50 protein-coding genes and 3 pseudogenes (2 of these 53 only partly in view) are annotated in these 56,759 nt (G+C 67.5%); 32 read left to right on the top strand and 21 right to left on the bottom strand.

What is annotated here, in order from left to right:
* The 16 genes from AC1MEM_RS17725 to AC1MEM_RS17650 form a co-directional block, all read left to right on the top strand.
* A protein-coding gene (locus AC1MEM_RS17725) for a muconate/chloromuconate family cycloisomerase (protein ID WP_499472669.1) crosses the window boundary here: on the top strand, positions 1-751 show its 3' portion. The gene continues 359 nt to the left of window position 1, outside the view; the window shows 751 of its 1,110 coding nt (coding positions 360-1,110); its start codon lies off the left edge, out of view; the stop codon is at positions 749-751.
* 48 nt (positions 752-799) lie between these two features.
* A complete protein-coding gene (gene catC / locus AC1MEM_RS17720; protein WP_499472667.1) occupies positions 800-1,090 on the top strand; it encodes a muconolactone Delta-isomerase in 291 nt (96 codons plus the stop codon).
* 43 nt (positions 1,091-1,133) lie between these two features.
* Positions 1,134-2,054: a catechol 1,2-dioxygenase gene (gene catA / locus AC1MEM_RS17715; RefSeq protein ID WP_499472665.1), complete on the top strand. Its 921-nt coding sequence runs from the start codon at positions 1,134-1,136 to the stop codon at positions 2,052-2,054.
* Between the two features lie 23 nt (positions 2,055-2,077).
* Positions 2,078-3,493 (top strand): benzoate 1,2-dioxygenase large subunit, encoded by a 1,416-nt coding sequence (benA, locus tag AC1MEM_RS17710; RefSeq protein WP_499472663.1) that lies wholly within the window; start codon positions 2,078-2,080, stop codon positions 3,491-3,493.
* Positions 3,490-3,993: a benzoate 1,2-dioxygenase small subunit gene (benB, locus tag AC1MEM_RS17705; RefSeq protein WP_499472661.1), complete on the top strand. Its 504-nt coding sequence runs from the start codon at positions 3,490-3,492 to the stop codon at positions 3,991-3,993. The genes benA and benB overlap by 4 nt, the downstream gene beginning before the upstream one ends.
* A 50-nt stretch (positions 3,994-4,043) precedes the next feature.
* On the top strand, positions 4,044-5,063 hold the full coding sequence (gene benC, locus AC1MEM_RS17700) for a benzoate 1,2-dioxygenase electron transfer component BenC (protein ID WP_499472659.1): 1,020 nt from the start codon (positions 4,044-4,046) through the stop codon (positions 5,061-5,063).
* Positions 5,064-5,065: 2 nt separating this feature from the next.
* A complete protein-coding gene (locus AC1MEM_RS17695; protein ID WP_499472658.1) occupies positions 5,066-5,863 on the top strand; it encodes a 1,6-dihydroxycyclohexa-2,4-diene-1-carboxylate dehydrogenase in 798 nt (265 codons plus the stop codon).
* 12 nt (positions 5,864-5,875) lie between these two features.
* A complete protein-coding gene (gene pcaD, locus AC1MEM_RS17690; protein ID WP_499472656.1) occupies positions 5,876-6,655 on the top strand; it encodes a 3-oxoadipate enol-lactonase in 780 nt (259 codons plus the stop codon).
* Positions 6,656-6,723: 68 nt separating this feature from the next.
* Positions 6,724-7,980: a benzoate/H(+) symporter BenE family transporter gene (locus tag AC1MEM_RS17685; protein ID WP_499472654.1), complete on the top strand. Its 1,257-nt coding sequence runs from the start codon at positions 6,724-6,726 to the stop codon at positions 7,978-7,980.
* Between the two features lie 55 nt (positions 7,981-8,035).
* A complete protein-coding gene (locus AC1MEM_RS17680; protein WP_499472652.1) occupies positions 8,036-9,382 on the top strand; it encodes an MFS transporter in 1,347 nt (448 codons plus the stop codon).
* Positions 9,383-9,448: 66 nt separating this feature from the next.
* The gene (locus AC1MEM_RS17675; protein WP_499472650.1) at positions 9,449-10,114 is read left to right on the top strand and encodes a 3-oxoacid CoA-transferase subunit A; all 666 of its coding nucleotides are present in this window, start codon (positions 9,449-9,451) and stop codon (positions 10,112-10,114) included.
* A gap of 8 nt (positions 10,115-10,122) precedes the next feature.
* Positions 10,123-10,761 carry a CoA transferase subunit B gene (locus tag AC1MEM_RS17670; RefSeq protein ID WP_499477686.1) on the top strand — a complete coding sequence of 213 codons (639 nt, stop codon included), beginning with the start codon at positions 10,123-10,125 and terminating at the stop codon, positions 10,759-10,761.
* A 15-nt stretch (positions 10,762-10,776) separates the two neighbouring features.
* Complete coding sequence (gene pcaF / locus AC1MEM_RS17665) at positions 10,777-11,979, top strand: 3-oxoadipyl-CoA thiolase (RefSeq protein ID WP_499472648.1); 1,203 nt, start codon at positions 10,777-10,779, stop codon at positions 11,977-11,979.
* Positions 11,980-12,073: 94 nt separating this feature from the next.
* Positions 12,074-13,045, top strand: a complete 972-nt coding sequence (locus AC1MEM_RS17660) for a Bug family tripartite tricarboxylate transporter substrate binding protein (RefSeq protein WP_499472646.1) — start codon at positions 12,074-12,076, stop codon at positions 13,043-13,045.
* 113 nt (positions 13,046-13,158) lie between these two features.
* Positions 13,159-13,320 (top strand): IclR family transcriptional regulator domain-containing protein, encoded by a 162-nt coding sequence (locus tag AC1MEM_RS17655; RefSeq protein ID WP_499472644.1) that lies wholly within the window; start codon positions 13,159-13,161, stop codon positions 13,318-13,320.
* 59 nt (positions 13,321-13,379) lie between these two features.
* The gene (locus AC1MEM_RS17650) at positions 13,380-14,183 is read left to right on the top strand and encodes a methyl-accepting chemotaxis protein (RefSeq protein ID WP_499472642.1); all 804 of its coding nucleotides are present in this window, start codon (positions 13,380-13,382) and stop codon (positions 14,181-14,183) included.
* 143 nt (positions 14,184-14,326) lie between these two features.
* Here AC1MEM_RS17650 and AC1MEM_RS17645 read toward each other — a convergent pair whose 3' ends face one another.
* Positions 14,327-15,226 carry a LysR family transcriptional regulator gene (locus AC1MEM_RS17645; RefSeq protein ID WP_499472640.1) on the bottom strand — a complete coding sequence of 300 codons (900 nt, stop codon included), beginning with the start codon at positions 15,224-15,226 and terminating at the stop codon, positions 14,327-14,329.
* Between the two features lie 115 nt (positions 15,227-15,341).
* Here AC1MEM_RS17645 and AC1MEM_RS17640 point away from each other — a divergent pair, with 115 nt between their 5' ends.
* The 3 genes and pseudogenes from AC1MEM_RS17640 (at position 15,342) to AC1MEM_RS17630 (ending at position 18,288) form a co-directional block, all read left to right on the top strand.
* Entirely contained in the window at positions 15,342-15,977 is a 636-nt protein-coding gene (locus tag AC1MEM_RS17640) for a trimeric intracellular cation channel family protein (protein ID WP_499477684.1), read from the top strand.
* A gap of 4 nt (positions 15,978-15,981) precedes the next feature.
* Positions 15,982-17,747, top strand: a pseudogene (locus AC1MEM_RS17635) (peptidoglycan D,D-transpeptidase FtsI family protein).
* 103 nt (positions 17,748-17,850) lie between these two features.
* The gene (locus tag AC1MEM_RS17630; protein ID WP_499472638.1) at positions 17,851-18,288 is read left to right on the top strand and encodes a DoxX family protein; all 438 of its coding nucleotides are present in this window, start codon (positions 17,851-17,853) and stop codon (positions 18,286-18,288) included.
* 47 nt (positions 18,289-18,335) lie between these two features.
* On the opposite strand, the gene AC1MEM_RS17625 is transcribed toward AC1MEM_RS17630, so the two are convergent.
* The 7 genes from AC1MEM_RS17625 to AC1MEM_RS17595 form a co-directional block, all read right to left on the bottom strand.
* The gene (locus tag AC1MEM_RS17625; protein ID WP_499472636.1) at positions 18,336-19,919 is read right to left on the bottom strand and encodes a phospholipase D family protein; all 1,584 of its coding nucleotides are present in this window, start codon (positions 19,917-19,919) and stop codon (positions 18,336-18,338) included.
* Positions 19,920-19,929: 10 nt separating this feature from the next.
* Positions 19,930-21,228 carry a M20 family metallopeptidase gene (locus AC1MEM_RS17620; RefSeq protein WP_499472634.1) on the bottom strand — a complete coding sequence of 433 codons (1,299 nt, stop codon included), beginning with the start codon at positions 21,226-21,228 and terminating at the stop codon, positions 19,930-19,932.
* 337 nt (positions 21,229-21,565) lie between these two features.
* Entirely contained in the window at positions 21,566-21,739 is a 174-nt protein-coding gene (locus tag AC1MEM_RS17615; protein WP_499472633.1) for a hypothetical protein, read from the bottom strand.
* The gene (locus tag AC1MEM_RS17610) at positions 21,736-23,463 is read right to left on the bottom strand and encodes an FAD-dependent oxidoreductase (protein WP_499472631.1); all 1,728 of its coding nucleotides are present in this window, start codon (positions 23,461-23,463) and stop codon (positions 21,736-21,738) included. Before AC1MEM_RS17610 ends, AC1MEM_RS17615 begins: the two co-directional genes overlap by 4 nt.
* A 52-nt stretch (positions 23,464-23,515) precedes the next feature.
* Positions 23,516-24,886: an MFS transporter gene (locus AC1MEM_RS17605; RefSeq protein WP_499472629.1), complete on the bottom strand. Its 1,371-nt coding sequence runs from the start codon at positions 24,884-24,886 to the stop codon at positions 23,516-23,518.
* Positions 24,887-25,044: 158 nt separating this feature from the next.
* A complete protein-coding gene (locus AC1MEM_RS17600) occupies positions 25,045-25,863 on the bottom strand; it encodes a helix-turn-helix transcriptional regulator (protein WP_499472627.1) in 819 nt (272 codons plus the stop codon).
* Positions 25,864-25,924: 61 nt separating this feature from the next.
* Positions 25,925-26,857, bottom strand: coding sequence for a LysR family transcriptional regulator (locus tag AC1MEM_RS17595; RefSeq protein ID WP_499472625.1), 933 nt, complete (start codon positions 26,855-26,857; stop codon positions 25,925-25,927).
* 114 nt (positions 26,858-26,971) lie between these two features.
* Between AC1MEM_RS17595 and AC1MEM_RS17590 the strand changes: the two genes are divergently transcribed.
* From AC1MEM_RS17590 to AC1MEM_RS17580, 3 genes are read left to right on the top strand one after another with little or no spacing between them, the layout of a single operon-like run.
* Entirely contained in the window at positions 26,972-28,324 is a 1,353-nt protein-coding gene (locus AC1MEM_RS17590) for an acyclic terpene utilization AtuA family protein (RefSeq protein ID WP_499472623.1), read from the top strand.
* Positions 28,311-28,649 carry an AtuA-related protein gene (locus tag AC1MEM_RS17585; RefSeq protein ID WP_499472621.1) on the top strand — a complete coding sequence of 113 codons (339 nt, stop codon included), beginning with the start codon at positions 28,311-28,313 and terminating at the stop codon, positions 28,647-28,649. Before AC1MEM_RS17590 ends, AC1MEM_RS17585 begins: the two co-directional genes overlap by 14 nt.
* A 30-nt stretch (positions 28,650-28,679) precedes the next feature.
* The gene (locus AC1MEM_RS17580) at positions 28,680-29,663 is read left to right on the top strand and encodes a Bug family tripartite tricarboxylate transporter substrate binding protein (RefSeq protein ID WP_499472620.1); all 984 of its coding nucleotides are present in this window, start codon (positions 28,680-28,682) and stop codon (positions 29,661-29,663) included.
* A gap of 221 nt (positions 29,664-29,884) precedes the next feature.
* Here the strand turns inward: AC1MEM_RS17580 and AC1MEM_RS17575 are convergent, their stop codons facing one another.
* The 3 genes from AC1MEM_RS17575 to AC1MEM_RS17565 are packed head-to-tail and all read right to left on the bottom strand — an operon-like array spanning position 29,885 to position 33,243.
* Complete coding sequence (locus AC1MEM_RS17575) at positions 29,885-31,228, bottom strand: MFS transporter (RefSeq protein WP_499472618.1); 1,344 nt, start codon at positions 31,226-31,228, stop codon at positions 29,885-29,887.
* A gap of 53 nt (positions 31,229-31,281) precedes the next feature.
* Positions 31,282-32,133 carry a substrate-binding domain-containing protein gene (locus AC1MEM_RS17570; protein ID WP_499472616.1) on the bottom strand — a complete coding sequence of 284 codons (852 nt, stop codon included), beginning with the start codon at positions 32,131-32,133 and terminating at the stop codon, positions 31,282-31,284.
* 21 nt (positions 32,134-32,154) lie between these two features.
* Positions 32,155-33,243, bottom strand: coding sequence for a porin (locus tag AC1MEM_RS17565; protein WP_499472614.1), 1,089 nt, complete (start codon positions 33,241-33,243; stop codon positions 32,155-32,157).
* 111 nt (positions 33,244-33,354) lie between these two features.
* Here AC1MEM_RS17565 and AC1MEM_RS17560 point away from each other — a divergent pair, with 111 nt between their 5' ends.
* The 7 genes and pseudogenes from AC1MEM_RS17560 (at position 33,355) to AC1MEM_RS17530 (ending at position 42,194) form a co-directional block, all read left to right on the top strand.
* Positions 33,355-34,287: a LysR family transcriptional regulator gene (locus tag AC1MEM_RS17560; RefSeq protein WP_499472612.1), complete on the top strand. Its 933-nt coding sequence runs from the start codon at positions 33,355-33,357 to the stop codon at positions 34,285-34,287.
* A gap of 219 nt (positions 34,288-34,506) precedes the next feature.
* Entirely contained in the window at positions 34,507-36,291 is a 1,785-nt protein-coding gene (gene dxs, locus AC1MEM_RS17555) for a 1-deoxy-D-xylulose-5-phosphate synthase (RefSeq protein WP_499472611.1), read from the top strand.
* Complete coding sequence (hpnD, locus tag AC1MEM_RS17550) at positions 36,281-37,213, top strand: presqualene diphosphate synthase HpnD (RefSeq protein ID WP_499472609.1); 933 nt, start codon at positions 36,281-36,283, stop codon at positions 37,211-37,213. Before dxs ends, hpnD begins: the two co-directional genes overlap by 11 nt.
* Positions 37,214-37,239: 26 nt before the next feature.
* The gene (shc, locus tag AC1MEM_RS17545) at positions 37,240-39,285 is read left to right on the top strand and encodes a squalene--hopene cyclase (RefSeq protein ID WP_499472608.1); all 2,046 of its coding nucleotides are present in this window, start codon (positions 37,240-37,242) and stop codon (positions 39,283-39,285) included.
* Positions 39,282-40,004 carry a phosphorylase family protein gene (locus AC1MEM_RS17540; protein WP_499472606.1) on the top strand — a complete coding sequence of 241 codons (723 nt, stop codon included), beginning with the start codon at positions 39,282-39,284 and terminating at the stop codon, positions 40,002-40,004. The genes shc and AC1MEM_RS17540 overlap by 4 nt, the downstream gene beginning before the upstream one ends.
* 205 nt (positions 40,005-40,209) lie before the next feature.
* A pseudogene (locus AC1MEM_RS17535) lies at positions 40,210-41,637 on the top strand (IS1182 family transposase); the annotation flags it as partial.
* A gap of 209 nt (positions 41,638-41,846) precedes the next feature.
* Positions 41,847-42,194: a hypothetical protein gene (locus AC1MEM_RS17530; protein ID WP_499472604.1), complete on the top strand. Its 348-nt coding sequence runs from the start codon at positions 41,847-41,849 to the stop codon at positions 42,192-42,194.
* 213 nt (positions 42,195-42,407) lie between these two features.
* Here the strand turns inward: AC1MEM_RS17530 and AC1MEM_RS17525 are convergent.
* Positions 42,408-43,835 (bottom strand): annotated as a pseudogene (locus AC1MEM_RS17525) (IS1182 family transposase); the annotation flags it as partial.
* Between the two features lie 142 nt (positions 43,836-43,977).
* On the opposite strand from AC1MEM_RS17525, the gene AC1MEM_RS17520 reads away from it, so the two are divergent.
* Positions 43,978-44,277 (top strand): hypothetical protein, encoded by a 300-nt coding sequence (locus AC1MEM_RS17520; RefSeq protein WP_499472602.1) that lies wholly within the window; start codon positions 43,978-43,980, stop codon positions 44,275-44,277.
* Here AC1MEM_RS17520 and AC1MEM_RS17515 read toward each other — a convergent pair.
* On the bottom strand, positions 44,193-44,828 hold the full coding sequence (locus tag AC1MEM_RS17515) for an NAD(P)H-dependent oxidoreductase (RefSeq protein WP_499472600.1): 636 nt from the start codon (positions 44,826-44,828) through the stop codon (positions 44,193-44,195). The two genes, AC1MEM_RS17520 and AC1MEM_RS17515, sit on opposite strands and share 85 nt — an antisense overlap.
* 97 nt (positions 44,829-44,925) lie before the next feature.
* On the opposite strand from AC1MEM_RS17515, the gene AC1MEM_RS17510 reads away from it, so the two are divergent.
* The gene (locus AC1MEM_RS17510) at positions 44,926-45,843 is read left to right on the top strand and encodes a LysR family transcriptional regulator (protein WP_499472599.1); all 918 of its coding nucleotides are present in this window, start codon (positions 44,926-44,928) and stop codon (positions 45,841-45,843) included.
* A gap of 74 nt (positions 45,844-45,917) precedes the next feature.
* Here AC1MEM_RS17510 and AC1MEM_RS17505 read toward each other — a convergent pair whose 3' ends face one another.
* Together AC1MEM_RS17505 and hpnN are read right to left on the bottom strand one after the other, a co-directional pair.
* A complete protein-coding gene (locus AC1MEM_RS17505) occupies positions 45,918-46,691 on the bottom strand; it encodes an MlaA family lipoprotein (RefSeq protein WP_499472597.1) in 774 nt (257 codons plus the stop codon).
* A gap of 25 nt (positions 46,692-46,716) precedes the next feature.
* Positions 46,717-49,413, bottom strand: a complete 2,697-nt coding sequence (gene hpnN / locus AC1MEM_RS17500) for a hopanoid transporter HpnN (protein WP_499472595.1) — start codon at positions 49,411-49,413, stop codon at positions 46,717-46,719.
* Positions 49,414-49,537: 124 nt separating this feature from the next.
* Here hpnN and AC1MEM_RS17495 point away from each other — a divergent pair, with 124 nt between their 5' ends.
* Complete coding sequence (locus AC1MEM_RS17495) at positions 49,538-50,200, top strand: MlaC/ttg2D family ABC transporter substrate-binding protein (protein ID WP_499472593.1); 663 nt, start codon at positions 49,538-49,540, stop codon at positions 50,198-50,200.
* Between the two features lie 9 nt (positions 50,201-50,209).
* Here AC1MEM_RS17495 and AC1MEM_RS17490 read toward each other — a convergent pair whose 3' ends face one another.
* The 6 genes in view from AC1MEM_RS17490 to ispH are tightly spaced (at most 24 nt apart) and all read right to left on the bottom strand, a layout consistent with a single transcriptional unit that may run on beyond the window.
* Positions 50,210-51,253, bottom strand: coding sequence for a lysylphosphatidylglycerol synthase domain-containing protein (locus AC1MEM_RS17490; RefSeq protein ID WP_499472592.1), 1,044 nt, complete (start codon positions 51,251-51,253; stop codon positions 50,210-50,212).
* Positions 51,250-52,116, bottom strand: coding sequence for a hopanoid biosynthesis-associated protein HpnK (gene hpnK / locus AC1MEM_RS17485; protein WP_499472590.1), 867 nt, complete (start codon positions 52,114-52,116; stop codon positions 51,250-51,252). The genes AC1MEM_RS17490 and hpnK overlap by 4 nt, the downstream gene beginning before the upstream one ends.
* A complete protein-coding gene (hpnJ, locus tag AC1MEM_RS17480; RefSeq protein WP_499472588.1) occupies positions 52,113-53,546 on the bottom strand; it encodes a hopanoid biosynthesis associated radical SAM protein HpnJ in 1,434 nt (477 codons plus the stop codon). The genes hpnK and hpnJ overlap by 4 nt, the downstream gene beginning before the upstream one ends.
* Positions 53,543-54,715 (bottom strand): bacteriohopanetetrol glucosamine biosynthesis glycosyltransferase HpnI, encoded by a 1,173-nt coding sequence (gene hpnI / locus AC1MEM_RS17475; RefSeq protein ID WP_499472586.1) that lies wholly within the window; start codon positions 54,713-54,715, stop codon positions 53,543-53,545. The genes hpnJ and hpnI overlap by 4 nt, the downstream gene beginning before the upstream one ends.
* Positions 54,716-54,730: 15 nt before the next feature.
* Positions 54,731-55,888: an adenosyl-hopene transferase HpnH gene (hpnH, locus tag AC1MEM_RS17470; RefSeq protein WP_499472585.1), complete on the bottom strand. Its 1,158-nt coding sequence runs from the start codon at positions 55,886-55,888 to the stop codon at positions 54,731-54,733.
* A gap of 24 nt (positions 55,889-55,912) precedes the next feature.
* Positions 55,913-56,759, bottom strand: partial view of a 4-hydroxy-3-methylbut-2-enyl diphosphate reductase gene (ispH, locus tag AC1MEM_RS17465; protein WP_499472583.1) — the 3' portion only. The gene runs 86 nt beyond the window's last position; only the last 847 of its 933 coding nucleotides appear in the window; its start codon lies off the right edge, out of view; it ends in the stop codon at positions 55,913-55,915.

The raw sequence follows: 56,759 nt of genomic DNA, 5'->3' as shown, positions 1-56,759 counted from the left end.
CTCCGAACTGCTCGGCGGCCGGGTGCGCGACGCGCTGCCGGTGGCCTGGACCCTGGCCAGCGGCGACACCGCGAAAGACATCGCCGAAGCCGAAGTGATGCTGGAGAAGCGTCGCCACCGCATCTTCAAGCTCAAGATCGGCGCCCGCGCCCTGCAGGAAGACGTGAATCACGTGCTGGCCATCAAGCGCGCCCTCGGCGACCGCGCCAGCGTGCGGGTCGACGTCAACCAGGCCTGGAGCGAACTGGAAGCCGTGCGCGGCATCGCCCAGCTGGAAGCGGGCGGCATCGACCTGGTCGAGCAGCCGGTACGCGCCGACAACCGCGACGCCTTGCGGCGCCTGGCGGAGCGCTTCGACGTGGCCGTGATGGCCGACGAGGCGCTGCACGGCCCGATCGACGCCTTCAATATCGCACGCACCAATGGCGCCGATGTCTTCGCGGTGAAGATCGCCCAGTCCGGCGGCCTGGTGCCCGCGCAGCAGGTCGCCACCGTCGCCCAGATGGCCGGCATCGGCCTGTATGGCGGCACGATGCTCGAAGGCGGCGTCGGTACCGCGGCCACGGCCCACCTGTGCGCCACCTTCACCGACCTTTCCTGGGACACCGAGCTGTTCGGCCCGCTGCTGCTCACCGAGGAAGTGCTGGAAGAACCGCTGGTATACGCCGACTTCGCGCTGCAGGTGCCGTCGAAGCCGGGCCTGGGCGTGCGGGTCGACGCCGACAAGCTGCGCCGCCTGCGTCGCGCCTAATCCTCGCGCCTGATCCCCGCGCATAAATCAGTCACACAGGAGAAAGCTATGCTGTTTCACGTAACGATGGAAGTCCAGCTGCCGCAGTCGATGCCGAAGGACCAGGCCGACGCGCTCAAGGCGGAAGAAAAGGCGCTCGCGCAGCGCCTGCAGGAAGAGGGCAGCTGGCGCCACCTGTGGCGCGTCGCCGGCCGCTACGCCAACGTCAGTATTTTCGATGTGCCGGGCAATGAAGAATTGCACGCGCTGTTGATGTCCTTGCCGCTGTTCCCCTACATGCGCATCGAGGTAACACCCATGTGCCGGCACCCGTCCTCGGTGCGCGCCGGCGACCTGTGATTTTTGAATTTCGTCCAAAACCCCAGCCAATCAGGAGACAAAAATGAACCACCAAGAAATCGACCAGCTCGCGAAAGAATGGATCGTCGACGCCGCCGAGCGTCCGGCCAACCCGCGCGTGCAGGCCATCGTCCTGCGCCTGGTCGCGGACCTGTGCAAGGCCATGGAAGACCTCGACATCCAGCCGAGCGAATTCTGGACTGGCATCGACTTCCTGACCAAGGCCGGCAAGAACAATGAACTCGGCCTGCTGACCCCGGGCCTGGGCCTGGAGCGCTTCATGGACATCCGCGCCGACGAAGCCGAGGCCCGTGCCGGTCTCGAAGGCGGTACGCCACGCACCATCGAAGGCCCGCTGTACGTTGCCGGCGCACCGGAGAGCCAGGGCTTTGCCCGTCTCGACGACGGCACCGAGAGCGACCAGGCCGAAGTGCTGTTCATGCAGGGCACCGTGTACGACGCCCAGGGCAAGCCGCTGCCTGGCGCGAAAGTCGAAGTCTGGCACGCCAACCTGTTGGGCAACTACTCGTTCTTCGATTCGACCCAGTCGCATTTCAACCTGCGCCGCTCGATCATCACCGACGCCGCCGGCCGCTACTCCTTCCAGTCGATCATGCCGAAGGGTTATGGCTGTCCTCCGGGCGGAAGCACCGCCACGCTGCTCGACCAGCTGGGCCGCCACGGCCAGCGTCCGGCGCACATCCACTTCTTCGTGAGCGCCCCGGGCCAGCGCAAGCTGACCACCCAGATCAACATCGACGGCGACGAATACCTGTGGGACGACTTCGCCTTCGCCAGCCGTGAGGGCCTGGTGCCGCCGGTCAGCCGCGTCGCGGATCCGGCAGCGCTCGCCGCCCGCGGCCAGGACAAGCCGTTCGCCAGCATCGACTTCGACTTCCGCCTGCACCGTGACGTCGACACCGCGCCGAGCGCGCAAGTCGAGCGCCAGCGCGCCGCCGCCTGAGCCCGGGCGCCAAGGAGAACACCATGATCCCGATCCATCCTGTGTCCGCGGGCGCCTCCAGCCCTGCGGCAGCGGCGAAGCTCGACCTCGATTCGCTGCTCGTGGAAGACCACGCCACCGGCGACTACCGCCTGAACCGGAGCGCCTTCACCGATCCGGCCCTGTTCGAACTCGAGATGAAACACATCTTCGAGGGTAACTGGATCTACCTGGCCCACGAAAGCCAGATCCCGAACAACAACGATTACTACACGACCCACATGGGCCGCCAGCCGATCTTCATCGCGCGCAACCGCCAGGGCGAGCTGAACGCGTTCATCAACGCCTGCAGCCACCGCGGCGCCCAGCTGTGCCGCCTGAAACGCGGCAACAAGGCGACCTATACCTGCCCGTTCCACGGCTGGACTTTCAATAACAGCGGCAAGCTGCTGAAGGTGAAGGATCCGGAAGAGGCGGGCTATCCGGAAGGCTTCAACAAGGAAGGCTCGCACGACCTCACCAAGGTGGCGCGCTTCGCCAACTACAAGGGCTTCCTGTTCGGCAGCCTGAACCCGGACGTGCCGTCGATCGAGGAATTCCTCGGCGAGGCGGCGAAGATCATCGACATGATCGTCAACCAGTCGCCCGACGGCCTGGAAGTGCTGCGCGGCGCCTCCACCTACACCTTCGAGGGCAACTGGAAGCTGCAGGCGGAAAACGGCGCCGACGGCTACCACGTCTCGGCCGTGCACTGGAACTACGCCGCCACGACCAACCGCCGCAAGGAAGAGGCCGAGCGCGAGGACAAGATCCGCGCCATGGATGCCGGCAAGTGGGGACGCCAGGGCGGCGGCTTCTACGCCTTCGATCATGGCCACATGCTGCTGTGGACGCAGTGGGCCAATCCCGAGGACCGGCCGAACTACCCGCGCCACGCCGAGTACGCGGCGCAGTACGGCAAGCCTACCGCGGACTGGATGGTCGAGCGCTCGCGCAACCTGTGCCTGTACCCGAACGTCTACCTGATGGACCAGTTCGGGTCCCAGATCCGCCTGCTGCGCCCGATCTCGGTCGACAAGACGGAAGTGACGATCTACTGCATCGCGCCGAAAGGCGAGTCCGACGAAGCCCGTGCCCGCCGCATCCGCCAGTACGAGGACTTCTTCAACGTCAGCGGCATGGCGACCCCGGACGACCTGGAAGAATTCCGCGCCTGCCAGGCCGGTTACGCCGGCGGCGCCGCACCCTGGAACGACATGTGCCGCGGTTCCACGCACTGGATCCAGGGCCCGGACGAGGCGGCCAAGGAAATCGGCCTCGCACCCGTGATGAGCGGCGTGCGTACCGAGGACGAAGGCCTGTACACGGTGCAGCACCGCTACTGGCTCGGCGTCATGCAGCGCGCCCAGGCGGCGCAAACGGTGCAAGCCGCGCCGGCCACCCAGGGGGAGCAGGCATGAGCGCCCTTACCGTGAACGAGGTCGCCGCTTTCCTCTACCGCGAGGCGCGCCTGCTGGACGACGAAGCCTGGGACGAATGGCTCGCCTGCTACGACCCGGACGCGCGCTTCTGGATGCCGTCCTGGGACGACGACGGCAAGCTGGTGAGCGACCCGCAGCGCGAGATCTCGCTGATCTACTACCCGACCCGCCAGGGCTTGGAAGACCGCGTGTTCCGGATCAAGACCGAACGTTCGAGCGCCACCGTGCCCGACACGCGCACCAGCCACAACATCGCCAACGTCGAGATCGAAAAGCAGGAAGGGTCGGTGGTCACGGTGCGCTTCAACTGGCACACGCTGAGCCACCGCTACAAGACCGATTTTTCGTACTTCGGCATGTCGCGCTACGTGATCGATTTCGGCGGCGAACCAGGTAACCGGCAAGCGCGCATCCTGGACAAGTATGTCGTCCTGAAAAACGACTACATCCACCAGGTCATCGACGTGTATCACATTTAAAAGTTGAAGCCGGGGCGGCCGACCAGGCCCCTCCGGCAAGGAAACAGATCATGAGCCATCACATCGCCCTGCAGTTCGAAGACGGGATCACCCGCTTCATCGCGTGCAACGACAAGGAAACGCTGTCGGACGCCGCCTATCGCCAGCGCGTCAACATTCCGCTCGACTGCCGCGACGGCGCCTGCGGCACCTGCCGCGCGCATTGCGAATCGGGCAGCTACGACATGCCGGAGTCCAGCTATATCGACGACGCGCTCGAACCCGCCGACGCGGCGAAGGGCTTTGTGCTGGCCTGCCAGATGCGGCCGAAAAGCGATTGCGTCGTCAAGATCCTGGCGACCTCGCAGGCCTGCAAGTCCGGCGCCCACAGCTACCAGGGAAAAATCGCCGCGGTCGAGCAGTTCTCGCCATCGACGATCCGCTTCGCCATCGATCTCGACGAGGGTGCGGCGCCCGGCTTCCTGCCCGGCCAGTACGTCAACGTCAAGATCCCCGGCACCGAGCTGACCCGCTCGTATTCCTTCAGTTCCGCGCCGGGTGCAGGCCGCGTCGAATTCGTCGTGCGCAACGTCCCGAACGGACGCATGAGCGCTTACCTGACCGACGGTGCGCGGGACGGCGACGCGATTTCCTTCCTCGGGCCTTTCGGCAGCTTCTACCTGCGTCCCGTGGAACGGCCGGTGCTGTTCCTGGCCGGCGGTACCGGCATCGCGCCCTTCCTGTCGATGCTGGCGAGCCTGGACAAGAGCGGCTTCGCGCAGCCGGTGCGGATGGTGTATGCCGTCACCAACGACGTCGACCTGGTCGGCCTCGATGAGCTCGAGCGCATCGCGCAGGCACATCCGAACTTCAGCTTCGTCACCTGCGTGGCCGCGCCCGAGAGCACGCATCCGCGCAAGGGCTATGCCACCGCCCATGTCGAACCAGGCTGGATGAACGACGGCGAGGTCGATGTCTACCTCTGCGGTCCGCCACCGATGGTCGACGCGGTGCGCGGCTGGTTCACGGAGACCGGCGTCAATCCGGCCAGTTTCCATTACGAGAAATTTTCGCCGAACGCAGGAGCATGAACATGAACACAAGCGTGAGCGCTGCTAAACGTTTTGAAGGGAAGGTCGTCGTCGTCACGGGTGCGGCCCAGGGCATCGGGCGCGGCGTGGCGCTGGCGGCTGCGCGCGAGGGTGCGCAACTGGTACTGGCGGACCGTGCCCCGGTGCTGGACGAAGTGGGCGCCGAAGCGCAGGCGCTGGGCGCCCTGGTCACGCTCGCGAACGTCGACCTGGAGACCTGGGCCGGCGCCAGCGCGCTGATGGAAACCGCGCTGCGCGAATTCGGCCGTATCGACGTGCTGGTGAATAACGTCGGCGGCACGATCTGGGCCAAGCCCTACCAGGAGTACGAGGTAGACCAGATCGAGCGTGAAATCCGCCGCTCGCTGTTCCCGACGCTGTGGTGCTGCCGCGCAGTCCTCCCGGCGATGATCGCGCAGAAGGGCGGGGCGATCGTCAACGTGTCGTCGGTGGCCACGCGCGGCATCCACCGGATTCCCTATTCGGCCGCCAAGGGCGGCGTGAACGCCCTGACCGCCAGCCTGGCGTTCGAACACGCGGAGGACGGTATCCGCGTCAATGCGGTGGCGACCGGAGGCACCGAAGCTCCGCCGCGCATCGTGCCGCGCAATCCGAATCCGCTGAGCGCGCAGGAGCAAGTCTGGTACCAGGGCATCGTCGACCAGACGATCAACTCGAGCCTCATGCACCGCTACGGCACCATCGACGAGCAGGTGCGCGCCATCCTGTTCCTGGCGTCCGATGAAGCGTCCTACATCACCGGCAGCGTGCTGCCGGTCGCCGGCGGCGACCAGGGCTAACTGGAGAACATCATGGCGATCATTCCCCTCAACGGCGCCAGCCTCAACGTCCGTTGCGACGGCGAGCGTACGCGGCCGACCGTCGTGCTGTCGAATTCCCTCGGCACCGACTTGTCGATGTGGGACGCGCAGGCCTGCGTACTGGCGACGCGCTTCCACGTGGTGCGCTACGACACCCGCGGGCATGGTGCCTCGAGCGCGACGCCCGGACCGTACACGATCGAGCTGCTCGGGCGCGATGTGCTGGCCTTGCTCGACCACCTCGACGTCAACCGCGCCCACTTCATCGGCCTGTCGATGGGCGGCGTCATCGGCCAGTGGCTGGGTGCCCATGCGCCGGACCGCCTGGACAAACTGGTGCTGGCGAATACCGCTTCGCGCATCGGCACGCCGGACGGCTGGCATGCACGGGCCGCCGCCGTGCGCGCGGAAGGCATGGACGAGATCGCCGCCGGTGCCCCAGGACGATGGTTCACGCCGGAATTCGTCGCCCGCCAGCAGGTCGTGGTCGGCTCGATGCAGAAGACCCTGCGCTCACTCGTCCCGGAAGGCTATGCCGCCTGTTGCGAGGCCCTGGCCGCGGCCGACCTGACGCAGGATGTGCGCAGCGTCGCCGCCCCGGCCCTGGTCATCGCGGGCAGCTTTGATCCGGTGACGACGGTGGCCGATGCGCAGCTGCTTGGCGCCGCCATCGCGGGTGCGACCGTGGCGACGCTGCCGGCTTCGCACCTGTCGAACATCGAAGCACCGGACCGGTTCAGCGACGCCGTCCTGCCGTTCCTGCTGGCCTAGGTTGGCCAAAAACGGGCCAAAGACAGGCCAAACGCAGGCCGCAAACGATTTCATCAAGGGAGACACGCATGCTACAGACTGGTCATCAAAGGCCGGCGGATGCTGCACCGGAAGTGCAACAGGCTGACCGCGTCGCCAGGCGATCCTGGTCCGACTGGTCGGCCTCCAGCGTCACCGCGGGCTTCCTCGCGGTGCTGGTCTCGTTCACCGGGCCGCTGGCCATCTTTTACCAGGCGGCCCAGGCGGCCCAGGTCGACAGCGCCGCCTTCGCCTCCTGGGTGTGGGGCATTTCGATCGGCGCGGCCGTCTCCGGCATTGTCCTGAGCTGGGTGCTGCGCGCGCCGATCATCACTGCCTGGTCGGCGCCGGGCACCGCCTTGCTCATCACGCTGTTTCCCGGCCTGTCGCTGGGCGAGGCGATCGGCGCCTACCTGACGGCCGCCGCGATCCTGCTCGTCATCGGCTTGTCCGGCAGCTTCGACCGCCTCATGGCCCATGTCCCGAAAGGCATCGCCAGCGGCATGATGGCCGGGATCCTGCTGCCCTTCGGCCTGAACGCCTTCCGCTCGACCGGCACGCTGCCGCTGCTGGCCTGCGGCATGATCCTCGCTTACCTGGTGTTCCGGCGCTGGGCGCCGCGCTACAGCGTGATGCTGCTGCTGGTCGCCGGCGTGCTGCTGGCGCTCCTGCTGGACGCGACGCATTTCTCGGGTGTCCGGCTGCAGCTGGTCGCGCCGCAATTCATCGCCCCAAGCTGGTCCTGGTCGAGCACCTTCAGCCTGGCCCTGCCGCTGGTGCTGGTGACCCTGGCCGGCCAGTACCTGCCCGGCATGGCGGTCCTGAAGACTTCCGGTTACGCCACCAGCGTACGTTCGATCATGACCGTCAACAGTGTCGCCTCGCTGGCGGTGGCCTGCACCGGCGGGATCACGATCGCGATCGCCGCCATCACGGCCGCCATGTGCACCGGACCGGACGCCCATGAAGACCCGCGCAAGCGCTATGTCGCCGGCCTCGCCAACGGCGTGTTCTACCTGCTGGCGGGCCTGTGCGGCGGCTCGATCGTGATGCTGTTCGCGGCCCTGCCGAAGGAACTGGTCGTCACCCTGGCGGGCCTGGCGCTGCTGGGGCCGATCATGGCCAACCTCGCAGGCATCGTGGCCGCGGACGACCACCGCGAAGCCTCGGTCGTCACCTTCCTCGCCACCGCATCCGGCATGACCTTCCTCGGGCTGGGCTCGGCCTTCTGGGGCATCGTGATCGGCATGATCGCCTGGTGGATCCTGCACGCGGGAGCAAAGAAACAGCACAGCATCAAGAAGTAAAAGCAGTTCGCAACACAAACCAACGATAACGGAGACACGGATTATGGCACCTGGCATGCGACACATCGACATTCACAACATCGCCGACGCGGCGAAATTCAACGGCTTCCACGCCTCGCTATTACTGTGGTGCGCCCTCATCATCATCTGCGACGGCTACGACCTGGCCGTGGCCGGCATCGCCGTGCCGTCGATCATGAAGGACATGGGCGTGACCGCGCAAAACGCGGGCTTCATGGTGAGCTCCGCGCTGTTCGGCATGATGTTCGGCGCCATCTTCCTCGGCACCCTGGCCGACCGCATCGGCCGGCGCTGGACCATCGTCATCTGCCTCGCGCTGTTCAGCGTGTTCACCGCCGGCGCCGGCCTGACCCACGATCCGTATGTGTTCAGCGCGATGCGCTTCCTGGCGGGCCTGGGCATCGGCGGCGTCATGCCGAACGTGGTGGCGCAAATGACCGAATACTCGCCGCGCAAGATCCGCGCCACGATGGTGACCCTGATGTTCAGCGGCTATGCCGTCGGCGGCATGCTCGCCGCCATCCTCGGCAAGGGCCTGATCGAGCAGTACGGCTGGCAATCGGTGTTCCTGGCCGCCGGCGTGCCGGTGCTCCTGATCCCCTTCGTCCTGAAGTCGATGCCGGAATCGATGCCTTTCCTCGTGAAGCAGGGCCGCCTGGAGGAACTGAAGAAGATCGTGCTGCGTCTCGACCCGACTTACCGTGCGCAGCCAGGCGACAGCTTCGACCTGCCGGCGGTCGACCGCGCATCCGGCGCACCCGTGGGCAAACTCTTCCACGATGGCCGCGCGTTTTCCACCATCATGTTCTGGATTGCCTTCTTCATGTGCCTGTTCATGGTGTATGCGCTGAGCTCCTGGCTGACCAAGCTGATGGCCGGCGCCGGCTACAGCCTCGGCTCCGCCTTGACCTTCGTGCTGGTGCTGAACTTCGGCGCCGTGATCGGGGCGGTGGGCGGCGGCTGGCTCGCGGACCGCTTCCACATCAAGTATGTGCTGGTGGCCATGTATGCGCTGGCGGCGGTGTCGATCACGCTGCTCGGCTACCCGGTTTCGACGCCGGTGCTGTTCCTGCTGGTGGGCCTGGCCGGCGCCTCGACGATCGGCACCCAGATCGTCACCTACGCCTATGCCGGCCAGTTCTATCCGGCCGCGATCCGTTCGACCGGCATCGGCTGGGCCTCGGGCGTCGGCCGCAGCGGCGCGATCCTGGCGCCGATCGTGATCGGTACCCTGGTCGGCATGTCGCTGCCGCTGCAGCAGAATTTCCTCGCCATCGCCATTCCCGCCATCGTGGCCACCATCGCTGTGTCGCTGATCCGTCATGAGCGTTCGGCCACGGCGGCCGTGCCGCTGGCGAGTCCCGTCCGCAACGCCGCCTGAGCGGCCTGCGCCTTTCATCCGCGCAGCGCGGCCACAGCGCCCGTTGCGCATTTTCGGCAGCAAACCATGATTGATAAATCCTGTGAATCGCTCGAACGTGCCGTCGCCGACGTGCACGATGGCGCCACCGTCATGATCGGCGGCTTCGGCAATGCCGGCATGCCGGCCCAACTGATCGATGCCCTCATCGCGCAAGGCGCGCGCGAGCTCACCATCGTCAACAACAACGCCGGCAACGGCGACACCGGCCTGGCCGCGCTGCTGGCCGCGAAGCGGGTGCGCAAGATCATCTGCTCCTTCCCGCGCCAGAGCGACTCGCGCCATTTCGACGCCCTGTACCGCGCCGGCGAAATCGGACTCGAACTGACCCCGCAGGGCAACCTGGCCGAGCGCATCCGCGCCGCCGGCGCCGGCATCGGCGGCTTCTTCACGCCGACCGGCTACGGCACCCTGCTGGCCGAGGGCAAGGAAACGCGCCTGATCGACGGCCGCCATTACGTGTTCGAAAAGCCGATCCACGCCGACTTCGCGCTCATCAAGGCACACCAGGGCGACCGCTGGGGCAACCTCGTGTACCGCAAGACCGCCCGCAACTTCGGCCCGATCATGGCGATGGCCGCGAAGGTCGCGATCGCCCAGGTGGCCGAGATCGTCGAACTCGGCGAACTCGACCCGGAACATATCGTCACGCCGGGCATTTTCGTCCAGCGCGTCGTGAAGGAGGCAGCATGAACCGCTCATTGAACAGATTCAGCCGCGACCAGATCGCCGCCCGCGTCGCTCAAGACATCTTCGAGGGCGCTTATGTGAACCTTGGCATCGGCCTGCCGACCAAGGTCGCCAATTTCCTGCCCCAGGACCGTGAAGTCTTCCTGCACAGCGAAAACGGCCTGCTCGGCATGGGTCCCGCACCCGCGCCCGGCGACGAAGACGAAGACCTGATCAACGCCGGCAAGCAGCCGGTGACCCTGCTGACCGGCGGCGCCTATTTCCACCACGCCGATTCGTTTGCCATGATGCGCGGCGGCCACCTCGACATCTGCGTGCTCGGCGCCTTCCAGGTGTCCGAAAAGGGCGACCTGGCCAACTGGCATACCGGCGCGCCGGATGCGATTCCGGCCGTCGGCGGCGCGATGGACCTGGCGCTCGGCGCCAAGAAGGTCTTCGTGATGATGGACCACCAGACCAAGACCGGCGAAAGCAAGATCGTGCGCGAATGCAGCTACCCGCTGACGGGCGTGGCCTGCGTCAACCGCATCTTTACCGACCTGGCCGTGCTCGACGTCACCCCCGATGGCCTGCGCGTGATCGAAATGGCGCCCGGCCTCACCTTCGACGAACTCCAGGCCGCTACGGCCGCGCCACTCCTGGCGCCCTGAACAAAGAGGATGATCATGACTGACGCATTTATCTGCGATGCCATTCGCACCCCGATCGGTCGCTACGGCGGCGCCCTGAAGGACGTCCGCGCGGACGACCTCGGCGCCATCCCGCTGCGCGAACTCATGAAGCGCAATCCCGGCGTCGACTGGACGCAAGTCGACGACGTGATCTTCGGCTGCGCCAACCAGGCCGGCGAAGACAACCGCAACGTGGCCCACATGTCGTCCTTGCTGGCCGGCTTGCCGACGGACGTCCCGGGCACGACGGTCAACCGCCTGTGCGGCTCCGGCATGGATGCCATCGGCATCGCCGCCCGCGCCATCAAGGCCGGCGAAACCCGGCTGATGATCGCCGGCGGCGTCGAGTCGATGACGCGCGCGCCTTTCGTGATGGGCAAGGCGGAATCGGCCTTCTCGCGCCAGGCCGCCATTTACGACACCACCATCGGCTGGCGCTTCCCGAATAAACAGATGAAGCACCTGTACGGCACCGATTCGATGCCGGAGACGGCCGAGAACGTGGCGGTCGACTACAAGGTCTCGCGTGCAGACCAGGACAAGTTCGCGCTGGCCAGCCAGCAAAAGACGGCGCGCGCCCAGCGCGAAGGCCTGTTCAGGGACGAAATCGTCCCGGTGCTGATCCCGCAGAAGAAGGGCGACCACATCGCCTTCGAGCAGGACGAGCATCCGCGCGAAACCAGCATCGAGGCGCTGGCGAAACTGAAGGGTGTCGTGCATCCGGACGGCTCGGTCACCGCCGGCAACGCCTCGGGCGTGAACGACGGCGCCTGCGCGGTCCTGCTGGCCAGTAAGGAAGCGGCGGAAAAATATGGCCTGACGCCGCGCGCCCGCATCGTCGGCATGGCCACCGCCGGCGTGCCGCCGCGCGTGATGGGCATCGGCCCGGCGCCGGCCACCAAAAAGCTGCTGAAACAGCTCGGCATGAGCATCGACCAGATGGACATCATCGAACTGAACGAAGCTTTTGCGTCGCAGGGCCTGGCGGTGCTGCGCGAACTCGGCGTTGCCGACGACGACCCACGCGTGAATCCGTACGGCGGCGGCATCGCGCTCGGCCACCCGCTGGGCATGAGCGGCGCGCGCCTCGTTACCACGGCGATGTACCAGCTGCACCGCACCGGCGGGCGCTATGCGCTGTGCACGATGTGCATCGGCGTGGGGCAGGGCATTGCGATGGTCATCAAACGCGTGTAAAGGGCGCCTCGCGCGCCAACCTGGTGGCGATGATCGCGAACGGCACCGCCGTCCCATCGAATCAAGCAAGCAAAATCCACAACCGGAGACACTGATGAACAAGACCCTTTTAAAAGCAATGACGGCCATGGGACTGGTCCTCTGCGCCTTCAACGCGACAGCCGCCGCACCCTACCCGAGCCAGCCCATCAAGTGGGTCGTGCCTTTCCCGCCAGGCGGTGCGATGGATACCATGGCGCGCACCCTGGGCGAGCGTCTGTCGGTCAGCATGAAGCAGCCGGTCGTCATCGAGAACCGTCCAGGCGCCGGCGGCGCGATCGGGTCCGGCATGGTCGCCAAGGCGGCGCCGGATGGCCACACGATGATGATCGTGTCCATCGGTCACGCCGTGAATCCGAGTATTTATCCGAAGTTGCCCTACGACGCCACCAGGGATTTCGAACCGGTCAGCCTGGTCGGCATCGTCCCCAACCTTCTGGTTGCGCACCCGTCCGTGAAAGCCAACAACGTCAAGGAACTGATCGCGCTGGCGAAAGCCCAGCCGGGCAAACTCACCTATGCGTCGGCGGGCAATGGCACCACCGTCCACCTTGCCGCTGAACTGTTCAATTCGATGGCCGGCGTCGACATCATGCACGTCCCGTACAAAGGCAGCGCACCCGCGGTGACCGACCTGATGGGCGGACAGGTCGACATCATGTTCGATTCGCTGTCGTCGGCGAAGCCCTATGTCGAGTCAGGCCGGCTGAAGGCGCTTGCCGTGACGACCAGCAAGCGCTCGAGCGTTTTCCCGAATGTCCCGACGATCGCCGAATCCGGCCTCCCGGGCTACGAGCTGAGCGGCTGGTATGCAGTCTTCGTGCCGGCTAAAACGCCCAAGCCCGTCGTCGATCGCCTGAATGCCGAACTGGTGAAAGCGCTCAAGCAGCCCGAGGTGCGCGCGCGCTTCGCGCAGATCGGTGCGGAGCCGGTCGGCTCGTCGCCGCAAGAGTTGGCGAATACGCTGAAAACGGAAACGGTGCGCTGGGCCAGGATCGTCCGCGAGCGCAACATCAAGGCCGATTAGCAGCCTTATTTGCAGCCCTTCATGGTCGTGCCGATCGCTCCAGCCCCACGTACATCCTCGCCGCCGTGCGGCAGGCGGGATGCGCCATCAACAGCGAGGAGCTGGAGCCCGGCTTGCGCTCCATCGCCGTCCCGGTGCACGGCGGGTCGGGAAGGGTGCAGGCGGCGCTGATCGCCGGCGCGCAGGCAGGCAGGGTTGGCGAGGAGCAGATGACGGCGCAGTTCCTGCCGGTGCTGCGCGAAGCCGCGCAGGAGCTGGCGTACCTGCTGCCGTGACGAAGAACCTGGCTCGGCAGGTTCCAGGAGCCTGGACCCACCACTTGAACAACACAACAATGAAACTGACAAACACCATTCGCCTGGCCTTCGCAGGACTGGGCCGCCGGCGCAGCGTGGCCGGGAACCAGGGCGAGTCCTTCGTCCACTTCGAGGCAGGTTCGCAAGCGCAGGCTCAGGACACCGGCGAGACTGCAAGCGCGCCGCGGCCCGAGGACCTTCAGCAGGCACTGCTGCGCTGCGAGGCGCACCTGGACCAGCTCCTGGCCTCGATCGGCAGTGCGGTCGGCCATATGGAGCGCGCAAGCGCCACGGCTGCGCGCTCGGGTGCCGCGATCCTGGGGGGCGGCGACGCCGTTCGCGCAACGGGTTCCTCGATGAGTGCGGTCGCCGGCTACCTCGAGCAATCGTTCGCAAGCTACCAGGCGCTGGCCGAGCAGGCCTCCACGATCGGGAGCATCGTCGAAAACATCCAGGACATCGCCAGGCAGACGAACCTGCTCGCGATCAATGCCGCCATCGAAGCCGCCCGCGCAGGCACCAGTGGCGCCGGCTTCGCCGTCATCGCCAACGAAGTGCGCCAGCTCGCCGAGCGGTCCCGCATTTCGGGACAACGGATCGGAGAAATCGCGCTTCAGTTGAAACAGTCGTCCGGCGTCGCCATTGCGGAGACCAGCGCGACCCTGGACAAGGCGCAGGATGGCGTCCGTACGGCCAATGGGGCACTGAAGGCAATGGACGACATCATCGGTGGTGCGGGCCAGCGGACGAAGATCGTCAAGCAGGTCATGCATGACCTGGAAGTGCAGCAAGCGCTTGGTGAGCTGCTCCGCGCGGACATCGTGGAGCTCAGAACCAGCTGAAGAGCAGCAATGGTTCAGCGTGGCGCGCCTGTTCCAGCGCCTGCCGGGCGGGGAGCCGCCGCTACCTGGAGCACACCCCTTTGGACGAGAGTGGCGTGGCCGCGGCCACGCCCTCGAGTCCTGCCTCATCCTCGCTCAATCGCTCAATCGCGCAAGTGCGCGGCTGCGAAGCCGCGAAACACCGCCAGCGCCGGCGCCTCGGTACGCCCGGCCAGGGTGACACAGGCGAAGCGCGCCTTCGCTTCCAGCGTCGGCCGCACCGGCAGCTCGACCAGCCGGCCGGCGGCGATGCCGTCGCGGGCCGCGGCGGCCAGGCCAAGGAACACCGCCTGCGAGCGTTCGACGGCGCCGAGCAGGCTGCTCATGTCCTCGCACTGCAGGGTCGTCATCTCTTCGGGAAGGGCGGCGGGGCCGTACAGCGCAACCAGCAGGCGCGCGATCTCGTCCGACAGCGGCGTGGAGGCGACCGGATACGTGAGCACCTGCGCCAGCGTCACCGTTTGCAGGGCCGCCAACGGATGGCCGGCGCGGCTGGCGAAGCAGGTGCGCAGCTCGCCGATCGGCTCCAGCACGATGTCGGGCGCCGGCACGACGCTGCGCGCATCGGCAACCAGCGCGTCGAGGCCGTGCGCGCGCAGCTGCATCAACTGCAGCCCGATCGGCCCGCCCGTGATGCGCACATGGAGGCGCGGATGATGCTCGGCCATATGGCAGAGCAGCGGCGTCGTCAGCATGGCGGCCGGCCCCGAGCCGAGGCCAATGCGCAGTGCGCCGCCGTCGCCACCCTGGAAGATGCCGACGCTGCGCCGCAGTTCGTCCGCGTCGCGCACGAGCGCGCCGGCACGCGCCACCACGTGGGCGCCGAGGGGCGTGAGTTCGATGCGCTTGCCGATGCGGTCGAAGAGGAGGGCGCCCAGGTCTTCCTCAAGCGCGCCGATGCTGCGGCTCAGGGCCGACTGGGTGATGAACAGGCGTTCGGCCGCGCGGCTGAAGGAGCGCGTCTCGGCAACGGCAAGGAGGTGTTCGAGCTGTTTGATATTCATTCGCAAGATGCATGATAACGACGCAAACAATGCATTGGACGCATTGATCAGCTGATCGTAACATGGCTTGCCCCATTCACGCACGCCTACCCCGGATTCAAAAAGCATGACCCTGCTGCACACGATTTACCTGGTCGCCATCGCGGCCGAAGCCGCCTCCGGGGCGCTGATGGGGATGCGCCGGCGCATGGACCTGTTCGGCCTGTGCGTGGTCGGGACGGTGACGGCGCTGGGCGGCGGCACGGTGCGCGACGTCATCCTCGGCCACTACCCGCTCGGCTGGGTGGCCCATCCCGAATACCTGGCCTTCACGGTCGGCGCCGCGGTCGTTGCGGCCTTCATGGCGCGCCGGATGCACCGCCTCAGGACCGCCTTCCTCTGGCTCGACGCGCTCGGCCTGGTGGCGTTCACCGTCATCGGCTGCGATATCGCGACGTCGACCGGCGTCAACGTCGTCGTCGTGATCCTGATGGGCATGGCGACGGGCGTCTTCGGCGGCCTGCTGCGCGACGTCCTGTGCAACCAGGTGCCGCTGGTCCTGCGGCGCGACCTGTACGCCACGGTCTCGCTGGCGACCGGCATGCTGTATGTGGGACTGCTGCACCTGGAAGTGGATGCGCCGATCGCCACCACCGTCGCCATCGGCGCGGGCTTCGCCTTCCGCCTGCTGGCGCTGCGTTTTTCCCTGGCGCTGCCGGTGCTCGAAGCCGACACCAGTTCGTTCGACAACGAACTCGACCCGCATCATTGATTCCATGGGATTGCGTTCACGCGTCGCCGGCGGCAAGGGCATGCCATTTTCCGCCAGCCCGGTGCTGGCAACCAGGCTGCCGGCCTGGCGCTCGCGCCTGGTCCTGTTCGTGCTGTTTTCGGCGTTTGCCGCGCTCGGCCTGCGCGCGGTCTGGGTCCAGCTGTTTTCCGGCGAGTTCCTGTGCGAGCGGGGCGCCGCGCGCTATGCCCGCACGCTCGAGCTGCCCGCCACGCGCGGCCGGATCACGGACCGGCATGGCGACGTGCTGGCCATGTCGCTGCCGGTGAAGGCGGTATGGGCCATTCCCGAGGACGTACGCCAGGCGCCGCCGGAGAAGCTGCAGGCACTCGCGCGCCTGCTCGGCATGCGCCAGGCTGAACTCGACGGCAAGCTGCGTTCGCAGCGCGGCTTCGTCTATCTCGGGCGCCAGGTGGAAGCCGGCACGGTCGACGCGATACTCGAACTGGGCATCGGCGGCGTCCAGACGCGCAAGGAATACAAGCGCTACTACCCGCAGGGCGCGCTCACGGCGCACCTGGTCGGCTTCAACAATGTCGAGGACGTCGGCAGGATGGCATGGAACTGGCCCACCACGCCAGCCTGGCCGGGAAGGCCGGCAGCCGGCGGGTGATCAAGGACCGCCTCGGGCGCGTGGTGGAAGACGCCGGACTGGGGCTGCCGGCGCGCGACGGCAAGGACCTGGCGCTGTCGATCGACCGCGGCATCCAGCACATCGCGTCCTCGCACCTGAAGGCGGCGCTGGACCGGCACAAGGCAAAGGCGGCCGCCATCGTCGTGCTCGACGTGCAAAGCGGCGAAGTGCTGGCGCTGGCCAACCTGCCGGACTACGACCCGAACGACCGCCGCGCCCTGAGCGGCGCCCAGCTGCGCAACCGCGTGCTGACCGATACCTACGAGCCGGGCTCGGTGCTGAAACCCTTCACCATTGCGCTGGCGCTGGAAAACGGCCTGGTGACGACGGACTCGCCCGTCGATACCGCGCCTGGCCACCTGAAAATCGGGCGCGCCACCATCCACGACGCCAGCCGGCATGGCGTGCTGACGGTGTCGGAAGTGCTGCAAAAATCGTCGAACGTCGGCACCGCGAAGCTGGCGCTGCGCATGCCGGCGCAGGACATGTGGACGCTGCTGACGAAAGCCGGTTTCGGCCAGGCGCCGCATCTCGGTTTCCCCGGCACCGCCGCCGGCAGCCTGCGCCCGCACCGTTCATGGAAGCCGATCGAGCAGGCCACCATCAGCTACGGCCACGGCATGTCGACCTCCCTGATCCAGATGGCGCAGTCCTATCTCGTCTTTGCCCGCGATGGCGACATGGTGCCGGTCAGCCTGCTGAAGAACGATGAGCCGCCTCTGGCGCGCCCGGTGATCTCGCCCGCCAGCGCCGCGGCGGTACGCGCCATGATGGAGCGCGCCACCTGGCCCGGCGGCACCGCGCCGCGCGCGCAGGTATCCGGCTACCGGGTGGCGGGCAAGACCAGCACCGCCCACAAGGCCGTTGGCGGGCGCTACGTGAACCGCTATATCGCCGGCTTCGTCGGCTTCGCGCCGGTGTCGAAGCCGCGCATCATCGTCGCGGTCATGGTCGACGAACCGGGCGAAGGCGGACACTTCGGCGGACGCGTGGCGGCGCCCGTGTTCGCGGCGGTGACGCAGGATACGCTGCAAGCCCTGAACGTCGCACCGGACGCGCCGGTTGCCGAGATCATCGCGCCGCTTGCAGAGGCGGAGGAGGCGGAGGAGGCGCTGTGATGCAGCGGGCCTCGCCGCCGTCGACCTTGCGGGCCAGCCAGCGATGCTCATCCTAAGCGTGCGCTGTCATTACACGGGCAGGGCCATAATCCAACCGGAGTTCATGCGTTTTTGCGCCGCGCAGCGGCACCATATTCAGACCATTCCAGAAGGAATCATCATGCCCTTGAATATTGCCGCAAGAATCCTCATGTCGCTCATCTTCATTCTTTCCGGGTGGAGCAAGCTGGCAGGCTATAGCGGGACCCAGGCTTACTTCGGGTCGATGGGCTTGCCGCTGCCTGCCCTGGTGACGCCGCTGGTCATCCTGATCGAACTCGGCGGGGGATTGGCACTGCTGCTGGGCTTCAAGGCGCGTTGGGCGGCCGGGGTGCTGGCGCTGTTCAGCATTGCGTCGGCCTTCATCGCGCACACCAATTTTGCCGATGCCAACCAGATGAACAATTTCATGAAAAACCTGGCGATGGCGGGCGGGTATCTGATGTTCGTCAAATATGGCGCCGGCGTGCCGAGTATCGACGATCGTTTGAAACAGCGATGAACCGCTGCGGGCCGCGGCATGTGCGGCAGGTGCGCCATGCGAGCCCGCTACAATAACCAGTCGATCGGCAGCAGCGACATGAACGCCACGCCCGCGCGCCCGGCGAAGCTGGTGCCCGGCTCCAGCTCATGCCGCACGACCGTGTTGTCCCGGCGCTCGAGCCAGTACAGTTTTCCCTCCGCGGACAGGCGCACTTCGTAAGCCGCAGCGGGAATCCTGTCATCGAAGGCGGAGGCGATGCGGCCGGCCATGCCCGGGCTGTCGATCACGAAGCCCATTTCGGTGTTGAGCCTGGCGGAGCGCGGGTCGAAGTTGAAGGAGCCGATAAACACGCGCCGGCGGTCCACCGCGAACGTCTTGCTATGCAGGCTGGACGCGGAACTGCCGCCGGGGCCGGACGCGCGCTTGTCCGGGACGGATTGCGGCGAGCGCCGCAGCTCATACAGCGCGACACCCGCTTCCAGCAGCGCCTTGCGGTGTTTGGCGTAGCCCGCATGCACCGCGGCGACGTCGGTTGATTCCAGCGCATTGGTCAGTATCCTGATGCGGACGCCTTTGCGGGCCGCTTCCGCGAAGGCCTTCTCGCCGGCGTCCAGGGGCACGAAATAGGGCGATACCAGGTCCAGCTCCGCCACCGGTTCGCCCATCGTTTCCTTGAGCTTGTCGAAGACGAGGCTTCCGGGCGCGGCGCGGCCGAGGCCCTTGGCGGGGTCGTCGCTGATCATGCGCGTCGCGGCCCATTCCATGGCCAGCTTGCCGTTCATGAGCTCATCGGTGAACCGGGAGCCGCGTATCGCGCGGGTATACGCCAGGGCGCGCGGGCTGCGCTCCATACGCGCTGCGCTTGCCGCCAGTGCGTCCGGTGCGTGCCCGCCGGCAGCGCCCAGGAGCGAGGCGGCCGGGTAGGACGAATCGCTGTTCCAGTAGCGGTCGAAGGCATTCGCCACCTCGGTAACGACCGGCCCGACCGCCAGCACGTCGAGGTCCGCGAACAACACGTCGTCGGCCGCACCGAAGTACTCGTCGCCCACGTTCCGGCCGCCGATGATGGTCGCCTGGCTGTCCGCGGTAAACGACTTGTTGTGCATCCGGCGGTTGGCCCGGCCGAAATCGGTAAGGTAACCGAGCGCACGCACGCTGCGGATCACGAAGGGATTGAACAGGCGTACTTCGATGTTCGGGTGTGCATCGAGTCCCGCCAGCAGGGCGTCCATGCCGGACGTATTGTTATCGTCGAGTAGCAGCCTGACCCTGACGCCGCGATCGGCTGCCTGGCGCAAGGCCTGGAACAGCAAGCTGCCGGTCATGTCGTCGTGCCAGATGTAGTACTGGACGTCGAGGGTCCTTTCGGCCGCCTGCGCCAGAAGCGCGCGCGCGGCAAAGGCATCGCGCCCGTCGGGAAGGGGGTAGATTCCCGAGCTGCCGGGATGGGCCCGCGCCAGCGGCGCGATGGCGCGGCCCAGCCGCGTCGCCCCCGTATCGAGGTCCGCCGTCGAGCTTCGCCTGCCCTCGAGCGAGGGCAGGGTCGTGCATCCGGCAACCAGGAGCAGCAGCAGGCACAGGACCAGCGTGCAAACGATGCCATACCGATGCAGGCGCGCGGCTGGGCCCTGGCCGGCCGCGTGGCTCATAGCGGCCGATTCATGCTTCCCCTTCGGTGGCGCCGGCAGCGCCCGGCGCCAGCCACGCCAGCGCGGCAAGGACCATCGTCTCGACGCCGGTCTCCAGCGTCGGATGCAGCACCGGCGCGAAATACGGACTGTGGTTGGTCGGGATCTTGTTGATGTCGCCGGCGGACTTCGCCTTCGCGTACACCTCGGGATCGGTGCCGCCGACGAACCAGAACATCGACGGCACGCCCCAGGCCGTCCCGAACGAGCCGAAATCCTCGCTGGCAGACGCCGCCCCGACGCGCCGCACCCGGTCCGGCGAAAAGTGCGCGCGGAAGGCCGCGGCGACGCGGGCACTGGCGCCGGCATCGTTGACGCCCAGCGGATAGTGGTCGAGGCTCGTGAATTCGGGCGGGCGGGGTGCGCCGGACGCCGCGGCCTCGGCATTGGCAATGCGTTCGATCGCCGCCAGCACGCGCTTGCGCACGCCCGCATCGAAAGTGCGCACGTTGAGTTTGATGACGGCGTCGTCGGGGATCACGTTTTCCTTGGTGCCGGCCTGCAGCGCGCCGACCGTCACCACGGCCGCCTCGTCCGGGCCGACTTCGCGCGACACGACCGTTTGCAGGCGCATCACCGTGGCGGCGGCCATGACCACCGGATCGATGCTCGCCTGCGGCATCGAGCCGTGGGCGCCGCGCCCGAACAGGCGGATCCGCAGGCTGTCGGCGGCCGACGTGATGGCGCCCGCGCGGCCGCCGATGTCGCCCGCCGGGCCGACCATCACGTGCTGGCCGAGCACGATGTCGGGCCTGGAAAAGCGGTCGAACAGCCCATCGGCCAGCATGGCCTGGGCGCCTTCCGCGGTTTCCTCGGCGGGCTGGAAGACGGCCATGACCGTGCCGCGCCAGGCGTCCCGCGCCTGGGCCAGCAAGGCCGCTGCGCCGGCCAGCCAGGCGACGTGCATGTCGTGGCCGCAGGCGTGCATGACCGGCACGGTCTTGCCTTCGCGGTTGCGCGCCTGGACGGTGCTGGCGTAGGGCAGGCCGGTCATTTCCTCGACCGGCAGCGCATCCATGTCGGCGCGCAGCATCACCACCGGCCCCTCGCCATTGCGCAGCAGCCCGACCACGCCGGTGCCGCCGATGTTCGCCGTCACCTCGTAACCGGCCGCGCGCAGGCGCTCGGCGGCCAGGCCCGCGGTGCGCGTTTCCTGCATCGACAGCTCGGGATGCGCATGCACGTCGGTGTACAGGGCTTCCAGCGCCGGTAACAGCGCAGGCAATCCCGCCAGGACCGGTCCGGCCGCGCCTTGTGTCTGGGTGTTCATGCCTGCATTCCTCCGTCAGGGAGATGGTGGACGCCGGCCTGTCGGGGCAGGGCCGGGCCGGGTCGGGTCATTATGATCCGAATTTCTTCAGCGGGCCCGTCCCGTTCGGCGCACGGCCAGGCAGCAACCATCGCGCAGACAGGATCGCCAGGCTGTCGTCCAGGCGCAGGCCTCAGTCGCCCGCCGCCCCGGCAGCCAGCGCGCGCAGCCATTCGGGGCCCGGTTCGTTCACGGTCGACCCGGGACGGATGGGGGGCTTCCCGCGGGCGCACTGACGGGCGCATCGAACTTCATCTCCACGGTGTCTCCTCACAAGCGCCTGGGCGGCTCCTCCCGGTCAGTCAGCCTCGCCGGCGGCGTCGACCAGGCGCATGGCCAGCGCCGCATCACCGAGTTCGACGATGGCCAGCAGCGCGAAGCGCGCCAGGAACAGCGGCGAGCGTTCGGCGCCCAGTTCGGTCATCGTCTTGCACAGCCGCGTGTAGACGGCGTCGAGTTCACTGTCGTTCATGGCAGCTTCCTTTCCGGTTGATGTGCCTGCGGATGCAGCACGTGGTCGATGGCGGCGCGCACGGCCGCGGGCGCGGCGCCGTGCCAGCGGCCCGCGACGTGGCCGTCCGGGCGCACCAGGTAGACGGCGCCTGCTTCGGCGCCATACAGCGCGAACAGCCGGCCACTGTGATCCCAGCCGTACGGGGCGGTCGCATCGGCGCGGCGGCGCGGCGCCAGCGTCACCAGTTTTACGGGGATGCCTTGCGCCGCCAGTTCCGCCGGCAGGCCGGCGAGCAGGTCGTCACTGCCGTCTCCGGCCTGGAACTGGAAGACCGTGAAGCCCGGACCGAGCAGCTCGGTCATGTACCGTTCCGACTCCGCACCATCATCGACGACCGTCAGCGGGCATTCCGGCAGCACCGACCCGGGTCCGGGGCCTGCCGTCCACGCGCCATCCTGGGCGGTGTTCAGGGCCGAGGCAGTATAGGCGATCGCCGCGCTCTGGCGCGGATTGATCAGCGAGCGCACGGCGGGATGCTGCGCCGCGAGGCTGAGGACCGCCGTGCGCATCAGCGCGAAGGCGAAGGAGGGCGGCGCCATGAACTCGGTGCTCTTGGTGCCGTAGCCGAGGTTCTCGTGGGCGGCGGCCACGCGTTCGCTGGAATAGCTGTCGAGCAGGCTTTCGCTTGCCAGGCCCTTGATTACATAGGCCAGTTTCCACGCCGCGTTGTCGGCGTCGTCGATGCCCGAGTTGGCGCCGCGCACGCCGAAGATCGGCACCAGGTGGGCGGCGTCGCCGGCGAACAGCACCCGGCCATGGCGGTATTTTTCCAGCGTCAGCGCATTCGCCTTGTACATCGTGATCCAGACCGGCGCCCAGGGGCCGCGCTCGCCCATCATGTCGAGCAGGCTTTGCACGCGCGGCAGGACGTTTTCCGGCAGCACCGCCTGGTCGACGTTTTCGTCGTCGCGCACCTGGTAGTCGATACGCCAGATGTTATCCGGCTGCTTGTGCACCAGCACGGTCGAGCCGGGGTTCGACGGTGGATCGAAATAGGCCAGCCGCTCGGTCGGCCGCGTGCTTTCGAGCGCGATGTCGACGATGACGTAGCGGCCTTCGTAGCTGGCGCCCTGCAACTTCAGGCCCATCGCCTCGCGGATCGTGCTGCGTCCGCCGTCGCAGGCGACCATCCAGTCGGCCTGCAGCGCATAGTCGCCCTCGGGCGTGGACAACTGCAGCGTGACGCCGTCCTCGTCCTGCGCCATCGCGGTCACGCGCGTCTGCCAGCGGATGTCGATCAGGTCCGCGTGCCGCCCGGCCGCGTCAAGCAGGATCTGCTCGATATGGTACTGCGCCAGGTTGATCATGGGCGGCAGCTTCTGGTTCTCGTCCTGCGGCATGGTGAATTGCAGCACTTCGGTCTCGCGGTAGAAGCTGCGTCCGCCGGTCCACGGCAGGCCGATGTCGAGGAAGCCCTGCAGCGCGCCGAGCCGCTCGGCGATTTCGAGGCTGCGCCGCGAAATGCAGATGGCGCGGCTGCCGTGGCAGACCGAGCTGTCGGCCTCGACCAGCACCGAGGCGATGCCCTGCCTGGCCAGGCCGAGCGCGGTGGCCAGTCCGACCGGGCCGCCGCCGACGATGGCGACCGGGTGGCGCCGCGCGTCCCGGCCCTGGTCCAGCGCCGGGATGCGGGCCGGATAGGTCTTTCCGCTGAACGGATAGGGTGTGAATGCGATGTCCATGATTTTCCTTTGATACAGTGGCGTTCAGGCTGCGAGGTTCAAGCTGCGAGGCTCACGCTGTGATTCGCTTGCGGCCATCGATCGGCAGCACCATGACCAGCACGGCGCCCGCGACCAGCAGGCCGGCGGAGTACACGAGGCCGGCACTGAAGCTGTGGGTGACGTCCCGGAGCCAGCCGACGACGACCGGGTTCAGCGCCGAGCTGATGTTGCCCGTCGCATTGATGACGGCGATCCCGATCGCCTGCGCCTTGAAGCTGAGCGCCTGGTCGGGCGTGGTCCAGAAGATCGACATGGCGGTGTACGAACCGGCCGAGGCCATGCAGATTCCCAGCAACTGCAGCGCCGGATTGGTCGATGCAGCGGTACACATCCAGCCCGCGGCCGAGAGCAGCATCGGCAGCATCAGGTGCCAGCGGCGCTCCTGCTTGCGGTCGGAACGGCGTCCCCACCAGATCATGGCGACGATGGTCACGACCTGCGGGATGGCCGCCAGCAGGCCGATCGTGCGGTTGCTGGCGCCAAGGTTGAAGCTCTTGACGATCAGCGGGGTCCAGACCGCCACCATCGCCAGCGTATTGACGAGACAGAAATAGGCCACGGCAAACTTGATGACGGTCGGCGAGAAGAGTTCGGCCAGCAGCCTGGGCGCTGCGGCGGGCGCTGCATCGGGCGCTACATCGGTGGCGGGGACGGGCGGGCGATCCGCCGCCAGGCTGTGTGCCAGCGTCGCCTTCTCGTCGGCCGACAGCCAGCTTGCCTGCGCTGGCCGGTCGTCGAGGCAAGAGAAGACCACCAGGCCGAGCAGCACCGATGGCAGGCCTTCGAGCATGAACAGCCATTGCCAGCCCTTGAAGCCGAGCGCGCCGTCCAGTTCCAGGATGTAGCCGGACACGGCCGAGCCCAGGGCCGCCGTGACCGGCATCGCGATCATGAACATGGCGTTGGCGCGGGCCCGGTAAGCGGCCGGAAACCATAGCGTCAGATAGAGCAGCATGCCGGGCAAGAATCCCGCTTCGGTAATGCCGACCAGCACGCGCAGCAGGTAGAGCGTGTGGGCATCGCTGGCGAACATGGTCGCGCTCGAGGCAAAGCCCCATGCGATCATGAGGAAGCCGATCCAGCGGCGCGCGCCGACCCGGGCCAATACCATATTGCTGGGGATGCCGCAGGTGATGTACGCGATATAGAAGAGCGTCGTCGCCAGCCCGAACTGGGTCGACGTCAAGCCCAGGTCCTTCACCATCGTCAGGCCGGCAAAGCCGACGTTGATCCGGTCGAGGAAGGAAAAGACGAACAGCAGGAAGATGAACGGGAGCAGGCGGCGCGACACCCTGGCGTTGACGTGTTGCTCGGCCGAAGAGGCGGGCTGGGCGGCGCGGCCGCCCAGGATGGGGCCGGCCGATGATGGGCTGGAATGCATGTTGACTGTCTCCTCGACTCCGGTTGACACTGCGGGCATGCATTGCGCCTGGGGCTCGGGGCCGCTCTGTATTGTTGTCGGCGCAATGCGTGTTGGAGAGTATAGGAGGGCGTCAAGCGGGCGCTGTCCCCATTTTGGGTACAGCGGAATGTGCTTCCTCAGGCCTTGTCGCCGGACAGGCAGAGTGCGAACAGCTGGCGCTGGTTTGAAACGCCGAGCCGCTGGTAAGCGCGCTTCTGGTAGGTGACGACGCTGGCGGGCTTGATGCCGAGCGTCTCGGCGATTTCCGCGGCGCTCAAGCCTTCGAGCACGCCGCGGACGACGTCGAGTTCGCGCTTTGCCAGGCCGGGGCAGATGCTGCGCAGCCTGGCCAGCATCAATTGGGGGATGCCCGGCTGGCCCTGGCCGTGCAGGGCATAGTGATGCCTGGTCGCGTGGCCGATCAGCGGCGCCAGCGCCTCGACCAGCGCGATGTCGCGCGGCTGGAACTCGGCATGCATGCGGTCCCGGTAGAGGTTCACCGACAGCCAGATCTGCTCGGCCGGTTGCAGCAGCAGCGACAAGCGGTCGGACACATTCGGGTCGCCGTAGCAGGCGTTGCGGTAGCCCTCGTGCACGATGTCGGCGCTCCTTTGCTGGTGAATCACCATCGGCGCGCCGCGCTGCGCCGTCCGGGCCGGGTCGATGATCCCCTGGTTACCGTCGAGCACGTAATACAGCCTGGTATACACGTCGGCGACATCGCGCAGGAAACGGCCACCGCGGCGGTCGGCGACCGACACCGTGCGCGGCCGGTTCCCGAACTCGTAGGCGAAGATCGTGCACTGCGAAATCCTTGCGGGCTCGCCCAGGGTATTGAGCACTTCGGTGGCGAACGAGGCCGGGTCGGCCTGGCCGATGGCCGCCACCAGGGCCGTGACGGATCCGAGATCGAGCTGGCCTGCTGGGGAAGGGCGGTCGAGGTGCCAGTAACGCATGGCGTGGGGACGGGCTGGGTTGGTAAATCGTCGTTCAGGCTAGCATCCGGCGACGCGGCTGTCAATTTCGGGGGACGGCGCGGCGTGGACGCGTCGGGGCAGGCGGCCCGATGTGTTTCTCGATCAGTTCCAGCATGGCCTGCGCCGCGATCGACAGCGCCTGGTCCTTGCGCTTGACGATCAGGATCGGCCGCGTCTGTTCCCGGGTGTCGAGGGGAATGGCGGCCAGGTCCAGTTGGCGAAACTGGAACAGGGTCAGCTCGGGCACCAGGCTCACGCCGAGGCCCTGTTCCACCAGGCCCGCCACCGTCGCCAGGTGTTCCACCTCGAATCCGGAATGCACGGTAGGGATATCGCGCAGCAGGACGTCGACATACTGGCGCACGCTCGACGATTTGGCGAGGTGAATCAGCTCCTGTCCGGCCAGGTCGGCTGCCTGCAGGCGGCGCTTCCTCGCCAGTGGATGGTCCGGCCGGCAGACCAGGTAGAACGGATCGCTGCCCAGGACCCGGGTGTCGAACTCGAGGAAATTCGCGCCGGGCGCCGTCAGCACGAGATCGGCCTTGCGTTGGCGAAGGAGCGCCAGGCAGCCGTCCGACAAGGCGTCGTGCAGGCTGACGGCGACGCCCGGATACAGGCGCCGGTACTCCGCGATCACGGCGGGGAGGGCGCGCGCAGCCAGCGAGGGAAGCGCCGCGATCGAGACCCGTCCGCGGCGCCGGGCGACGTAATCGGCCATGTTGTCGAAGGCCGATTCGATGTCGGCAATCAGCGAGCGCGCCACCTCGGAAAACAGTTCGCCTTCCGGCGTCAGCGTGACATTGCGCGTGTCGCGCTCGAACAGCCGCGTCCCCGCCGTTTCCTCGAGCTTGCGGATCATCGCGCTGAAGGCCGGCTGCGAGGTATGGCAGCGCTCGGCCGCCCGGGTGAAATGCCGTGTTTCCTCGAGCGCCACGAAGGCGTGCAGCAGCTTGGTCGAGATCGTGGTCGTCATCGTGGGTGCGTCTGGCGATTAATAAGATAAGCGGATCAATCCATCCGAAATGACCATTGTACTTAATGATTCATGCGCGCCACACTGTGACCTGGCACATTTACGGGAGCGTCGATGAAACACATCAGAATCGGATCCGGCGCGGGTTACTCGGGCGACCGCCTCGAGCCGGCCGTGGAGCTGGCCGAAAAAGGCGACCTCGACTATCTCATCTTCGAGTGCCTGGCCGAACGCACCATCGCGCTGGCCCAGCGGGCGCGCATGGCGGATCCGGAATCGGGCTACGATCCGCTGCTGCTTGAGCGCATGCGCGCCGTGCTGCCGTTGTGCAGCGCAAAAGGGATCCGGATCGTCACCAACATGGGCGCCGCCAATCCCCTGGCCGCTGCCGCCCGCGTGCGCGAGATCGCGCGGTCGCTGGGCCTGCACGGACTGAAGGTGGCGGCGGTCGTGGGCGACGACGTGCTCGGCGCGCTGCGCGCCGGGCAGTACAAGGACGACACCGGCCAGCCGCTCAGCCGCCTCGGCGAGCGCCTGCTTTCGGCGAATGCCTATCTCGGCGCGCAGCCGCTGGTCGACGCGCTTGCACAAGGGGCCGACGTCGTCATCACCGGCCGCGCCGCCGATCCGGCGCTGGTGCTGGCCCCGCTCATCCATGAATTTGGCTGGGCCATGGACGACTGGCACCGGCTGGGGCAGGGCACGCTGGTGGGCCACCTGCTGGAATGCGCCGGCCAGATCACCGGCGGTTATTTCGCCGATCCCGGGTACAAGGACGTGGCCGGCCTGGCGCGGCTGGGCTTCCCCATCGGCGAGGTGGCGGAGGACGGGTCGGTCGTCATCACCAAGGTGGCGGGCAGCGGCGGCCAGGTGACCGCGGCCACCTGCAAGGAGCAGCTGCTCTACGAGATCCACGATCCGCGCGCCTACCTGACCCCGGACGTGGTGGCCGACTTCTCGGGTGTGCAGGTGGCCGAGGTCGGCCCGGACCGGGTGCTGGTACAAGGCGCGACCGGCCACCCGCGGCCGGAAACGCTGAAAGTCTCGATCGGCTACATCGACAGCTATATCGGCGAGGGCCAGATGTCGTATGCCGGCCCCGGGGCGCTGGCCCGCGCGCGCCTGGCGCTGTCCATCGTCGAAGAGCGCCTGAAAATCACCGGCGTGCAGGCCAGCGAAATCCGCTACGACATCGTGGGCGTGAATGCCATGCACCGCGACCACCTCGCGGCATCCAGTGCGGAACCGTACGAGGTGCGCATCCGCGTGGCGGGCCGCACCGACAACCTGCTTGAGGCCACGCGCATCGCCAACGAGGTGGAAAGCCTGTACACCTGCGGCCCGGCCGGCGGCGGCGGCGCCTTCAAGTCGGCCCGTGATATCGTCGCGGTCGTATCGACCTTCCTGCCGCGCGAGGCCGTGCAGCCATCCATTCATTTCGGGGAGCCCCACCATGCTGTTACGTGAGATCGCGCATGCGCGCGCCGGCGACAAGGGCAATATCTCGAATATTTCCGTGATCGCGTATGACCCGGCCGATTATCCGCGGCTGGAACAACATGTCACGGCCGAGCGCGTAAAAGCGCATCTGGCCGATATCGCCGGTGGCGAGGTGCAGCGGTTTACCCTGCCGGCGCTCGGCGCGCTCAATTTTGTCCTGCACCAGGCCCTGGGCGGCGGCGTGACCCGCTCGCTGGCGCTGGACGCGCACGGTAAAACCCTGGGCTCGGCGATCCTCAGCCTCGACATTCCCGAACTGGACAGTCCAACGGTCCCCGTATCCATCCGCTAAACTAAACAAAACGACTCAAGGAGACATGTAATGCGCTTTACCAGAAACCTGACCAGGTTGCCTTATCTCGCCATCCCGGCCGTATGCCTCGTACTGTCCGCCGGCGCATCGGCTGCCGGCTTCCCGGATAAACCGATTCACTTCGTCGTGCCCTTCGCCGCCGGCACCGCGACCGACCAGCTCGCGCGCGCACTGGGACAGGCAGTGGCCCTGGAGACGAAGCAGGCCGTCATCGTCGACAACAAGCCCGGCGGCAACGGCTTTATCGGCGCAAACGAGGTGGCGCGCGCCGCGCCGGATGGCTACACGATCCTCATCGCCACCAATACCACCCACGCCGCGGCGGAGCACCTGTACAAAACCGTCCCTTACGACCCGGTCAAGAGTTTCGCGCCGATTACCGCACTCGGCAAGGGCGGACAGATCATGGTCGTCAATGCCAGCTCGCCGGTCAAGAGTGTGGGAGATTTCATCGCACTCGCCAAGAAAGAGCCGGGCAAGATCAGCTTCGGCAGCGGCAGCTCCTCGAGCCGGGTGGCCGGCGAACTGTTCCAGCAGATGGCGCACGTGCAGCTGTTGCACGTCCCCTATAAAAGCAACACGTATGCGATCACCGACCTGCTGGGCGGCCAGATCCAGATGATGATTGCCGATACCGCCACCGGCCTGCCGCACATCAAGAGCGGCAAGCTGCGTGCCCTGGGCTATTCGGGCAGCACCCGCTCGGCGCTGGTGCCGGATGTGCCGACCATCGCCGAGGCCGGCGTCAAGGGCTATGACGTCGGTTACTGGTTTGCGGCCTATGCGCCGGCGAAAACCCCTGCGCCCGTCGTCGCCAGGCTCAACGAACTGCTGAGCCGCGCCGCGAAAAGCCCCGGCGCCAACACCGGCTTTTACGCAACCAGCGGCACCTCGATCTTCCTGACTACGCCCGAGGAGCTGGCGACTTTCCAGCAGGCTGAATCGAAGAAATGGGGCGAGATCATCAGGAAGGCGGGGATCGAAAAGGAATAAGACGCCGAGCGCAGCAGGCCAGATATTCAGCGTCCGTATGTCTATAATGCGGAAAGGAAATTGGACGAGCATGCTGCAGTGCCGCATACTGCACCTGTCTCCTCCAACTCTCCTCAGAAAAGAATTGGATTTCAGCCCGCCCGCAAATGGCGGGCTTTTTTTTCGCCCGCTTTTCGAGAGGCCCGTGGACTGGGCGGGCGCATGCGCCCCCGCCCATCGCTTCAGGCCCGGCCAAGGCCCCGTGCCTTGACGATGCCGCGGTACACCAGGAAAGTCGCGAGCAGGCTGATGGCGCCGGCGCCCGCCATCCAGTAGCCGGGGGCCGCCTTGTCGCCGGTGGCTTCGATCAGCCAGGTGCACAGCAGCGGCGTCATGCCGCCGAAGAGCGCCGTCGCCAGGCTGTAGGCCAGCGAGAAGCCGGTCGTGCGCACCTGGACCGGAATGATCTCGGTGAGCGCGACGATGGTGGCGCCGTTGTAGCTGCCGTACAAAAAGGAGAGCCAGAGTTCGATCGCCACCATGTGGCCGAAGCTCGGGTTCGCGATCAGCCAGGACAGCGCCGGATAGGCGGTGACCGCCGCCAGTGCCGAAAAGACGGCCATCACGGGCCAGCGTCCGATGCGGTCCGAGAGCGCGCCCATGACGGGCAGCCAGATGAAGTTCGACACGCCCACACACAGGGTCACGAGCAGGCTCTCCTCGGTGCTCAGTTTGAGCACGCTCTTGCCGAAGGTGGGCGTGTACACCGTGATCAGGTAGAACGCGACCGTCGTCATGACGACCAGCATGGCGCCGACCGTGACGATCTGCCAGTTCCAGGCGAGCGTGCGCATCATCTGGCGGAAGGTCGGATGCGTCTTCTGCGCCAGGTAGGCCTCGGTCTCCTGCAGCGAGCTGCGGATGTAGAACACGATGGGGATGATCGAACAGCCGATGAAGAAGGGGATGCGCCAGCCCCAGTCGGCGATCACCTCTTTCGGCATGGCCTGGTTGATGGCATAGCCCAGCGCGGCGGCAGCGATGACCGCGAGCTGCTGGCTGGCCGACTGCCAGCTGACGTAGAAGCCCTTGTTGCCCGGGGTCGCCATTTCCGACAGGTAGACCGAGACACCGCCCAGCTCCACGCCGGCGGAAAAGCCCTGCAGCAGGCGCCCGAGCAGCACCAGCACCGGCGCCAGCATGCCGATGGTGGCATACCCGGGGACGAAGGCGATCAGCGCCGTTCCCGAGGCCATGATCCCGAGCGTCAGCACGAGGCCCTTGCGGCGGCCGATGCGGTCGATGTAGCTGCCGAGGAGGATGGCGCCCAGCGGACGCATGAAGAAGCCGGCGCCGAAGGTGGCGAAGGTCATCATCAGCGCGGCGTATTCGCTCGTGGCCGGAAAAAAGGCGCGGGCAATCTGGTGCGCATAGAAGCCGAACAGGAAAAAATCATACATTTCGATGAAATTTCCGCTCGTGACCCGGATGACGGTGGCGAGCTTCGACGCGGCCGGCGCAGCTGCGGCCGGTGTGGATGCGGCGGCAGCCGGATGGCTCGCCTTGGCGATGGAATGGATGGACATGATGGGCTTTCAGGAAAAACCGCCGGCGTGGGACGCCGGCGTGAGGGTGTGACTTAGTGCGGTGCTGTTGCGGGCGTGCTTACCGGCTGCGTTACTGGCTGCGTTACTTGCTGTGTTACTTGCTGTGTTACCGGCGCCAGCCCTGTCGCCTCGATGGCAGCTGCGTTGCCAGGCGCAGCCAGGAAGCGCAGCAGTGCGCGGGCGGCTTCCGGATGGCTGGAATTACGCACCACGGCGCCGGAAAACTCGGTCGTGAGCTGCACTTCCTGCGGAAGCAGGCCGACGATGTCGATGCCTTGCACCGGTTTGAGTTCGCTCCTCTGCTGGCAGCCGAAATCGGCCTCGCCATGCGCGATGATCTCGCCCACCGGGGTCGCGGGAATCTGCGCGGCGCGGCCTTCCATCTGCTGGCGGATGCCGAGCTTGTCCAACAGCTGGCGCCTGATGTATTCGCCGCTCGCGCTGTCCGAATAGGCGACCTTCGGCGCAGCCAGGAAGGCGGCGCGCAAGCCGGCGACGGTGCCGATGTCCGGCTTCTTGGCGCCATGGCGGACGGCGCAGGCGATCGGCGAGTTGGCGAGGACGACCTTGCTGCCAGGTTCGAGGCGGCCCTCGGCCATCAGCTTGTCCAACGCGTCGCCGACCATGATGACGACGTCGATCGGCTCGCCGCGCGCCAGCCGCGCGGGAATCGCGTTCTTGGTCGCGCCCATCGACGGGCCCCATTCGGAGACCAGGTGGTCGCCGCTGGCGCGCTCGAACGGGCCGGCCAGGTCCTTGTAGGCCTGGGCGAAACCGCCCGAGCTGACGACGTGGAGGTCGGTGGCCTGGGCCGCGCCGCCGCTGCCCAGCGCGAGCGCGGCCAGCGCCGCCATTGCCGTGTGTTTCAAAGAATGTGGTCGCATGTTGTGCTTTCCTTGTCTCCGTTAAAATTTCTGCATGAGCCCGAGCGCCAGGCCGGCGCCGTGCCGGTCGTTGGGCAGGGATGCCGTCAGCCCCGCGGCGTCGCCGCGCCATGTGGTGTAGTCGGCTTCGATGTAGGTGGTCGTGCGCGGCGCCAGCGTCTTTTCGACGAACAGGAAAGCGCGGTCGAAGCCGTCGTCGCGCAGGCCCGTCGCCTCGCGCCGGACGCTGTACAAGGCGGTGGTGACGAGCACGCCGTGTCCCAGTTTTCGGTTGACGCCCGCGGACAGCACGCGCTGGTGGACAGTCTTGTCCGGTCCCGTATCTGCAACGTTGCGCGCGACGTTGGCCTTGAATTGCCAGTCTCCCTGGCGGAACGCCGCGCCGAGCGACCAGGCGTCGAGCGGCAGGCCCTCGGGGCTGCGAAATTGCATCGTCGCACCGGAGACGGCCCAGTCCGGGCGCTGCCAGGCGAGTGCGACGCCATGACTCGACGATGCATCCGCATCGCCCGCCACTTCGCCGGCCGAATACGCGGCGCGCGCCTGCCAGGGGCCGACGGTCGCGGTGTACTTGACCGTGTTGTCGAGGCGATAGAAATTGTCCGCATAGCCGCTGGGACCGTACTGGCGCCCGAACTTGTGGGTGCCGAAGGCGGTGTTGCTCAGGCCGGCGACGTTGATGTTCGGATTGAAGGATGCGTAACGCTTGCCGAGCGGGTCGACGGCGATGAGGGCGTCCGACAGGAGGCTGGCCTGGCGGCCGACGGCAAGCTGGCCGTACGCGGAATCGAGGCCGACCCAGGCCTGGCGGTCGAACAGGCGGTCGCTCTTGGCCGAGGCGCCGGTATCGACATTGATACCGCCTTCGAGCACGAACCGGGCTTTCCAGCCGGCGCCGAGCGACTCCTGGCCCTTGATGCCCCAGCGGCTGGTATTGTCGATGCCGCTGCTCACGGCGGTGGTATGGCCTGGGGCAGGCGCGTTGCCGCTGCTTAGGCCGGTGCCGGCACGCAGGGCGACGTCGGCGATGCCGTACAGGTCGACGCTGGTCTGGGCAAGGCAGGTTCCGCTCGAGATGAGCAATGCTGCAAGAACGCATGGGTGGCGCACGTTGTCTCCATAGTGGTTTTGCCTTCTTAATGAGGCTGATTGGTAAGTGCGCTAATCATCCGCCAGATTGTTTAATTTGATAATTGCAATTTTCAAGCCTATTATTGCGCCATGCGCATCAATTACGACCTTCATGATTTGCAGGCCTTCGTCGCCGTCGCCGAACGCGCCAGTTTCCGCCAGGCTGCGGCCGATCTCTTCCTGTCGCAATCCGCGCTCAGCCGGCGGATCGACAAGCTCGAGGAAAGCCTGGGCGTGAAACTGTTCGAGCGCACCACGCGCCGCGTGCAGTTGACCAACGTCGGCCGGACCTTCCTGGTGAACGTGCGCACGGCGCTCGACGGCCTGGAAGACGCGGTGCTCGATGTCGCCGACCTCGCGGCCCACCGCACCGGCACGGTCACGCTGGCCTGCGTTCCGTCAGCCGTGTGGCATTTCTTGCCGGAGGTGCTGAATCGTTTCAGCGCGCGCTTTCCGCGCATCCGTGTGCGCGTCCATGACGAGAGCGCGCAGGACGTGCTGAACCTCGTGCTGGCCGGGGAGGCGGACTTCGGGATCAACTTCACCGGCGCGGAAAACCCGGAGATCGTGTTCGAACCGATTTTCGTGGAGAGCTACGTGCTGGCGATGCGGCGCGACCATCCGCTGGCGCAGCGCACGGTGCTGAGCTGGAAGGAGACGGTGGGCGAACGGTATATCTCGGTCGCCAAGTCGAGCGGCAACCGCAGCGTCATCGATGCCGCCCTCGCCGGTGTCGAGAAGCACCCGCTCATCTTGTGCGAGGTCAACCACGTGTCCGGCGTGCTGGCCCTGGTCGAGGCGGGCATGGGCGTGGCGGCCGTGCCCGGCCTGTCGGTGCTGTCCGGGGGGCCAGGCACGATCGTTGGCGTGCCGCTCGTGAACCCGACGATCAACCGGACGCTTGGCCTGATCCGCAAGCGTAGCCACAACATGGCGCCGGCGGCGCGCACCCTGTTCGAGATGCTCACCGAAGCACTGCTGAAGCGCCCGCCCGCGGCGCCGCCCGAGGCCGATCCCGCTTGACCCGTCACGGCAGGATGGCACGCGCCGCCCTTGTGCGGGGAGCCGGGTTGCGGCGCAGGTACGCCGCCCGGCGCGCGATTCACAACGCATATTCGCGAACCACGCGGGCGCCCCGAATGTCCTAGAATAGACCGGAGCCCCAACGCCGCACATTGCCGTCGCGCGGCCGGGCACGCATCCAAGACTTGCCGCGCACACGGTAGTACTGGAGGAAAGCGTATGAACCTGCTACAGGCTATCGACGATCCGTCCGCACTGCGCCGCTTGCCGCGCGCCCAGCTCGAACTGCTGGCCCGCCAGTTGCGCCAGTTTCTGCTCGAATCGGTGGCACGTACCGGCGGCCACCTCTCGTCCAACCTCGGCACCGTCGAGCTGACGATCGCGCTGCACTACGTGTTCGACACGCCGCGCGACCGCATCGTCTGGGACGTGGGGCACCAGAGCTATGGTCACAAGGTGCTCACGGGCAGGCGCGAGCGGATGGACACGCTGCGCCAGCAGGGCGGCATTTCCGGCTTTCCGCGCCGCAGCGAAAGCGTCTACGACACCTTCGGCACCGCCCACTCTTCCACCTCCATTTCGGCCGCGCTCGGCATGGCCCAGGCCGCCAGGCTGCGCGGCGAGGACCGGTATGCGGTGGCCGTCATCGGCGATGGCGCGATGAGCGCCGGGATGGCCTACGAGGCCATGAACAACGCCGGCATCGCGAGCGACCTGCGCCTGCTGGTCATCCTGAACGACAACGAGATGTCGATCTCGCCCGCGGTCGGCGCGCTGAGCCGCTACCTGGCGCGCCTGTTGTCAAAGCCCGTGGTCGCGGCGGCGACGCTCTTCGAGCACTTCGGCTTCAACTACATCGGGCCGATCGACGGCCACGACCTGGACGCCCTCGTGCCGACGCTGGAAAACCTGCGCCAGTGCGAGGGCCCGCAGTTCCTCCACATCGTCACCAGGAAGGGGCAGGGCTACAAGCTCGCCGAGGCCGAACCGACCCGCTACCACGGCATCGGCAAATTCAATCCCCAGCTGGGCCTGCCGGCGCCGGCGCCGCCGGCGGGCAAGCCGAGCTATACCGAGGTGTTCGGCGACTGGCTGTGCGACATGGCGGCCGTCGACCCCCACCTGGTCGGCATCACCCCGGCGATGCGTGAAGGCTCGGGCCTGGTCCGCTTCGAGCAGCTTTTTCCGGAGCGCTATTTTGACGTCGGCATCGCCGAGCAGCATGCCGTCACCTTCGCGGGCGGCCTCGCGACCGAGGGCATGAAGCCGGTGGTGGCGATCTATTCGACCTTCCTGCAGCGCGCCTACGACCAGCTGATCCACGACGTGGCGCTGCAGAACCTGGACGTGACCTTCGCCATCGACCGCGCCGGCCTGGTCGGGGCCGATGGCGCGACCCACGCCGGCAATTACGACATCGCTTACCTGCGCTGTATCCCGAACATGGCCCTGATGGCCGCGTCCGACGAAAACGAATGCCGCAAGATGCTCACCACGGCCTACCGCCACCACGGGCCGGCCGCGGTGCGCTTCCCGCGCGGCAGCGGGCCCGGCGCGGCGGTCGAGGGCGCACTGGACGAGATCGCTTTCGGCCGCGGCGAGGTCCGGCACGAAGGCCGGGGCACGGCCATCCTGGCCTTCGGCTCCATGCTGGCGCCGAGCCTCGCCGCCGGGCGGGCGCTGGGCGCCACGGTGGCGAACCTGCGCTTCATCAAGCCACTCGACCTCGAGCTGCTGCTGCGGCTGGCACGCGATCACGCCCGGCTGGTGACGGTGGAGGAGGGCTGCCTGATGGGGGGCGCCGGCGCCGCGGTGGCGGAGGCGCTGGCCGCCGCCGGCGTGGTCATGCCCCTGCTGATGCTGGGCTTGCCCGACATCTTCATCCAGCACGGCGATCCGGCCGTCCTGCTGGCCGCCGCCGGGCTCGACACGGACGGGATCGCCAACGCCATCCGCCGCCGTTTTCCGGACGAGCAGGTAAGGCGGGTGGCAAATGACGGCTGAACGCGAGCAGGCGGGCGCCGGGCCCGGCGCGCGGTTCGCGCCGGGAGAAGGCGGCGCGGCCGCCCTCAGCGCCGCCGCCATCGGCAGCGCCGCCGGCGCCCCAGTGGCGGCGCGCAGCTCCTTCTACATGGCGATGCGCCTCTTGCCCCTGCGGCAGCGCGCCGCGATGGTCGAGATCTACGCCTTCTGCCGCGCCGTGGACGACATCGCCGACGGCGTCGACCCGGTGCCCGCAAAGCGCGCCGCGCTCGAACACTGGCGCGCCGACATCCGGGACTGCTGCGCGGGCGCCGGTCCGGCGCAACTGCAGGCGCTGGGAGGCCACGTCGAGACCTTCGGACTCGCCTGCGCGGACTTCGAGGCCGTGATCGACGGCATGCTCATGGATGCCGGCGCCGAGCCGCTGTGCGCGCCGCCGGCCGCCATCCTCGACCTGTATTGCGACCGCGTCGCCAGCGCCGTCGGGCGCCTGTCGGTGAAGGTGTTCGGCGTCCCCGGCCGCGATGGCGTCCTGCTCGCGCACCACCTCGGACGTGCGCTCCAGCTCACCAACATCCTGCGCGACATCGACGAGGACGCCGCCATCGGGCGCGTCTACCTGCCGCGCGAGCTGCTGCTGGAAGCGGGCGTAGCGCTGGACGCAGCGGTGGACGGAGCGGCGGCCTGCGATATCGCCGCGCATCCGGCCCTGCCGCAGGCCTGCATGCAGGTGGCGGTCCAGGCGCAGGGGCATTTCGACGCGGCCGGGCGCGTCATGCGCGGCTACCCGGCGTCCTGCGTGCGCACGCCGCGGCTGATGGGCGCGGTCTACCTTGCCCTGCTGGCGCGCCTGCGCGCACGCGGTTGGGCCAGCCCGCGTGCGCCGGTGCGCGTCGGCAAATTGGCGCGGGTCGGCATCCTGTTGCGGCATGCCGTCGTGTAGCGGCCCAGCGAGCCTGAGGGGGAACGATGCGGTACTCGGCGTTCGGAGCGATGCACAAGGAGGCGACGGGGACCGCCGCCTTCCGCCAGGACAGGCAGGACCCACCGCAGTCCGGGCCCGGGCTCGCGCGCGGGATCGATGCCGCGCTCGCCGCCGTGCTGGGCGAGCAGCGGCCCGACGGCCACTGGGTGTACGAGCTGGAGGCGGACGCCACCATCCCGGCGGAATACGTGCTGATGGTACATTTCCTGGGCGAGGCGCCGGATGCCGCACTGGAAGCCAAGATCGGCCGCCACCTGCGCCGGGTGCAGGGCGCGCACGGCGGCTGGCCCCTGTTCCACGGCGGCGCCTACGACCCCAGCGCCAGCGTGAAGGCCTATTTCGCGCTGAAGATGATCGGCGACCCGGTCGACGCCCCGCACATGGCGCGTGCGCGCGCCGCCATCCTGGCCCACGGCGGGGCCGAACGCAGCAATGTGTTCACGCGCTTCCTGCTGGCGCTGTACGGCATCGTGCCCTGGGACGCGGTGCCGGCCATGCCGGTCGAGATCGCGCTGCTGCCGGGCTGGTTTCCCTTCCACCTGACCAAGGTGTCGTACTGGACCCGCATCGTGCTCACGCCGCTGCTGGTGCTGGGCGCGCTCAAGCCGCGGGCGCGCAACCCGCGCGCCGTCGGCATCGACGAGCTGTTCCTGGGGCCGCCGGGCCGGCTCGGCGTGGCGGCGCGCGCGCCGCACCAGAGCCGCCTGTGGTTCGCCTTCTTCCGCACCGTCGAGCGCCAGTTGCGCCGGCTCGAGCCGCGCATCCCCGCGCGCCTGCGCCGCCGCGCCATCGAGCGCGCCAGCGCCTTCGTGCGCGCGCGCCTGAACGGCGAGCACGGGCTGGGCGCCATCTTCCCGGCGATGGTCAACGCGGTCCAGATGCTGCACGCGCTGGGCCTGGCGCACATGGATGGCGAAAACGCCGGCGAACATGCGGCCGAATACGCGGGGGCGCGCCGCGCGATCGACAAGCTGCTGGTCGACCGCGGCGAGGAGGCCTATTGCCAGCCCTGCTTCTCGCCGGTCTGGGACACGGCGCTGATGTGCCACGCGCTGCTCGAGGCCGGCACCCCGGAAGCGTTCGATGCGGCCTTGCGCGGCCTCGAGTGGCTGCGTCCGCTGCAGATCCTCGACCTGCACGGCGACTGGAGCCTGAACCGCCCCGGCCTGCGTCCCGGCGGCTGGGCCTTCCAGTATGCGAACGCGCACTACCCGGACGTGGACGACACGGCCGTGGTGGCGATGGCGATGCACCGCGCCGACGGCGTGCTGGGCGAACCCAGGTTTGCCGACGCCGTCGACCGCGCGCGCGAGTGGGTGCTCGGCATGCAGGGCCGCGAGGGCGGCTGGGGCGCCTTCGACCCCGATAACACCTGCCGCTACCTGAACAACATTCCGTTTGCCGACCACGGCGCGCTGCTCGACCCGCCCACCGCCGACGTCTCGGCGCGCTGCCTGTCGATGCTGGCCCAGCTCGACCCGGCGGCCTGCCGGCGCCGCAACGGGCCGGCGGCGCGCGCACTCGACTGGCTGCTGCGCGCCCAGGAGCCGCACGGCGCCTGGTACGGCCGCTGGGGCATCAACTACGTGTATGGCGTCTGGTCGGCGCTATGCGCCCTCGGCGCGGCCGGCCTCGGCATGCAGGACAGCGCGGTCGCGCGCGCGGTCGACTGGCTGCACGCGGTACAGAATCCGGACGGCGGCTGGGGCGAGGACGGCAGCAGCTACCGCCTCGACTATGCGGGCCACGAGCCTTTCCAGTCGCTGCCGTCGCAGACCGCGTGGGCGCTGCTCGGCCTGATGGCGGCCGGCGCCGTCGACTCCCCCGCGGCTGCGCGCGGCATCGCCTGGCTGCTCGAGCACCAGCGCGCGGACGGGCTGTGGGACGAGGAACACCATACCGCGACCGGCTTCGAACGCGTGTTCTACCTGCGCTACCACGGCTACGCCCGCTATTTCCCGCTGTGGGCGCTGGCGCGTTACCGCAAGCTGCGCGCGCCTGGCAGCAACCGCGTCGGATTCGGCATGTGAAGCCGGACGCCGCCCATGCCGACCTGCGCGCACCGGTGCTGGTGGTGTGCGGCCTCGCTTTCGAGACGGCCATCGCGGCGGGACCGGGCGTGGTCGCGGTCTGCGGTCCCGGACCGGCGCGGGTTGCGGCCGCGATCGACGCGCTGGCCGGCGGCAGGGGCGTGCACGCCGGCTGGGCCGGCATCCTCAGCTTCGGTTGTGCCGGTGCGCTCGACCCGGACCTGCGGGCGGGCGACTGCGTGCTGGCGTCGTGCGTGGTTGGCGGCGCGGACACGTTCGCCGCCGATCCGGCCTGGATGCAGGCCCTGAGGGAACGCCTGCCGCGCGCCCGCTGCGGAACGCTGGCAGGACTGGACGCGCCGCTCGCCTCGAGCGCCGCCAAGGCGCAGCTGTGGCAGGCCGGCGGCGCGCTGGCGGTCGACATGGAATCGCACGCGGCCGCGCTGGCGGCACGCCGCCTCGGCCTGCCGTTCGCGGCCGTGCGCGCCGTGCTCGACCCGGCCTGGCGCAGCCTGCCGCCGTGCGCCCTGGCGGCGTTGCGCGAGGATGGCGGCACCGACCCGGCAGCGCTGCTGCGCACGCTGGCGCTGGCGCCAGGCCAAGTTGGCCCGCTGGCGCTGCTGGCCCTCGACGCCTGGCGCGCGCGGCGCACGCTGCGCCGCGTTCGTGCGCAACTTGATGCGGCGCTGGCGCCACCGCGCCACTTTCCGGCAGGCTGAGCGCCAATGTCATCAGCCAGGAGCGCCTGACAAATCACGCCGACGCCCGCTGCGCGCGCCTCTTGCTTGTCTTGGGAGTAACAACGCCGTAGACTGAGCTATTCGGACCGTCCGTTAACGGCCCAGCCTGTGTAAAAACGTCAGGTCATGTAAACGAAACCGTGTCGGTAAACGTTGAGCCAGTATCTCATCCAACGGGTGCCATATGAAGCGCTTTATCGAAGGCGAAGAACGGGGACAAGGCACGTTGCTGCCTGAGCACCTGGACGATTACGTGACTGAGAATAATCCGGTCCGTGTAGTCGATGTGTTTGTCGAAGAGCTCGACCTCGCCGGCCTGGGATTCGCCCGCGTGCTACCGGCAAAGACGGGTCGACCTGCTTACCACCCAGCATTGCTGCTCAAGCTCTACATCTATGGCTATCTCAACCGTATCCAGTCGAGCCGGCGGCTTGAGCGCGAGGCGCAACGTAACGTCGAGCTGATGTGGCTGACAGGACGCTTGGCGCCCGATTTCAAGACGATAGCGAACTTCCGAAAAGATAACGGCAAGGCGATCAGTAAGGTCTGCCGGCAGTTCGTCGTATTGTGCCAGCAGCTCGATCTTTTCTCGGATGCGGTCGTCGCGATCGACGGCAGCAAGTTCAAGGCCGTCAACAGCAGCGACCGCAATTTTACCGATGCAAAACTCAAGCGCAGGATGGCAGAGATCGAGGCGAATATCGGTCGCTACCTGGCAGAACTCGATACTGCGGACCGACAGGAACCGACCACTGCAAAATCGAAAAGCGTTCGTCTGAACGACAAGATCGCAGCGATGAAATCTCAGATGGCGACGCTCAAGGAAATCGAAGCGAAGCTGATAAAGACTGGCGAAACGCAAATTTCATTGACTGACCCGGACTCGCGTTCGATGATGACACGTGGTTCAGGAATCGTTGGCTACAACGTGCAAACCGCCGTCGACGCCAAGCATCATTTGATCGTTGAGCACGAGGTAACCAATAACGGCAGCGACCGTGACCAGTTGTCGGGTATGGCCAAGAAAGCCCGCGCAGCAATCGGCACGACGACATTGACGGCAATTGCTGATCGCGGCTACTTCAAAGGCGAAGAAATCCAGGCCTGTCATGAGGCGGGCATCTGCACTTTGGTACCACCTACGAAAACCTCCGGCGCCAAAGCCGACGGCCGGTTCGACAAGGCCGACTTCATTTACGACCCCTCGACAAACGAATACCGCTGCCCAGCAGGCGAATCTCTCATCTGGCGCTTCGCGAGCGTCGAGAAAGGCATGACGAACCATCGGTACTGGAGCTCGAACTGCAAAGGCTGTGCTCTCAAGGACAAGTGCACGCCGAGTTCACAGCGGCGAGTGACCCGCTGGGAACATCAGGACGTGCTCGATGAGATGCAGGCGCGCCTTGAACAGACGCCGGACGCTATGCGAATTCGGCGCTCGACTGTCGAGCACCCATATGCGACGATTAAGGCCTGGATGGGAGCGACGCACTTCCTGACGAAAGGCCTGGAGCGTGTGAAAGCAGAGATGAGCCTGCACGTGCTTGCCTATAACTTCAGGCGCTTACTGGCAATTCTGGGCACCGAGAAGATGCTGGCAGCGATCAGGGCATACGCCCATATTCTGACGTTGCAAACCTTGTCTGAAGCGTTTTCTATGCTGGTCTTACTGAAAATTTCCAAGTGGGCCTACAAGGCCTGGAACGCTTCGTTATATTCAAGAATTAGCCTTAAACCGTACAATTCTGCTCCCGACTCTTCGTTTTGAGTTTTTACACGGGCTGGGCCAGAAGCGGACCTTGGAAAAGACACGGGTGATTGATGACGATTGCAGATGAGTTTCGCAGGTCCCTTGAGGTCGGCCTCGCCGAACTAGCGACAAACGAATGGGCAGTAACTGAAGCGCGGGAACAACTTGTCCGCGATGTGGCGCCAAGCGAGGCGTTCGAGAACATCGTTGATGTGTTGAGTTTGGCCGGAGAGCAAACCGACCCATACGCTTTTGCCTCATGTTGCTGGCTGGTGCTCGACCTCGCGAAGCTTAGCGATACGACTGAACTGCCAAGGAATCTGGAAGAGGTCGTGGCATCAATAGCCTCAGTCGCGAGCAATCTACAAGTCGAGGCCGAGCTACAAAACGTGGCGAACTGGTACCGAGTGAACCGTTAGCAGAAACGAAACTGGTACAGAACGAACGTCCGATATGGGTCCAGGCTGTGTAAAAACTCAAACCGACGAACTGCAAGCCGAATTGTGCGGGCCTGGGCTGATTCTGGAAGATAGAGACGCGTTCGAGGCCTTGTAATCCCACTTGAGCATTTTCAGCAAGGCCATTAAGGAAAACGCTTCAAGCAGGCCTTGGCGGGTCAGAAAATGGGCGTACGCCCTGATTGCAGCCAGCATTCCCTGCATGCCAAGTAACGACATCAAGCGCCTGAAGTTATAGGCAAGCACGTGCAGGCTCATCTCGGCCTTGACGCGCTCCAGTCCTTTCGTCAGGAAGTGCGTCGCCCCCATCCACGCCTTGATCGTCGCGTACGGATGCTCGACAGTCGAACGCCGGATTCGCATTGCGTCCGGCGTCTGTTCCAGACGCGCCTGCATTTCATCGAGCACGTCTTGATGTTCCCAGCGGGTCACCCGCCGCTGCGAACTCGGCGTGCACTGGTTTTTGAGCGAACAGCCCTTGCAGTTCGAGCTCCAATAGCGGTGGTTCGTCATTCCTTTCTCGACACTCGAGAAGCGCCAAATCAGAGATTCGCCTGCCGGACAGCGGTATTCGTTCTTTTGCGGGTCGTAAATGAAGTCAGCCTTGTCGAATCGACCGTCGGCCTTGGCTCCGGAGGTTTTCGTAGGTGGCACCAAAGCTGAGATGCCCGCCTCATGACAGGCCAGGATTTCTTCGCCCTTGAAGTAGCCGCGGTCGGCAATTGCCGTCAGTGTCGTCGTGCCGATGGCAGCACGGGCTTTCTTGGCCATGCCAGACAACTGGTCGCGGTCGCTGCCGTTATTTGTGACCTCGTGTTCGACAATCAAATGATGTTTAGCGTCGACTGCAGTTTGCACGTTATAGCCAACGATGCCTGAGCCGCGCGTCATCATCGAGCGCGAGTCCGGATCAGTGAGTGAGATCTGCGTTTCCCCAGTCTCCATCAGCTTCGCTTCGATTTCCTTGAGCGTTGCCATTTGCGATTTCATCGCCGCGATCTTGTCGTTCAGACGAGCGGTTTTCGACTTTGCAGTGGCTGGTTCCTGACGGTCAGCCGTATCAAGTTCTGCCAGGTAGCGACCGATATTCGCTTCGATCTCCGCCATCCTGCGCTTGAGTTTGGCATCGGTAAAATTGCGGTCGCTGCTGTTGACGGCCTTGAACTTGCTGCCGTCGATCGCGACGACCGCATCCGAGAAAAGATCCAACTGCTGACACAGAACGACGAACTGCCGGCAGACTTTACCAATTGCCTTACCGTTATCTTTCCGGAAGTTCGCTATCGTCTTGAAGTCGGGCGCCAGGCGTCCGGTGAGCCACATCAGCTCGACGTTGCGCTGGGCCTCGCGCTCAAGCCTTCGGCTCGATTGAATCCGATTGAGGTAGCCGTAAATGTACAGCTTGAGCAGCACGGCGGGATGGTAGGCCGGCCGACCCGTCTTCGCCGGCGCCACCCGAGCAAAACCCAGGTTGGCGAGATCAAGCTCGTCGACGAACACATCGACTACACGAACCGGATTATCGTCGGCCACGTAGTCGTCCAGGTGTTCGGGCAGCAGCGTGCCTTGTCCGCGGTCTTCGCCCTCAATAAAGCGCTTCATTTAGCACCCGAAGTGATGAGATACTGGCTTAACGTTTACTACACTGGCGCCGTTTACACGACCTACGTTTTTACACAGGCTGGGTCGGTTGCAGACGTTCAGACAGGTCCGCAACTGGCTAGGGGCGGAGCGTCAGCCACGAATGTTGAAAGCAAGAGAAGCGTGGCCGTGGCACCTCGACTTCGCCGGCTCGGCGCGGGCAGCGCAGGGCAACTTCGACATCGACATGCTGGCCGACGCCACCCGCGGCGCCCACGACATGTGGGGGCGCGCGCCGGTGCTCGGGATGCTGCCGGAGATCATGGCGCTGCACGTGCGCAAGCTTGATCCCGGCGAGCGGTTGTGGCAGAACTACAATCAGTCGATCTCGCTCAGGAACTGCTCGAGCGGGCGGCGCACCTTGGGCAGGTCGACCAGCCAATCCTGCTCGGCCTTGCGGTAGCCCAGCGGCAGCATGACCGCGCTGCGCAGGCCGCGCTCGCCCAGGTTCAGGATGCGGTCGACGGCGGCCGGATCGAAACCTTCCATCGGCGTGCAATCGACTTCCTCGTAGGCGGCCGCGATGATCGCCGCACTGAAGCCGATGTAGGCCTGGCGCGCAGCGTGTTCGAAGTTCACCTGCGAGCCGCGGCCCGGGTAGGTCGACAGCAGTTGCTGGCGGTAGGCTTCCCAGCCTTCGTTGCGGAAACCGCGCACCTCGTTGGTGAGGTCGAACATGTGGTTGATGCGCTCGGGCGTGTAGTCGTCCCAGGCGGCGAACACCAGCAGGTGCGAGGCGTCGACCACCTGCGCCTGGTTCCAGGCGACGTCGCGGATCTGGGCGCGCAGCGCCGGATTGTTCACGATCAGGATTTCATAGGGCTGCAGGCCGGATGACGTCGGCGCCAGGCGCGCGGCTTCGATGATGCGGTCGAGCTTATCCTGCGGCACCTCGCGCGTCGGGTCCATTGCCTTGGTGGCATAGCGCCATTTCAGTTTGTCGAGCAATTCCATGTAATGTTCTTTCGAATTAAAGGTGCGTTATTGTATTTGTTCACGGCAGATTGATAAACTACGATTCTGGCAAATGATTTGTTCGTGAGGGAGCAAGATGGGGCGGAAATTCGATCACCTGGCCGATGTCGAGGTGTTCCTTAATGTGGTCGAGCACGGTTCGTTCAGCGCGGCGGCGGTCGTGCTGTCGACCACGCCTTCGGTGCTGAGCCGGGCCGTGTCGCGGCTTGAGGCGCGGCTCGGCACACAATTGTTGCGCCGGACCACGCGCAGCCTCAGCCTCACCGATGCCGGCCAGCGCTACGCCGACGAAGCACGCGACGCCTTCGCCCGGCTTGGGCAGGCTGAGCAGGCAATGCGCAGCACGACGGCGCAACTGAGCGGCAAGGTACGCATGAGCGTGTCCACCGGGTATGGCCTGCAGCGCCTGCCGCCGGTACTGGCCGCCTACGCGCGAGCCTATCCGCTGGTTGAACTGGACGTCGACATCACCAACCGCAACGTCGATCTGGTGGCCGAGGGCTTCGACCTGGCGATCCGCTCTGGTCCGCTGCCGAGCAGCACGATGGCGTCGCGCCACCTGGAAGCGTCGCCGCTGTGCCTGCTGGCCACCCCTGCCTACCTGGAGACGGCCGGACCGCTCGCGACGCTGGACGACCTGGCGCGCCAGCATTGCATCGCCTTCGTCCGGCCAAACACCGGACGGGTATTTCCCTGGCAGCTGCGCGATGGAGAGCGCGACATCGATTGGATCCCGCCGGCATCGGTGACGGTGTCGACCGACGCGATGGGCGTCATCTGGCTGGCCGAGCAGGGCATGGGGATCGCACTGTGTCCGCGCCTGTTTGCGGAAGCCAGCCTGGCGGCGGGACGCCTGGTGGAGGTGTTGCCGCAGCTGGGTGGACGGACGCGCCCGTTCTCGGTTGTCTATCCGGCCCACCGTGGCTTGTCGGCGGCGTCGCGCGCGCTGATCGACATGCTGGTGGCGGCGCGGGCCAGTTCAGGCGGGATATAGCGCGGGCGAACGGCCGCCTGTCGACGATGGCGTGTCGACGATTTCGCAGCGCTGGCCGGCATCCCGTGTTTGTCTCATTTTTCCCGCATGGCGGGCTTGTTCCGGTCCGCGCCCTGGCCCGCCTCATAGTCCGGCAGCACCTCCGGCTTGTCCTCGTCCAGCTTCGACTGGCGCCGCGCCAGCCAGGCGTCGCGCACGAACAGGTATTTGTCGAGCGCCGCCTCCTCCAGCAGGTCGGTCGCGTTCAGGAAACGCGCGCGGGTGCTGACGAAGTCCACGCCCCACAGCACGTTGCGCGCGCGTGGCTCCGCATAGGTCATCGGGTTGGCATACTGGTCCACGCCGAAGCCGGCCGCGTCGCGGAAGGTACTCGGCCCGAACAGCGGCAGCACCAGGTAGGGCCCGCTGGCCACGCCGTAGTGCCCCAGCGTCAGGCCGAAGTCCTGCTCATGCGCGGGAATCCCGGCCGGGGTGGCGATATCGAGCACGCCGAGCAGCCCGAAGCTGCTGTTGAGGGCAAAGCGCATCAGGTCGGACATGCCGTCGGCAAAACGCAGCTGCGCGAAGTTGTTGAGCATGACCGGCACGGTGCCGAGGTTGGCGAAGAAATTCCCGACCCCGGTCCGGATCGGCCGCGGCACCACCCGGTTGTAGCCGCGCGCCACCGGCTGGGCGATGTTTCGGTCGATGGCGTCGTTGAAGCGAAAGGTGGCGCGGTTGAGCGGCTCGAGCGGATCGGCGGGATTGCGGTCCGGTCCGGTGGCGCAGCCTGCCGTGGCGGCCAGCGCACAGGCGGCCACGATGCGGATGGTGGCCTGGATAAGGCGTCGGAGGTCAGGTGGGTGCATGCCGGTTCCAGTCATGGTCATGGGTTCAGGGAGAAGAGTGTTCCAGCCCGGCGCCCGCCTCCTGCGCGTGCGCACGCGGCGTGCCGAGCAGGATGGGCTGGAAGAAGACGGCGCCGACCAGGGTGCAGGCCAGCGCCAGCACCAGCAGCGCGCCCATGCTGGCGGTGCCGGGGTGATGCGACAGCCACAGGCTGCCGAAGGCGGTGCCGGTGGTGGCCGCGCTCAGGATGATGGCCTCGGTCAGGCCCTGTTCCAGCAAGGCGGCCTGGCCCGCGCGCCAGGCCATCACGTAATAGATCTTGAAGGCGACGCCGACGCCCAGCAGCAGCGGCAAGGCGATGATGTTGGCGAAATTGAGCGGCAGGTCGAGCAGGACCGTCGCTTCGAGCGTGACCAGGCCCGAGACCAGCAGCGGCACCATGGTCAGCAGCACGTCGCCGAAGCGCCGGAACGCCAGCCACAGCAGCAGCGTGATCGTGGCGACGGCCAGCAGCGCGGCCTGGACGAAGGCGTCGACGATCAGCCTGGCCGCGCCCAGCACCGAGATCGGCCCGCCGCTGGCATCCGGCGCGACCCGCTGCACGGCCAGCGCGAACCGGCGCAGCAGGGCGTCGTCGCGCACCGCGGCCGCGCCGCCGGCGGCATGCCGGGCGCCCGCGGGCCGGCGCGGGCTGGCGTCGACCAGGGCGCGCCCGTCGGCGGCGATCCAGTTGCGCCGCAGCTCCCCGGGCAGGGATGCCAGCGTCACAGGTTCGGCCCGCAGCGCCTGGCGCAGGGCGTCGAGCGAGAGCCCGAGCGGCAGCGCCAGCGCCAGCTCGGCGCGATCGCGGGCGGCGGCATCACGCCGTGCCAGCGCCGCCAGCGCGCGGCTCAAGCGCTGGGCCGCTTGCGCGCCGGCGCCGGGATGGTCGAGCGCGGCATTGCGCAGCGCCAGCGCGGCCGCGCGCAGGGCACCGATGCGCGCGGCGTCCGGCGCCGGCGGCAGGGGCGCCTGCGCCAGCACCGGCAGCAGGGCGCTGCCGGCGGCGGCGACCAGCGGCAGCTTGGCGGCCTGCTGCTCCGGCACCAGGCTGGCCGCGGTGACCACCCGCGCGACTTCCGGCAGGCGCGCGATGCGGGCCGCCACCTGCCCGGCCTGCGCAAGCGTGGGGGCGAGCACCTGGATGTTGTCGAGGCCGATATCGGTGCTGCGCGACAGCGCCAGCAGTGCCGCCATCGATTCGCTGCGCGGGCTTTTGAGGTGCAGCGGGTTGAAGTCGAACTCCAGGTGCCGCAGCAGCGGCAGGCCGGCAATCACCACGGCCAGGGTGGCCACCAGCAGCGGTTTGCGGTGGGCCTGCAGCGCGCGGTCGACGGGAGCCAGCCAGGGGTAGCCGGGGGCGCTGGCGGCGGGCGCCGGGCCGAGCACCTGGATCAGCGCCGGCAGCAGGCTCAGGCAGGACGGCAGGGCGACGAACAGGATGCCGACGCCGGCGATCTGGCCCAGCTCGGCAACGCCGCGGTAGGCGGTGGGCAAAAAGGAGAGGAAGCCGAAGGCGGTGGCAATCGCCGCCAGGGTCAGCGGCAGGGCGATCACGCGCGTGGTTTCATGCAGGGCCTCGGCGGTGACGCCATGCTGGCGGTGCAGCTCGCGAAAGCGCATGCCGAACTGGATGCCGAAGTCGATGCCGATGCCGACGAACAGGATCGCGAAGGCGATCGAAATCAGGTTCAGGGCGCCGACCATCATCAGGCCGAGCGCGGACGTCAGCACCAGGCCGCCCGCCATGGTCAGGCAGACCGCCAGCACCAGCTTGCCCGAGCGCAGCGCCCGCCACAGGAGCGCCAGCACCAGCAGCAGCGCGAGCACGCTGCCGGCCACCGTGCCTTCCTGCAGGGACGCGAACTCGTCGTCCGACAGCGGAATTGGCCCGGTCAGCATCACGTCGGCCTGGTAGCGCCCGGCCAGGCGCAGCTCGCGCGCCGCGGCGCGGATCGTTTCGGCGGCGGCGGCACCCGGCATGAGGTCGCTGAAGTCGAGGACCGGCCTGACTTCGACCAGGCTGGACGCCGCGGCGTCCTTGCCGGCGCCATCGGCAGCGGTGCCGGCGAGATTCTGCCACGACAGCGCCGCCGGCCGCCCGGCCAGCACGGCCTCGACCACGCCGGCGCTGCGCTCCAGCAGCGGCGCCATGCCGGCCAGCCCGACCTGGCCGGTCTGCAGCGGCGTGCCGAGCGTCACGGACAGCAGGTTGGCCAGCCCGCGCAGCGAGGGATCGTGGGCGAGGGCATTGAGCAGCGGCCTGGCGTCGCGCAGCTGCCCGGTGAGCTGCGCAAGCTCGGGCACGGACAGGTAGAGCAGCCCATTGCGCTGGAAAAATGCGTTGGCCTGGCCCAGGGTGACCGAGTGGAAGTGCTGCGGCTGCCGGCGCAGGCGCGCGGCCAGTTCGCGCGCCGCCTGCGCGGCCAGTTCGGGCGCCGGCGCGCGCACGACGACCAGGGTGGTGTCGCTGCGCTCGGGGAAGGCGGCTGTCACGGCGGCGTCGCGTTTCGCCCACGGCGCGCCGGGATCCATCAGGCGGCCGACGTCGGTGGTGATGGCGAAGTGGCTGGCGGCGTACAGGCCGCCGGCGAGCACCAGCAGCAGGTACGCGCCGATGACCGCCCAGGCATGGCGAACCGAGAGGTGGACAATCCGGGCGATCAGCTTGGTCAGCATACGCTTGAAATGATGGGTTCGCACCTGCGCAGGTCCTGCCGGCGCGGATACGCCATAGTACCAGTCCATAGTAACAGTACCATCGGGGCAGGCTTCGGCGTATGCTGTCGCCTGTCGTATTAAGGCCTCATGGATGCAAGGAGACCCCATGAAAGCGTCGTTCATCCTTTCCCTCGCCATGCTGGCCCCGGCGCTCGCGGGCGTGCTGGCGGTACCGGCCCCGGCCCATGCACAACAGGCCGAGAAGCAGGCCGAAAAAAAGGCCGAAAGCGGCTCGCCGGACGAGGCGGTGAGAACCACCATCGACGGCGTGATGGCGGCCATCCGCAGCGACCCCGGCGGGCGCGCCGGCGATCCGGAGCGCATCTATCAGCTGGTCCGGCAACACTTCCTGCCGGCCACCGATTTCGGCCTGACCACCCAGTATGCGGTCGGCCCGGCCTGGGCCTCGGCCACGCCGGCCCAGCGCGAGGCGCTCGTCAGGCAATTCGAGACCTTGCTTGCGCGCACCTTCGCCCTCCAGCTGACCCAGGTCCACGCGCAGGATACGCGCTTCACCTACGCGCCGGCGCCTCGCCTCGCGGCGGGCGCCGGCGACGCCGTGGTCAGGACCAGCGTGCTGGCCGAGGGCGAGCGCATGCCGATCGACTACCGCCTGCGCAAGACCGGGGCCGGCTGGAAGATCTACGACATCAACATGATGGGTGCCTGGATGATCCAGGTCTACCGGCGCCAGTTCGCGGCCCAACTGGCCACCGGCGGAGTCGATGGGCTGATCAAATACCTGGCCGCCCATAACGCGGCCGTGTGAACAGGGCGGTCATCGGGACCGGACCTGCGGCGCCGGCCGCATCCGGCGCAAGCGCCTCGCTTCGAACCAGTGCCAGGACAGCAGGGCGGGAAGGCCGAGCACGATCTCGCGCATGCGCTTGACCAGGGCCAGCGACAGCGCGACCTCGCCGCCCACGCCGGCCAGGACGCCGAACAGCAGCACGGCCGCCTCCTGCACGCCGAGGCCGGCCGGCACCAGGAAGCTGGCGTGGCGCGCGGCCTGGGTCAGCGCCTCGATCGCGACGGCGGCCGTGACATCGACCGGATGGCCGAGCAGGCGCAGCGCATACCAGGTCTCGAGGCTGCCGAGCAGCCAGGACAGCAGCTGCCAGGCCAGCGCCCGCAGCAGCCGTGCATGGCGGCCGAACAGGCGCGCCACGGCGGCGTCGAGCCGGGCGCCGTCCAGGTCCGGCAAACCTGGGGACTGCGCGCCGAGCAGGCGCAGGCTCCAGCGCTCGAGGCGCTGGAAGGGCGCGCCATGGCGCAGCAGCCACCAGGCCAGCAGCGGCAGCGGCAGCGACAGCGCCAGGCTGGCCGCGATCACCCAGACCTGGCGCATGCCGGCGGCGACCTGCGCCATCAGCACCACGCCCAGGCCGCAGAACAGGTAGAGCACCGCGATCGTGAGCAGCACCTCGACGATCACGCTGGCGGCGACCGCCGCGGTGTCGGGGAGCCGCGTGCGCACCAGGCGCACGCCGACCACTTCGCCGCCCACGCCGGCCGCCGGCAGCAGGCGGTTGACGGCTTCGCGCACCGCCGCCACCCAGAGCAGGAACAGGAAGCCGGGCGCCGGCCCGGCAGCGGTGTCCGTGGGCGTGCGCAGCGCGGGTTCGAGCAGGATCTGCCAGGCGCGCACGTCGAGCGCCAGGGTGAGCAGCCGCAGCGGCACCAGCAGCAGCAGCGCCCAGCCGGCATGCCGGACGGCGCCCAGCACGGCATGCCAGCCCTGCCAGGCGACCAGCGCGCTCAGCAGGAGCAGCCCGGCCAGGGCGCCGCCGATGGCCAGCCGGCTCATGCGGGGGGCAGTCATGCTGGCAGGAGTCGTGCGGGCAGAAGGTCGGCGAAGCCGCCGAAGCGGAACCCGCTCGCGCGCAGGGCTTCGCGCGCCCGGGCGACGCGCGGCGAGACCAGGGCGGCGAATTCGTCGGCGTGGCGGTAGCCGGCCATCGAGGCGGCGATCGCCGCGCCCGACGCCAGCGCCGGGTGCAGGTAGAGTTCGCCCACCCCGGCCGAGGGCAGCCGCCGCAGGGCGCCCAGCAGGGCGTCCTCGTCGAAACGGCCCGAGAGGCGCAGGCCCACCAGGTAGTCGTTGTGCGCGATGCCGGCCGCGCGCAGGCGCGCGCGCAGCAATAACATCCAGGGCCGCAGCCACGGCGGCAGACCGGCTTCCAGCGGCAGCCGCACCGCGCGCAGGCCGAACTCGCGGCCGATGCCGAGCAACAGCGAGAGCACGGTCGGGTGCAGGTGGAAGTGCTTGTGGGCGTTGACGTGGTCGAGCGCCAGGCCGCTGGCGGCGAAGGCCTCGAACTGGGCGCGGATCTCGGCGGCCAGCTGGCGCCGCACGCGCGGCAGGAAAAAGAAGCGGACACCGTCGGCCACCATGCGCGAACCGAAGCGGCCGTCCGCGCCCACGAGGTCGGGGATGAGGCGCGGCGGCAGCACGGCGGCGCCGTCGGCCAGCACCAGGTGGAGGCCGACCCGCAGGCCGGGACAGGCGCGCGCGACCGCGACCGCATCAAGCGCGGCGGCTGCGCCGACCATCAGGCTGGCCGCGGACAGCACGCCTTCGCGATGAGCGCGCAGCACGGCGCGGTTGACGCTCTCGTGCAGGCCGAAATCGTCGGCGGTGATGATCAGGCCGGGGCCCGTGCCGTTCACACCTGCACCGTTCACGCCTGCTCCGCGCCGTGGGCGCGCAGGAAGCGGAAGAACTCGACCCCTTCGCGCAGGCGCCGCCGCGTCATCTCCCAGCTGTGCAGCATCTCGCGCACGATCTCCCAGATCTTCGCGGGGCGGAAGTAGAAGCTGCGGTAGAACTGCTCGAGGCTGTGGTACATCTCTTCGCTCGACAGGTGCGGGTAGTTGAGGGCGGCCAGCTGGACCCCGCTTTCGTTGACCAGGTGTATGGTCTTGTTCGGCGGTATCCATTCGTTTTCCAGCGCCTGCTCGTACAGTTTCGTGCCCGGATAGGGGGCGGCGAGCGAGACCTGGATCGTGTGCGGATTGATTTCCTTGGCGAATTCGATCGACTTGGCGATCGTCTCGCGCGTCTCGCCCGGCAGGCCGAGGATGAAGGTGCCATGCACGGTGATCCCGAGTTCCCGGCAGTCGGCGGCGAAGCGGCGCGCCATGTCGGTGCGCAGGCCCTTCTTGATGTTCACCAGGATCTGGTCGTCGCCCGACTCGTAGCCGACCAGCAGCAGGCGCAGGCCATTCTCCTTCATGATCTTCAGGGTGGAATACGGCACGTTGGCCTTGGCGTTGCAGGACCAGGTCACGCCGAGCTCCCCGAGGCCGCGTGCGATCTCCTCGGCGCGCGGCCGCAAGTCGGTGAAGGTATCGTCGTCGAACATGATCTCCTTCACCTCGGGCATGTTTTCCCTGATCCAGCGGACCTCCGCCAGCACGTTTCCCGGCGAGCGGATCCGGTAGCGATGCCCGCCCACCGTCTGCGGCCACAGGCAGAAGGTGCAGCGCGAGCGGCAGCCGCGCCCGGTGTACAGCGACACGTAGGGGTAGTTCAGGTAGCCGATGAAGTAGTTGCGCAGGTTCAGGTCGCGCTTGTAGACCGGCGCGACGAAGGGCAGCGCGTCCATGTCCTCGATCATCGGACGCGCCGGATTGTGGTGGATGCCGCCTGCGGCGTCGCGCCAGCTGACGCCGGCGATACCGGCCAGCGCCCGTCCCTCGGCGATGTCGCGGCAGGTGTAGTCGAACTCCTCGCGCGCGACGAAGTCGATGGCGCTGCTGGCCTCCAGCGAGGGGCCAGGGTCGACTGCGACCTTGGCGCCAACCATGCCGACGAGGGTAGCGGGCGCCCGTTCCTTGATCAGTTCCGCGAAGCGGGCGTCGGCCGGGAACGAGGGCGTGCTGGTATGCAGGATGACCAGCTCGTACTCTTGCGCGATGGCCAGCGCCTGCGCCACCGACAGGCCGTCGGCCGGGGCGTCGAGCAGGCGGCTGCCGGGCACCAGGGCCGCGGGCTGGGCCAGCCAGGTCGGGTACCAGAACGAACGGATCTCGCGCCTGGCCTGGTAGCGCGAGCCGGCGCCGCCGTCGAAGCCGTCGAAGGAGGGCGCTTGCAGGAACAGGGTTTTCATCATATGGACTCCCGGGTTCGGATGTGATCGGGCGCGGCCGAAACTAGAACGGCGGCGCCCGCCTCGCGGCGGCCGTCCACCCGCAGCCGATGCCCGCGCCAGCGCGTGGTGCTGCCGGCAAAGGCGCTGAGCCACTCGAGCAGCAGCAGGCAGTCGCGCACGGGTGCCAGCGGCAGCGTGGTCAGACGCGGCTGCGCGCGCCAGTGCAGCAGCAGGCGCGCACCCACGCCGGACAGCGCCAGCGCCCAGTTCCAGGGGGCTGGTGCCAGCCACAGGCCGAGCGCCAGCATCGGCAGCGTGAAGGTGACGAAGCAGAAGGCGTAGCCGGGCGGATTGAGCGACCGGATGGTCTGCATCCAGCGCCGCTCGCGCGCCCAGAGCGCGGCCAGGCTACGCTCGGTGACGTCGGTGCTCACGACAAGGTCGGACAGGACGGTCTTCAAGCCCTGGCGCCGGGGCAGCTCGCCGAGCCAGAAATCGTCGGCCAGCCGGTCCTTGAGCGCCTCGAAGCCGCCGATCCCGCGCAGGACCTCGGCGCGCAGGGCGATGGTGGCGCCGAAGCCGAAGGCGCTGCCGCCGCCACGGCTGGCAACGCGGACCGAGGGCGCGAACCAGGTGTCGATGAAGAGCACCCCCAGCCTGCTCCAGAAGCCCCTGATTGAGCCACTGAGCGCGATCCCGCGGTAGAGGCAGGTGACGATGCCAATGCCGGGGTCGGCCAGCGGGGCGGTCACCCGCTCCAGGTAATCGGGGCCGACGCCGATGTCGCTGTCGGCCAGCACCAGCCAGGGGTGGCGCGCCGCCGCCCTCATGTTGATCAGGTTGCTCACCTTGAGGTTGCTGCCGTGGACGCGCGGATCGACGACCAGCCGCAGGTCGACCCCGGGAAAGCGCCGCGCCAGGCGCGCGACCACCGCGATGGCTGGATCGCCGGGGTCGCGCACCCCGAACACCAGCTGGTAGCAGGGGTGGGTCTGGCGGCACAGGGTGGCGAGGTTGCGCTCCAGGTGCGGTTCGGCGCCGCACAGGGGCTTGAGCACGCTCACCGGCATCGCTGCGACGGCGCCGCTGGCGGGCCGCCAGGTGCGCGGCCGGCACAGCAGCGCGGCCAGCGCGTACAGGGTGGCCAGCGCGGTCAGCAGTGTTCCGGCGACGGTAAGGACGGGTGCCATCGCTGTGTCCCCATCTCAGCTGCGATCGGCCGCGTTCGGCGCCGCTGCCGGGCCCGCGCGCCGCCCGCGGATCTCTTCGAGCTTGATGGCGACGTGGCGCGTGTGCACGAACTGCGCCGGGCGCTGGCCCTTGAGCGGGAGGTCCGGCGCCATCGGCCCGCCCGTGCGCACGCCCGCCAGCGCGACCCGGGCCGCGGCCAGCGGGTGCGCGATGGTGTCAATCACGGCGCTCGCCTCGTAGCCGCTGTGTACCATGCAGTCGGCGCATTTCTCGTAGCGCCCGGTGCCATACGCGTCCCAGTCGGTCTCGTCCATCAATTCCTTGAAACTGGCGGCATAGCCTTCGCCCAGCAGGTAGCAGGGGCGCTGCCAGCCGAACACGGTGCGCGCCGGGTTGCCCCAGGGCGTGCAATGGTAGGTCTGGTTACCCGCCAAAAAGTCCAGGAACAGGCTGGACTGGCTAAATGCCCATTTGCGGCCGCCGTCGCCGCGCGCAAATATGTCGCGGAACAATTGCTTGGTTTTCGAGCGGGTGAGGAAATGGTCTTGCTCGGGGGCGCGTTCGTAGGCATAGCCGGGCGAGACGGTGATGCCGTCCACGCCGAGTCCCTTGACCGTATCGAAGAAAGCGGCGACGCGCTCGGGCGCGGCGTCGTTGAACAGCGTGCAATTGATGTTGACGCGAAAGCCGGCTGCCTTGGCACGCCGGATCGCCGCCACCGCGCGAACGTACACGCCCGGTTGGCAGACCGAGCGGTCGTGCATCTGCTCGTCGCCGTCCAGGTGGACCGACCAGACCAGGAAGGGGCTGGGGCGGTATTGCTCCAGTTTCTTCTCCATCATCAGGGCATTGGTGCAGAGGTAGACGAAGCGGTGGCGCGCGACGATGCCCGCCACGATGGCGGGCATGTCCTTGTGCAGCAGCGGCTCGCCGCCGGCGATGGAGACGACCGGGGCGCCGCACTCGTCGACCGCGCCGAGACACTCCTCGCGCGACAGGCGCAGGTTCAGGATGTCGTCGGGATAATCGATCTTGCCGCAACCCGAGCAGGCAAGGTTGCAGCGAAACAGTGGCTCGAGCATCAGGGCCAGCGGATAGCGCTTCTGTCCCGCCAGGTGCTTGCGCAGGATGTAGGCGCCGACCAGGGTTTTTTGCAGCATGGGAATGGCCATGTCGACTCCTCATGTTCCACGTGGTCAGGCGGCGTGGCCGGACAGTTCGGCCGGCAGCCGAAACTCGACGTGTTCCACCAGGCCGTCCATGGTCGAGAGCTCGACCGGGGCCAGGCGGCGCAGCGCGTCGATCAGGTGCTCGACCATTGCCTCGGGCGCGGAGGCGCCGGCCGTGATGCCGACCGTGCCGGCCCGCGCCACCCAAGCGGGATCGAGATCGCCGCCATTGGCCAGCAGGTAGCTCGGGATGCCGCATTCGGTGCCGATCTCGCGCAGCCGGTTCGAGTTCGAGCTGTTGGCGGCGCCGACGATGAGCAGCACGTCGACCTGCCGGCACAGCTCGCGCACCGCGCGCTGGCGGTTCTGGGTGGCGTAGCAGATATCGCGCACGTTCGGGCCGACGACGTCGGTGAAACGCCGTTCGAGGGCGGCGATCACGCCCCGGGTGTCGTCGACGCTGAGGGTGGTCTGGGTGACGTAGGCCAGCGGGGTGTCGGACGCCAGGTCGAGCGCCTCGACGTCGCCTTCATCCTGCACCAGCAGCACGCGGCCGTCGATCTGCCCGGTGGTGCCCTCGACTTCCGGATGGCCGGCATGGCCGATCAGGATCACGACCCGGCCGCTGGCCGCGTACTGCCGGCCCTGCAGGTGGACCTTGGCGACCAGCGGACAGGTCGCGTCCAGCACGTGCAGGCCGCGGCCCCTGGCCTCGGCCTCGACGCTGCGCGCGACGCCGTGCGCGCTGAAGATCGTGACCGCGCGCGGCGGCACCTGCTCCAGCATGTCGACGAAGACCGCGCCCTTGTCGCGCAGGCCGTCGACCACGGCCTTGTTGTGAACGATTTCGTGACGCACGTACACCGGCGCGCCG

The organism is Telluria sp. AIW5 (assembly GCF_056680575.1).
The sequence above is the reverse complement of the archived record's forward strand: the minus strand, read 5'-3'. Positions and strand labels throughout refer to the sequence as shown.

Coding starts and splice junctions, on each gene's coding strand:
- AC1MEM_RS17570 (WP_499472616.1), bottom strand. CDS start 32,133: ATGCGACCACATTCTTTGAAACACACGGCAATGGCGGCGCTGGCCGCG.
- pcaF (WP_499472648.1), top strand. CDS start 10,777: ATGACTGACGCATTTATCTGCGATGCCATTCGCACCCCGATCGGTCGC.
- AC1MEM_RS17645 (WP_499472640.1), bottom strand. CDS start 15,226: ATGAATATCAAACAGCTCGAACACCTCCTTGCCGTTGCCGAGACGCGC.
- AC1MEM_RS17625 (WP_499472636.1), bottom strand. CDS start 19,919: ATGAGCCACGCGGCCGGCCAGGGCCCAGCCGCGCGCCTGCATCGGTAT.
- pcaD (WP_499472656.1), top strand. CDS start 5,876: ATGGCGATCATTCCCCTCAACGGCGCCAGCCTCAACGTCCGTTGCGAC.
- AC1MEM_RS17605 (WP_499472629.1), bottom strand. CDS start 24,886: ATGCATTCCAGCCCATCATCGGCCGGCCCCATCCTGGGCGGCCGCGCC.
- hpnJ (WP_499472588.1), bottom strand. CDS start 53,546: ATGATGAAAACCCTGTTCCTGCAAGCGCCCTCCTTCGACGGCTTCGAC.
- AC1MEM_RS17520 (WP_499472602.1), top strand. CDS start 43,978: ATGTTGAAAGCAAGAGAAGCGTGGCCGTGGCACCTCGACTTCGCCGGC.
- AC1MEM_RS17505 (WP_499472597.1), bottom strand. CDS start 46,691: ATGCACCCACCTGACCTCCGACGCCTTATCCAGGCCACCATCCGCATC.
- AC1MEM_RS17660 (WP_499472646.1), top strand. CDS start 12,074: ATGAACAAGACCCTTTTAAAAGCAATGACGGCCATGGGACTGGTCCTC.
- AC1MEM_RS17620 (WP_499472634.1), bottom strand. CDS start 21,228: ATGAACACCCAGACACAAGGCGCGGCCGGACCGGTCCTGGCGGGATTG.
- shc (WP_499472608.1), top strand. CDS start 37,240: ATGCGGTACTCGGCGTTCGGAGCGATGCACAAGGAGGCGACGGGGACC.
- benC (WP_499472659.1), top strand. CDS start 4,044: ATGAGCCATCACATCGCCCTGCAGTTCGAAGACGGGATCACCCGCTTC.
- benA (WP_499472663.1), top strand. CDS start 2,078: ATGATCCCGATCCATCCTGTGTCCGCGGGCGCCTCCAGCCCTGCGGCA.
- AC1MEM_RS17680 (WP_499472652.1), top strand. CDS start 8,036: ATGCGACACATCGACATTCACAACATCGCCGACGCGGCGAAATTCAAC.
- catC (WP_499472667.1), top strand. CDS start 800: ATGCTGTTTCACGTAACGATGGAAGTCCAGCTGCCGCAGTCGATGCCG.
- hpnH (WP_499472585.1), bottom strand. CDS start 55,888: ATGGCCATTCCCATGCTGCAAAAAACCCTGGTCGGCGCCTACATCCTG.
- hpnI (WP_499472586.1), bottom strand. CDS start 54,715: ATGGCACCCGTCCTTACCGTCGCCGGAACACTGCTGACCGCGCTGGCC.
- AC1MEM_RS17510 (WP_499472599.1), top strand. CDS start 44,926: ATGGGGCGGAAATTCGATCACCTGGCCGATGTCGAGGTGTTCCTTAAT.
- AC1MEM_RS17585 (WP_499472621.1), top strand. CDS start 28,311: ATGCTGTTACGTGAGATCGCGCATGCGCGCGCCGGCGACAAGGGCAAT.
- AC1MEM_RS17600 (WP_499472627.1), bottom strand. CDS start 25,863: ATGCGTTACTGGCACCTCGACCGCCCTTCCCCAGCAGGCCAGCTCGAT.
- AC1MEM_RS17685 (WP_499472654.1), top strand. CDS start 6,724: ATGCTACAGACTGGTCATCAAAGGCCGGCGGATGCTGCACCGGAAGTG.
- AC1MEM_RS17515 (WP_499472600.1), bottom strand. CDS start 44,828: ATGGAATTGCTCGACAAACTGAAATGGCGCTATGCCACCAAGGCAATG.
- AC1MEM_RS17615 (WP_499472633.1), bottom strand. CDS start 21,739: ATGAACGACAGTGAACTCGACGCCGTCTACACGCGGCTGTGCAAGACG.
- dxs (WP_499472611.1), top strand. CDS start 34,507: ATGAACCTGCTACAGGCTATCGACGATCCGTCCGCACTGCGCCGCTTG.
- AC1MEM_RS17610 (WP_499472631.1), bottom strand. CDS start 23,463: ATGGACATCGCATTCACACCCTATCCGTTCAGCGGAAAGACCTATCCG.
- AC1MEM_RS17695 (WP_499472658.1), top strand. CDS start 5,066: ATGAACACAAGCGTGAGCGCTGCTAAACGTTTTGAAGGGAAGGTCGTC.
- AC1MEM_RS17490 (WP_499472592.1), bottom strand. CDS start 51,253: ATGACTGCCCCCCGCATGAGCCGGCTGGCCATCGGCGGCGCCCTGGCC.
- AC1MEM_RS17630 (WP_499472638.1), top strand. CDS start 17,851: ATGCGTTTTTGCGCCGCGCAGCGGCACCATATTCAGACCATTCCAGAA.
- catA (WP_499472665.1), top strand. CDS start 1,134: ATGAACCACCAAGAAATCGACCAGCTCGCGAAAGAATGGATCGTCGAC.
- AC1MEM_RS17675 (WP_499472650.1), top strand. CDS start 9,449: ATGATTGATAAATCCTGTGAATCGCTCGAACGTGCCGTCGCCGACGTG.
- AC1MEM_RS17590 (WP_499472623.1), top strand. CDS start 26,972: ATGAAACACATCAGAATCGGATCCGGCGCGGGTTACTCGGGCGACCGC.
- AC1MEM_RS17595 (WP_499472625.1), bottom strand. CDS start 26,857: ATGACGACCACGATCTCGACCAAGCTGCTGCACGCCTTCGTGGCGCTC.
- AC1MEM_RS17495 (WP_499472593.1), top strand. CDS start 49,538: ATGAAAGCGTCGTTCATCCTTTCCCTCGCCATGCTGGCCCCGGCGCTC.
- AC1MEM_RS17650 (WP_499472642.1), top strand. CDS start 13,380: ATGAAACTGACAAACACCATTCGCCTGGCCTTCGCAGGACTGGGCCGC.
- AC1MEM_RS17560 (WP_499472612.1), top strand. CDS start 33,355: ATGCGCATCAATTACGACCTTCATGATTTGCAGGCCTTCGTCGCCGTC.
- AC1MEM_RS17580 (WP_499472620.1), top strand. CDS start 28,680: ATGCGCTTTACCAGAAACCTGACCAGGTTGCCTTATCTCGCCATCCCG.
- benB (WP_499472661.1), top strand. CDS start 3,490: ATGAGCGCCCTTACCGTGAACGAGGTCGCCGCTTTCCTCTACCGCGAG.
- AC1MEM_RS17575 (WP_499472618.1), bottom strand. CDS start 31,228: ATGTCCATCCATTCCATCGCCAAGGCGAGCCATCCGGCTGCCGCCGCA.
- AC1MEM_RS17530 (WP_499472604.1), top strand. CDS start 41,847: ATGACGATTGCAGATGAGTTTCGCAGGTCCCTTGAGGTCGGCCTCGCC.
- hpnD (WP_499472609.1), top strand. CDS start 36,281: ATGACGGCTGAACGCGAGCAGGCGGGCGCCGGGCCCGGCGCGCGGTTC.